This is a genomic window from Streptomyces sp. NPDC020489, from assembly GCF_044386545.1.
In the GTDB taxonomy this organism is placed as follows: domain Bacteria; phylum Actinomycetota; class Actinomycetes; order Streptomycetales; family Streptomycetaceae; genus Streptomyces.
Window position 1 is genome coordinate 57,229 of sequence record NZ_JBIRUZ010000021.1, and the last position, 55,754, is coordinate 112,982.

Below are 55,754 nucleotides of genomic sequence, written 5' to 3' on the forward strand. Positions count from 1 at the left end.
ACCTGCGAGGCCGGCAAGAAGCCGACCGCCGGCTCCCAGCTGGTGGGCCCGGTGACCGTGCTCGGCAAGAAGGTCACGCTCACCGCCGGCGGTACGACCGAGGTCGCGGTCCCCGGCGTCGGAGAGGTCCGCCTCGATCTGTCCAGGACCGAGACGGGCACCCGGACGGCGGCCGCGACGGCTCTCGAACTCCGCGTCTCCATCAACCCGTTGAAGCTGAACGTCGCCGAGGTCGAGGGCACCCTCACCCTCGCCAGGGCCACCTGCGAGGCCCCGGTCCCGGCCCGCGAGCCGGCCGAACCCACCCCCGCCGGTGACGTCAAGCCCCAGGGCGGCCCCGCCGAAGCCGGGCTGGCGGAGACCGGCGGCAACTCCCTGACGCCGTACATCGCGGGCGGCGCGCTGGCGCTCGTCGTGGCGGGAGGGGGAGCGGTCGCCTACACGCGGCGCGGCAGGAGCTGACCCAGCGGGCGCGGCCCGGCAGTCAACCGCCCCTTTGTCCCAGGGGCGTCGGCTGCCGGGTCCGTACGCGTCGCGGGCGGGTCAGCAGTCCGCCAGCGTCATCGCCTGGTCCAGCGCCTGGAGGAACGCGTTGACCGTCGCCCGGTCCCGCACCGCGAGGCGCAGCCACTCCTCGTCGAGCCCGGGAAAGGTGTCCCCGCGCCGCACCGCGAAACCGAGGTCACGCAGATGCCGCCGCACGGCAGCGGCCCGCGGGTGTCGTACGAGGACGAAGGGGCCCTCGGCCGGTTCTGCCACCTGGAGCCCGTCCGGGCCGAACTCCCGCAGCCCGGCGACGAGATGGGCCCGGTCCGCGGCGACGCGGTGGGCCGCGTGGGCCGCCTCCGCCAGCGCCTGCGGCTCCACGCAGGCCTGGGCCGCCGCGAGGGCCGGCGTCGACACCGGCCACAGGGGCTGGGCCCGCTCCAGGTCCGCGATCGTCTCCGGGGCGGCCAGGACATAGCCGATGCGCAGGCCCGCCAGACCCCAGGTCTTGGTCAGGCTGCGCAGGACGACCAGACCGGGCACGTCCGTGCGCCCGGCCAGGGCCTCCCGCTCGCCCGGCACCGCGTCCATGAACGCCTCGTCCACCACCAGCGTCCGCCCGGGGCGCGCCAGTCGGGCGATGTCCTCGGCCGGGTGCAGGACCGACGTGGGGTTGGTCGGGTTGCCGATCACCACCAGATCCGCGTCCCGCGGGACCGCCGCCGGGTCAAGGCGGAAACCGTCCTCCTCCCGCAGGAGCAACCGGTCGACCGGGTGGCCCGCGTCCCGCAGCGCCGCTTCCGGCTCGGTGAACTGCGGGTGCACGACCAGCGCCTGACGCACCCTCAGGGCGCGGGCGAGCAGCACGAAGGCCTCCGCCGCACCCGCCGTGAGCAGGACGCGCTCCGCCGGGAGACCGTGCCGTGCCGCCACCGCCGCCCGCGCCGGGCGGCCGTCCGGATAGGCCGCCAACCCGGTCAGCGACGCGGCGATCCGTTCCTGCAGCCACACCGGGGGCGTGTCCGCGCGGACGTTCACGGCGAGGTCGGTGAGCGCGGCACCGTCGTCCCGGACCTCGGCGTCACCGTGGTGGCGCAGGTCGTGGGCGCCGGTACCGGCTCTGTCAGTGCGCATGGGAGGGGGAGCCGTGGTGGTGGTGCCCGTGGTGGTGATGGTGGCCGTCGTCGTCGGGGTGGAAGTGCGGCTGCTGGGGCAGGCCGACCTTGTCCTCGAAGCCGGGCAGCGCGATGCGGTACACGCACGAGTCGCAGTTCATCCGCAGATCACCCTCCAGCGCCTCCCGGTACCGCTCCATCACCAGGTCGAGCAGCTCCGGCTCCGGACCGATGACGTCCGCCGAGCGGACCTCCACCTCCGGGTGCGCGGCCGCCCAGTCCTCGGTCTGCTGCCGGACGCGGTCCGGGAGGATGCCGGTGAACAGGAAGTAGGGCAGCACCACGATCCGCCGGGCGCCCAGCCGCACACACCGGTCGAGCCCGCTCGGCACGTCCGGCGCGGCCAGCGACACGAACGCCGTCTCCACCCCCGCGTACCCGCGTCCCTCCCACAGCAGCCGCGCCGCCTTGTACACCTCGGCGTTGGCGTCCGGGTCGGTCGAACCGCGCCCGACCAGCAGCACGGTGACGTCGGACCGGTCACCGGGCGAGCGCGAGGCGCCCCCGAGCGCCTCGTCCAGGCGGCGCTCCAGCACCGACAGCAGCGCCGGGTGCGGGCCCAGCGGACGGCCGTAGGTGTACGAGATCCCGGGGTGCCGCTCCTTCTCGCGGGCCAGCGCCGCCGGGATGTCGCCCTTGGCGTGACCGGCGGAGACCAGCATCAGCGGAACGGCCGCGAACCGCCGGACGCCCCGCTCCACCAGTTCGGTGACGGCCTCGCCCAGCGGCGGCGGGGACAGCTCGATGAAGCCGCCCGCGACGGGCAGTTCGGGGTTGCGGCGCCCCAGCTCCCGGACGAAGTCGCGGAACGCCTCGGCTCCGGCGTCGTCCCGGGTGCCGTGGCCGGCGATGAGCAGGGCGGGCGGCGGGGTCGTCACGATGTCTCCTCGGTGGATACGGGGTGGTACAGCAGGGCGTTGAGCGCGGCCGAGGCGACGGCCGACCCGCCCTTCTCGGACACGTTGCTCACGGCGGGCAGCCCGCTCTCGCGCAACGCGGCCTTGGACTCGACGGCGCCGACGAACCCGACGGGCAGGCCGATGACGAGCGCCGGGGCGGCGTCCAGGGTCAGCAACTCCTCCAGCGCGGTCGGGGCGTTGCCGATCACCCAGAGGGCGCCGGGGCCGACCTGCTCGTAGGCGAGCCGGATGGCGTGCGCCGAACGGGTCAGCCCGGGACCGGCCTTGGCGTCGCGCAGACGGCAGACGGTCTCGCGCCGGGTGATGCCGGCCGCGACCATCTCCACGTCCACGACGACGGGCGCGCCGCCGTGCAGAGCGGCGTGCGCCGCCGCCAACTCGCTCTCGTCCATGACGAGATCGTCGGCGTACTCCAGGTCGGCGGCGGAGTGGACGACCCGCTCCACCACCGCCCGGGTCAGCGGCGGGAAGTGCGAGGTGTCCAGGCGGGCACGCATCCGCCGGTAGGACTCCACCTCGATCGGATGGACCTCTCGGATCACCGGACACCCTCCTCTGCGGCCTGCCAGCGGTAGCCACGCGGCGTCACCATGCGCCCCGCGATGTCACGCGTCGCCGTGTTGCCCACGGTCACCACCGTCATCATGTCGACCGTCGCCGGATCCAGGGAGCCCAGGGACGTGACCCGGCTGGACTCGTCCGGCCGGGAGGCGTTCCGTACGACGCCGACCGGTGTGGTCGGCTCCCGGTGTTCGGCGAGGATCGCGAGCGCCTTCGGCAGCTGCCAGTCCCGGCCGCGCGAGCGGGGGTTGTAGAAGGTGACCACGATGTCGGCCTCGGCCGCCGCGCGCACCCGCCGCTCGATGACCTCCCACGGGGTGTGCAGGTCGGAGAGGCTGATGGACACGTGGTCGTGGCCCAGGGGCGCACCGAGGATCGCCGCCGCGGCGAGGGCGGCGGTCACCCCCGGTACGCCGATCACGTCGATGTCGTCGGAGGCCTCGGCGAGCGCGGGGGAGGCCATGGCGTACACGCCCGCGTCCCCGCTGCCGATCAGCGCGACGGCCTGACCCTTGCGGGCCTCCGCCACGGCGGTCCGGGCCCGCTCCTCCTCGGCCCCGAGCCCCGACTCCAGGATCCGGGTGCCCGGCCGCAGCAGGTCACGGATCTGGTCCACGTACTGGTCGAGCCCGACCAGGACGGCGGCGCGCCGCAACTCGGCCTTCGCGCGGGGCGTGAGCAGGTCCCGGGCGCCGGGTCCCAGCCCGACGACCGCGAGCCGGCCACGCGCGGGACGCCGTACGACGGCACAGGTCGCCATGGCGGGCCGACCGTCCGCGCGCTCCGACTTCCGCTTGGGGACGAGGAGTTCGCCGCCCGTGACGAGCGCGGCGGCCTCGGCGACCGAGGGCGTGCCCACGGCGGCGAGGGGCGCGTCGGAGGGGTTCGGCACCTCGACGGCCGCCAACTCCTCGGCGGAGTACGTCACCAGGGGCACGCCGAGCCGCTGAGCCGCCCCGACGATGCCGGGCTCCTCGGACTTGGCGTCCACGGTGGCCAGTTCGGCGACCGACGCGGCCGACAGCCCGGCGTCCCGCAGCACCCCCTCGACCAGGCTCAGCACCTCGTCCACCGGCGCCCCCTTCGAGGCACCGACCCCGACGACGAGGGACGGCGGCCGCAGCACGACCTCGCGCTCGGCGGCCGCGACGAGACCGTCGGTGAGCCGGACGGTGTACTCGCCCTCCTCCGCGACCTTCAGCGCGGGCAGCGGCCACGCCGACTCCGCCTCGAGAGCCACCGGTTCACCGTCGAGGAGCGCCCGCGACACGGCTGCCACATCGCCCTCCACCGGGAACCCGAGCGTGTCCAGCCCTGGCAGTCCGACGGCGTCCGTGGCCGTCGTCACCACCGGCTCCGCGCCCAGCACCTCCCCGACCTCGCGGGCGAGTTCGTTGGCGCCGCCGCCGTGCCCGCCGACCAGCGAGACGGCGAACCGCCCGCCCTCGTCGACGCACACCACGCCCGGGTCGGAGGTCTTGTCGCCGAGCAGCGGCGCGACCAGCCGCACCACGGCACCGGTCGCGAGGAAGCACACGAGCTGCTCGCACTGCGCGAACGCGGCCCGTACGGCGTCCCCGACGGGACCCTCGTACACACGCGTCCGCTCCGGCCACGCAGCGGCCAGCCGGTCCCGCGCAGCCGCCCCCGCCGAGGTGGCGGAAATGAGGCCGATCACTGAGCAACTCCTTCTTCAGGGACGGGGATTCGGACCCCCCACAACAGAAAAACCGGATTGGTGGCCGCCAGCCGCGTCACGTCCCCCGGCAGCGGCGCGAGCCGCGAGGACTGCAACAGCACCCCGTCGCAGCCGAACCCGGCGCCGGTGAGCGCCTCGCGCACCGCCGGGACCCGGTCGAGCGCGGCCATCGCGACGACGACCGTCCGCCGGGCCCGCCGCGCGCACGCGGTGACGATCGCGGGCAGCTCACGCCCCCCGCCCCCGACGAACACGGCGTCCGGATCGTCGAGATCGGACAGCACGGTCGGCGCGGCCCCGTGCACGGTCCGTACGTCGACACCGTGCGCGGCGGCGTTGGCGCGGATCCGCTCGACGCCGTCCCGGGTCTTCTCGACCGCGGTGACGGCGGCACCGAGCCGCGCGCACTCCACGGCCACCGAACCGGAGCCCGCGCCGACGTCCCAGACCAGGTCACCGAGCCGGGGACCGAGCCGGGCCAGGGCCAGCGCCCGCACCTCGAACTTGGTGATCATCGAGTCGCGGTAGGTGAACTCGCCCTCGTCCAGGGCCCATCGGGCCGGTCCGGGGGGTGCCCCGGCGACCGTCCGCACGCCGCCCGGCGCCCGCTTCTCGTCCAGGCACAGCACCACGCTCACCGACGTGCCCCAGTCCCGGGCGGCGGCCTCGGCGGGCGTGACCCGCTCGACGCGCTCCTGCGCCGACCCGAGCGCCGAGGCCACGACGAGGACCCGCCGGTCGGCCCGCAGCGCGGCACCGATCTCCGCGGGCCCGGCGCCGGGCCCGGTCAGCACGGCCACCTTCGGCCGCGCCCGGCACACGTTGACGGCCGTCCGCAGCTCCCGCCCGTGCGCGCTGACGACCACGGCGTCCTCCCACGGCAGCCCGGCCCGCGCGAAGGCGGCGGCCACGGAGGAGACCCCGGCGCGGACATCGAGCCGGTGGCCGCCGAACCGCTCGGCCAGCACCCGGACGATCCCGAAGAACCCGGGATCACCGGAGGCGAGCACGACGACCCGGCTCTCCTTGTCCAGATGCCGCTCGATGACGTCCAGGGCGGGCGCGAGCGGCCCGAGGACGACCTGCTCGGCGTCCCCGGGGACGGCCGCGGACGCCAGATGGCGCCGTCCGCCCACCACCAGTCGGGCCCCGGCCAGCACGTCGGCGGGGACCGGCGCCCCCGTCCCCGTGCCGAAGACCGTGATCATGTACTCGCACCCCGCTCGCGCAAGGCCTTGCGGGCCTCCGGGTCGGCCCTGCGGTACCCGTGGAAGTGTCCGGGGTGGTACAGGTGCGACCGGGTGCCCTCGGCGCCGAGCGCCGGGCCGACCAGGAAGAGCGTGTGCTTCCAGAGCTTGTGCTCCTTGACGGTCTCCTCCAGCGTCGCGATCGTGCACCGCACGACCAGCTCCTCGGGCCAGGTGGCCTGGTAGGCGACGACGACCGGGGTGGAGGTCGGATAGCCGCCCTCCAGCAGCTCCCGCACGAGCTGCCCGCTGCGGGCGGCCGACAGGAAGATCGCCATGGTGGTGCCGTGCTTGGCGAACTCCCGTACCTCCTCACCGGGCGGCATCGGCGTCTTGCCGCCGCCGAGCCGGGTGAGGACGACCGACTGGGCGACCTCGGGAATGGTCAGCTCGCGCTGTGCGAGCGCGGCGACGGCGGAGAACGCGGAGACACCGGGGACGACCTCGGTGGCGATCCCCCTGCGCGCACACCGGTCGAGCTGCTCCTGGGTGCCGCCCCACAGGGCGGGGTCACCGGAGTGGATACGGGCGACCCGCAGCCCCTCGGCGGCGGCCCGCTCGTAGACGGCGACGACGTCCTCCAGGGACATGGTCGCCGAGTCGAGGATCTCGGCGTCCTCACGCGCGTGCTGGAGGACCTCCTCCTGCACCAGGCTGGCCGCCCAGATCACGACGTCCGCCTCGGCGATCGCGCGCGCGGCACGGAACGTCAGCAGGTCGGCGGCGCCGGGGCCGGCACCGACGAAGGTCACCTTGCCGGTGGGGGCGTCGGCCATGGTTCGGGGTCCTCTCGAACGAAGTTTCACGGGGATTCACCAAGGATCTGGATGTGCGCGCACCGGGGCTCATCGGATACGAAGGGCACATGGCGGTCTTCGTCGCGCTCGGCGCGTTCCTGATGACGTTGGCGGGCGGCTGGACGGCGCAACGCGTGACGGACCGCCGCCACCTGGTGCTCGGCCTGGCGGGCGGCCTGATGCTGGGCGTGGTCGGCCTGGACCTGCTGCCGGAGGCACTGGAGGCCGCGGGCAGGGAAATCTTCGGCGTCCCGGCGGCGCTGCTGCTCTTCGTGGCCGGCTTCCTGTTGGCCCATCTGGTGGAACGGCTGCTGGCCGCCCGCCAGGCGGCGCACGGGGCCGAGGAGCACGAGGGCCGGGTCCCCGAGGTCGGCCTGACGGCCGCGGCGGCGATGGTCGGCCACAGCGCGATGGACGGCGTGGCGATCGGCGCGGCGTTCCAGGTCGGCGGCGGCATGGGCACGGCCGTGGCCCTGGCGGTCGTCGCCCACGACTTCGCGGACGGCTTCAACACGTACACGATCACGACCCTGTACGGCAACGCCCGCCGCAGAGCCCTCGCCATGCTGTTCGCGGACGCGGCGGCCCCGGTGCTGGGAGCGGCGTCCACCCTGCTCTTCACGATCCCGGAGCAGCTGCTCGGCGCGTATCTGGGCTTCTTCGGCGGCGCGCTCCTGTATCTGGCGGCCGCCGAGATCCTCCCCGAGGCGCACCACGAACACCCCGCCCGCTCGACCCTGTTGTGCACGGTCGCGGGCGCGGCGTTCATCTGGCTCGTGGTCGGCATCGCCGACTGAGCCGGCTCTCGCGGAGATCACAGCTTGCCGCCCCGGCCGCCGTCGCGCGGGGCGGGCGCGATGAGCGTGGAGAGATAGGGCAGCGGCTCCCCGTCCAGCTCGCGGGCGGCCCGCACGGACTCCTCGGGCAGCCCGAGCGCGGACCCCCACACCGCGTCGTCGATCCGCCCGGTCTCCCGGAGCGCCTCGACGACCTCCCGCGCCTGCCGCCCGAACTTGTACGCCACCACGGTCCCCGGCCCGGCCAGGGCCTCCTTGAGCGCGGCGGCCCCCGCGGTCACCGGCACCAGCGTCAGCGGCTCGGTCCCCTCGGTGAGCACGGCACCGGAACGGGCGGCGAGATCCTGCATGGCGGTGATGCCGGGCACGGTCTCCACGACGGTCCCCGGCACGAGCGCGCCGATGGTGTGGGCGAGATAGGTGAAGGTGGAGTACACGTTCGGATCGCCGATGGTGGCGAAGGCGACGGCGGAATGCTCGCCGAGCAGCTGGGCCACCCGCTCCCCGGCGGCGTCCCAGGCGGCCTCCCGACGCCCCCGGTCGGTCCGCTCGTTGAGCGCGAACACCACCCGCAGGACCTTCTCGGCGGGCACGTAGTGCAGCACGGTCGCCTCGGCCCGCCCCCGCTCCCCGGTGTCCATCACGGGGACCACGACGACATCGGCGGCCCGCAGAGCGTTGACGCCCTTGACGGTCACCAGCTCGGGATCGCCGGGACCGACCCCGACTCCGATCAGCTTGCTGCTCATGACGTCCGGCACCTCTCGACGAACCTACGGGCGACACCGGGCTGCGACGCCCAGTGCGTGTGCAGATAACTCGCGTGCACACCTCGCTGTACAAAACCCTCGACCCGCCGGGGAGGGGTGCGCACACCCCAGGCGGGGGCCGCCCCCGAGCCCGGCTCGACGACGGTCCGGTGGAACTCGTGCCCCCGCATCCGCGTCCCGGCGACGGCGAGCACGCTGTCACCGACGGCCACGGCGTCCCGGTACCCGAGCGTGAGCCGCTCGCTCATCCGCGCGGACGCGTCGAGCACTCCGCACATGGGCCGCCCGTCCAGCTCACGACAGAGGTAGAGCAGCCCGGCGCACTCGGCGGCGACGGGAGCCCCGCTCTCCGCGAGGGCGGTGACGGCCTTCCGCAGCGGCTCGTTGGCGGACAGCTCGGCCGCGTACACCTCGGGGAAACCACCGCCGATCACCAACCCGCGGGTACCGTCGGGCAGTTGCTCGTCCCGCAGCGGATCGAAGGTGACGACCTCGGCTCCGGCGGCGGTGAGCAGCTCGGCGTGCTCGGCATAGGAGAAGGTGAAGGCGGGCCCACCGGCGACGGCGACCACCTCACGCCTGTCGGTGCGGTGCTCGGGGGCCTCCCAGGCCGCGCCCGACCACGCCCCCGCACTCCGGGCCAGCGACAGCAGCCCGTCCAGGTCGCACCCGCGCTCGACCTGGGCCGCCATCGCCGCCACCGCCTCCACGGCGGCGGCACGTCGCTCGGCGACCGGCACCAACCCCAGATGCCGCGACGGCGTGTCCACCTGGACCGCCCGCCGCAGCACACCCCACACCGGCACCCCGGCCGAGTCCAACGCCTCCCGCAGCAACTCCTCGTGCCGGTCCGACGCGACCTTGTTCAGGATCACGCCCCCGACCCGCACCTCGGGGTCCCAGGACGCGAAGCCGTGCACCAGCGCCGCCACCGACCGGGACTGCGACGAGGCGTCCACGACCAGCACCACCGGCGCCCCGAGCAGCTTCGCCACATGAGCGGTGGAGGCCAGTTCACCCTCCCCGGCGGCCCCGTCGAACATCCCCATCACCCCCTCGACGACGGCGATGTCACACCCGCGCGCCCCATGCGCGAACAACGGCCCGATCAACTCCGGCCCGCACAGATACGCGTCGAGGTTCCGCCCCACCCGCCCGCTCGCGAGCGCGTGGTACCCGGGGTCGATGTAGTCCGGCCCGACCTTGTGCGGGGACACGGCGAGCCCCCGCGCGGCGAACGCGGCCATCAACCCCGTGGCGACGGTGGTCTTGCCGCTGCCGGAGGACGGCGCGGCGATGACCAGCCGAGGGACGGAAGCACTCACCACTCGATGCCCCTCTGGCCCTTCTGCCCGGCGTCCATCGGATGCTTGACCTTGGACATGTCGGTCACGAGATCGGCGAAGTCCACCAGCTTCTCGGGTGCGTTGCGCCCGGTGATCACCACGTGCTGGGTGCCCGGCCGATTCCTGAGCACGTCGATGACCTCGTCCGTGTCCACCCACCCCCAGTGCAGGGGGTACGCGAACTCGTCGAGCACGTACAGCCGGTACGTCTCGGCGGCCAGGTCCCGCTTGACCTGCTCCCAGCCCTCCCGGGCCTTCTCCTCGTTGTCCATCTGCGCGTCCCGCTGCACCCAGGACCAGCCCTCGCCCATCTTGTGCCAGTCGACGGACCCGCCCTCCCCGGACGCCCCCAGCACCCGCAGCGCGTTCTCCTCGCCGACCTTCCACTTCGCCGACTTGACGAACTGGAACACCCCGATGGGCCACCCCTGGTTCCAGGCCCGCAGCGCCAGCCCGAAGGCGGCCGTCGACTTCCCCTTGCCGATGCCCGTGTGCACGACCACCAGCGGCCGGTTACGACGCTGACGGGTCGTCAGACCGTCGTCCGGCACCACACTCGGCTGTCCCTGCGGCATTACGCGGCCCTCCTCTGTACGTCCTTCACGAGCCCGGCGATGGAGTCCGCCCGCAGCTCGTCCAATGTCACGGCGGTGCCGCCCAGTTCACCGGCGAGCTGTCCGGCGAGCCCGAGCCGCACGGGCCCCGACTCGCAGTCGACGACGACGCAGGCGACGCCGTCGGCCGCGAACAGCCGCGCCGCCCGCCCCGCGAGCGCGACCGGCTCGGGCCCACCCGTGGCCCGCCCGTCCGTCACCACGACCACCAGCGCCCGCCGGGCCGGATCCCGCAACCGCTCGACCCGCAGCACCTCGTGCGCCCTCAACAGCCCCGCGGCGAGCGGCGTACGCCCACCGGTGGGCAGCGTCTCCAGCCGGGCCGCCGCGGCGTCCACGGACGACGTCGGAGGCAGGGCCACCTCGGCGGCCGCCCCCCGGAACGTCACCAGCCCCACCTTGTCCCGCCGCTGGTAGGCGTCCAGCAGCAACGACAGCACAGCCCCCTTGACCGCGCTCATCCGCTGCCGCGCCGCCATCGACCCGGAGGCGTCCACGACGAACAGCACGAGGTTCCCCTCGCGCCCCTCCCGCGTCGCCTGCCGCAGATCGTCCCGGCGCACCACGAGGCCGGGCCCGGACCGCCCGCGTGCCCGCTGATGCGGGGCGGCGGCCTGCACGGTGGCCGCCAGATGCAGCTTGGTCAACGCCCCTTGCGGGCGTCGCGCACCCGTGGTCCGCCCCTGCTCGGTCCGCGCCCGCGAACGTCGCCCGGCAGCCCCGTCCCCGAGCCCGGGCACGCTGAGCACCTTGGTACGGAACGGCTCGGCAGCCCGCACCGCGGACTGCTCACCCGCACCGGCACCGGCGGGCTGCGGCTCACCGCCCTCGCCCTCCTCGGGGCGCGCACCCTCGTCGCCGCCCTGCGGACCGGACTCCGGCGACGGCTGCCCGCCGCCGCCCCCACCGGGCCCGTCGGGATCGGGATCCTCGTCGCCCTCGCCGTCGCCGGAGAACTCCTCCAGCGTCTCGTCGAGCTTGTCCTCGTCGAGTCCCGGCGCGTCGAAGGGGTTGCGCCGACGCCGATGCGGCAGCGCGAGCAGCGCGGCCTGCCGTACGTCCTCCGCCAGCACCTCGGTCCGCCCCGCCCAGGCCGCCAGCGCGGTGGCCGTCCGGGCCATCACGATGTCGGCCCGCATCCCGTCCACCTCGAACGCGGCACAGGTCGCCGCGATCTGCCGCAGCGCCCCGTCACCGAGCCGCACCGACGGCAGCAACTCCCGCGCGGCGACGATCCGTTGCCGTACCGCCGCCTCCTCGTCCGCCCAGCGCGCCGCGAAGCCCGCCGGGTCGTCGTCGTACGCCAGCCGGCGCCGCACGACCTCCACCCGCTGGTCCGGCTCCCGCGAGGCCGCGACCTCGACGGTCAGCCCGAACCGGTCGAGCAACTGCGGCCGCAGCTCGCCCTCTTCGGGGTTCATGGTGCCGACGAGCAGGAACTTCGAGGCGTGCCGCACGGAGACGCCCTCCCGCTCCACGTAGGAGGCGCCCATGGCGGCCGCGTCGAGCAGCAGGTCGACCAGGTGGTCATGGAGCAGGTTGACCTCGTCGACGTAAAGGATCCCGCGGTGCGCGTCGGCGAGCAGCCCCGGCTCGAAGGCCTTCACGCCCTCCGCGAGCGCCCGCTCGATGTCGAGGGCGCCGACGAGCCGGTCCTCCGAGGCACCTACGGGGAGTTCGACCATGCGGGCGGGGCGCGCGACGCCGTTGCCGGTCTCGTGCGGCCCGTCCGGGCACGCGGGGTCCGGCGCGGCCGGATCACAGGAGAAACGGCACCCGGCGACGACCGGCACCTCCGGCAGCAGTGCCGACAGCGCCCGCACGGCCGTCGACTTGGCGGTGCCCTTCTCCCCGCGCACCAGCACACCGCCGACCGCCGGTGACACGGCGTTCAGCAGCAGCGCGAGCCGCAGGTCGTCCTGGCCGACCACGGCCGTGAACGGAAACGGGGTACTCACTTCTCGTCACCCTCCAGATCGCCTTCGAGCTCCAGGTAGGTGGCGCGCAGCCGCTCCAGCGTGTCCGCGTCCGGCTCCGCCCACAGCCCCCGGTCCGCCGCCTCCAGCAGGCGCTCGGTGATGCCGCGCAGCGCCCACGGGTTGGACTTCTTCATGAAGTCCCGGTTCTCCGGGTCGAAGACGTACTCGGCGCTGAGCTTCTCGTACATCCAGTCGTCGACCACGCCCGCCGTGGCGTCGTAGCCGAAGAGATAGTCGACGGTCGCCGCCATCTCGAACGCGCCCTTGTAGCCGTGCCGGCGCATGGCCGCCATCCAGCGGGGGTTGACCACCCGGGCCCGGAAGACCCGGTGGGTCTCCTCGCCGAGCGTCCGCGTCTTCACCTGGTCGGGCGTGGCCGAATCGCCCACGTACGCCTCGGGGTTGGCGCCCGTGAGGTGGCGGACCATGGCGACCATGCCGCCGTGGTACTGGAAGTAGTCGTCGGCGTCGACGAGATCGTGCTCGCGGGTGTCGACGTTCTTCGCGGCCACGTTGATCCGCTTGAACGCCGTCTCCATGTCCCCGCGCGCCGCCCGCCCGTCGAGCCCGCGCCCGTAGGCGTAGCCGCCCCACACCGCGTACACCTCGGCGAGGTCCGCGTCCGACCGCCAGTTCCGGGCGTCGATCAGCGGCAGCAGACCGGCGCCGTACGCGCCGGGCTTGGAGCCGAAGATCCGGGCCGTCGCGCGCCGCCGGTCACCGTGCTCGGCGGTGTCCTCGTCGGCGTGGGCCTTGACGAAGTTCCGGTCGGCGGGCTCGTCCAGCTCGGCCACCTGGCGCACGGCGTCGTCGATCAGCCCGACCACGTGCGGGAACGCGTCCCGGAAGAACCCGGAGATACGGACGGTGACGTCGACACGGGGACGGCCGAGCTCCTCCAGGCCGATGATCTCGAAGCCGGTCACCCGCCTCGACGCCTCGTCCCACACCGGGCGGCAGCCCAGCAGCGCGAGGATCTCCGCGATGTCGTCGCCCTGGGTGCGCATCGCGGAGGTGCCCCAGACCGTCAGCCCGACGGACTTCGGGTACTCGCCGGTGTCCTGGAGGTAGCGCTGGACCAGCGAGTCGGCGAGCGACTGGCCGACCTCCCAACTCAGCCGGGACGGAATGGCCTTGGGGTCGACGGAGTAGAAGTTGCGGCCGGTCGGGAGCACGTTGACCAGACCGCGGGTGGGGGAGCCGGACGGACCGGCGGGGACGTAACCGCCGTCGAGCGCCTTGAGGATGTGGTCGATCTCGTCGGTGGTCCGCGCCAGACGCGGTACGACCTCGGTGCAGGCGAACTCCAACACAGCCACCGCTTCCGGGAGTTCGGTGCCGAGCACACCTCGGACGAGAGCCGGGACGAGCGTGACGTCCCAGCCGCGTGCCTCCATGCCCTCCGCCACCCGCCGGCACAGCTGCTCCAGCAGGTCGATCGCGTCGGCGGCCGAACGGGACGGCCCCTCGACGAGCTCCGTCAGCTCCACCGGCACCTTCACCGGGGCGCCCGGCTCGGCCAGCAACTTCTTCTCCACCAGCCCGAAGTGGGCCGCGAAGGACGCCCTGAGCCCCGGCAGCGCGTTCGCCTGCCCGCCCCACACCTGCGAGGCCCGCAGCACGGCGAGCACCAGGTTGACCCGCGCCTCGTCGACCGGGCCGCCGCCCAGGACGTGCAGCCCGTCCCGGATCTGCACGTCCTTGATCTCGCACAGGTAGCCGTCGATGTGCATGACGAACTCGTCGAAGGCGTCGTCGTCCGGCTGGTCCTCGACATGCAGGTCGTGGTGGAGCTCGGCCGCCTTCACCAGCGTCCAGATCTGCGCCCGCACGGCCGGCGCCTTCACCGGGTCCAGGTCGGAGACGAGCGCGTACTCGTCGAGCAGCTGCTCCAGCTTGGCCAGGTCGCCGTAGGTGTCGGCGCGGGCCATCGGCGGCACGAGGTGGTCGACGACCGTGGCGTGCCCGCGCCGCTTGGCCTGGGTGCCCTCGCCGGGGTCATTGACGATGAACGGGTAGATCAGCGGGAGTTCACCGAGCACGGCGTCCGGCGCGCACCCGCCGCTGAGCCCGAGCCCCTTGCCGGGCAGCCACTCCATCGTGCCGTGCTTGCCCATGTGCACGACGGCGTCGGCGCCGAAAGAGTTCTCCAGCCACCGGTACGCGGCCATGTAGTGGTGCGACGGCGGCATGTCCGGGTCGTGGTAGATCGCGATCGGGTTCTCGCCGAAGCCGCGCGGCGGCTGGATCATCACGACGACGTTGCCGAACTGGAGGGAGGCGAGCACGATGTCGTCCCCGTCGACGTACAGCGAGCCGGGCGGCTCGCCCCACGCCTCCAGCATGGCGTCCCGCAGCCGCGGGTCGAGCTGGTCGAACCACGCCCGGTAGTCCGCGAGCGGCACCCGCGCGGGCGCGGCGGCCAGTTGCTCCTCGGTGAGCCACTCGACGTCGTGGCCACCGGCGTTGATGAGCCGGTGGATCAGCTCGTCCCCGTTGTCCGGGTGCCCCTCGACGACGTAACCGGCGTCCCGCAGCGCGTCCAGCACCCGCACCGCCGAGGCCGGGGTGTCCAGGCCCACCGCGTTGCCGACCCGGGAGTGCTTGGTCGGGTAGGCGGTGAAGACGAGCGCGAGCTTCTTGTCGTGGTTCGCCTTGTGCCGCAACCGGGCGTGCCGCACGGCGATCCCGGCGACGCGCGCGGCCCGCTCGGGGTCGGCCACGTACACCGGGACGTCGTCCGGGCCCTGCTCCTTGAAGGAGAACGGCACGGTGATCAGGCGCCCGTCGAACTCCGGGATCGCGACCTGCATCGCCGCGTCCATGGGGGAGAGGGCCGCGTCGGACCCGTCCCAGGCTTCCCGGGACGAGGTGAGGCAAAGGCCTTGCAGCACCGGCACGTTCAGGTCCGCCAGCGCCCCGATGTCCCAGGCCTCCTCGTCACCGCCGGCGGAGGCCTGCGAGGCGTGGGCGCCGCCGGCGGCGAGGACGGTGGCGACGAGGGTGTCGGCCTTGCCGAGGATCTCGTACAGGGCGGCGTCGGCTCCGCGCAGCGAACCGCAGTACACGGGAAGGGCGTTGGCGCCGCGTGCCTCGACGGCCTCGCAGAGGGTGTCCACGAAGGCGGTGTTGCCGCTGAGTTCATGGGCCCGGTAGAAGAGCACGCCGACGGTCGGGCGGCCCTCCTGAAGGGCGTACGAGCCGTGGACGCCGAACTCCGGCATCTTCTGCGGCTCGACGAACCCCTCACCGGTCAGCAGCACCGTGTCGGAGAGGAACCGGGCGAGTTCGGTGAGGTTGGCGGGGCCGCCCTCGACGAGGTACTTCAGCGCCTCCGCCACCACACCGGCCGGCACGGACGACTCGGCCATCAACTCCGCGTCCGGGACGGACTCCCCGCCCAGCAGCACGGTCGGGATCCCGGCGGCCTTCAGCGCGGCCAGCCCGTCCTCCCAGGCCCGCTTGCCGCCGAGCAGCCGTACGACGGCGATGTCCGCGCCCTCGACGAGCGCGGGCAGCTCCTGCGCCACGTCCACGCGGGTCGGGTTGCCGATCCGGTAGTCGGCACCGGAGGCGGCGCGGGCCGCCAGCAGGTCCGTGTCGGCGGTCGACAACAACAACACTGTGCTCATGCGGGCGCTCCCGGTGGAATGAAAGGCAGTCCTTGCGGCGCGCCGGACTCGATGAGCCGCCACAGCGCGTCCGTGTCCGCGTGCTGTTCGATCAGGTCGCCGAGCCGGTCGAGCTGCTCCTCGCGCAGCGCGGCGAACGAGGTGTCGGGCGCCGGTACGAAGCGGCGGCCCGCGGCGGCCGCCACCTCGCGCAGGAACGCCCGCCGGAACCCGTCCGACTCCAGCGACCCGTGCCAGTGCGTGCCCCAGGTCTGTCCGACCCGGCAGCCGTCCAGGAACGGTTCCCCGCCGTGGACGTCGGCGACCCCGTGATGGATCTCGTACCCGGCGACGTGCTCGCCGAGGGCCTCGCCCTCCGGCCGGGTGAGGGTCTTCTCGCGGGCGAACCGCACCCGCACGGGAAGCACTCCGAGGCCGTCGACCGCGCCGGCGCGCGACTCGACCTCGTCCTCGATGTGCTCGCCGAGGATCTGGAACCCGCCGCAGACGCCGAGGATCGGACGCCCCTGTGCGGCCCGTGCGGTGAGGGCGTCGGCCAGACCGCGCTCCCGCAGCCACTGGAGGGCCCGGACGGTCCCCCGGGTGCCGGGGACGACGACGAGGTCGGCGTCGGCCAGCTCCTCCGCCCGGTCCACGAACCGCACCACGACACCCGGTTCGGCGGCCAGGGCGTCGACGTCGGTGAAGTTGGACATGAGCGGGATCGCGCAGACGGCGACGCGCAGGACGTCCTCGCCCACGGGCGGGGCGGTGTTGGACTCCCGGACGGTCCCGCGCAGGGACACCCGCAGCCCGTCCTCCTCGTCGATGCCGAGCCCGTGCCGGAAGGGCAGCACGCCGTAGGTGCGCCGCCCGGTGAGGCCGTGCAGCATGTCGAGCCCGGGTTCGAGGAGGGACACGTCCCCCCGGAACTTGTTCACGAGGAACCCGGCGACGAGCTTCTGGTCCGCCTCGGACAGCAGGGCGACGGTCCCGAAGAAGGACGCGAAGACCCCACCGCGGTCGATGTCACCGACGACGAGCACGGGCAGCCCGGCATTGCGGGCGATGCCCATGTTCACGATGTCGGTGCGCCGCAGGTTGATCTCGGCCGGACTGCCCGCGCCCTCACAGATCACCGCGTCATACGTGCCCCGCAGTTCGGCGAGACAGTCCAGCACGGTGCCGAGCAGCCGCTGCTGGCGTCCGCCGTGGTACCCGCGTGCGCTCAGCTCGCCCACCGGCTTGCCGAGCAGGACGACCTGACTGCTCTGCTCGCCACCGGGCTTGAGCAGCACGGGGTTCATCAGCGCGGTCGGCTCGACGCGGCAGGCCTGGGCCTGCATGGCCTGCGCCCGCCCGATCTCGGCGCCCTCCCGCGTCACGAACGAGTTGAGGGACATGTTCTGCGCCTTGAACGGCGCGACCTTGACCCCCTGGCGCACCAGCCACCGGCAGATCCCGGCGGTCACGACGCTCTTGCCGGCGTCGGAGGTGGTCCCGGCGACGAGAAGCCCCCCGCCGCTCATGACCTGCGCCCCTGCACGACGGCCCGCGCGGCGACACCCACGCCGAGCGCCAGCAGCCCGACCCGGCGCGACAGCCGTACGGCCCGCTCGATGTCCGTGACCTCCACGGATCGCCCCTCCCCATTCAGCACGGGCCGGTGCTCCACCCGCCCCGCGTACGACAACGTCCCGCCCAGCCGCACCCCGAGCGCCCCCGCGAACGAGGCCTCCACAGGACCGGCGTTGGGACTCGGATGGCGGCGCGCGTCGGCACGCCAGGCCCGCACGGCACCGCGCGGATCGCCGCCGGCCACCGTCGCGAGGACGGCGGTCAGCCGCGCCCCGGGCCACCCCGCGACGTCGTCCAGCCGCGCCGAGGCCCACCCGTAGCGCCGGTAGCGGGGGGACTTGTGCCCGACCATCGCGTCCAGCGTGTTGACGGCCCGGAAGCCCAGCAGTCCCGGCACCCCGGCGACGGCCCCCCACACCAGCGCCCCGACGACGGCGTCGGAGGTGTTCTCGGCGACGGACTCCACGACGGCCCGGGCGATCCCGTCGGCGTCGAGGGCCTGCGGGTCCCGCCCGCACAGATGCGGCAGCCGCTCCCGGGCCGCCTCGACGTCCCCGGCGGCCAGGGCCCGCCCGATGACCCGGGCCTCACGAGCGAGCGAGGTACCCCCGACGACGGCCCAGGTGGCGACGCCGGTCAGCGCCAAGGAGGCGGTACGGGAGGGACGTACGACGTGCTGCGCCACGGCACCGAGCGCCACGACGCCCCCGGCGCACACCGCGGTGTGCAGCGCCCCCCACCCCCGGTGGTCCCGCCACAGCACCCGCTCCACGGCGCCCGCGGCCCGCCCGAACGCGGCGACCGGATGCCCCCGGCGTGGATCACCGAGCAGCAGGTCCCCGAGAAGTCCGGCGGCGGCGCCGTACGCGAAGACGCGATCGGCACGCATCGGCTCAACCGGCCGTGGGGTCGGGCAGCGACCTGGAGCGGTACCTCAGACGGCAGGCGAGCATGGTGATATGTCCTCACTCAGGGTGTCCACGCCCTGGTTCGACGAGACCGACGACGAGAGTTCCTGGCTCCCGGGGCTACCTACCCCGGTGACAGTGGCGGGACCGCGCCGGACTCGCACCGGCTTCCTCTCCATGCCGTCGTACATGGCCCCGGCAGTCCACCACGGGCCCGGAAGGGCCGTCAACTTGCCGTTGACCTGGGGCGGGGGAGTGTGCCGAGGCCCACATACGGGCCGTCGCGGCTGTCACGAAAACGTGGGGTGGGGGGCGGGGCACCCGCCCCCCCCCCCCCCCCGGCGGGGGGGGGCCCCCCCCCCCCCCGCCCAAAAACCACCCAAACCCCCCCCCCCCCCCCCGCGGGCGACCCCGCGGGTGGGGCCGGGGTGGGGGGGGGGGGGGGGGGGGGGGGGGGGGCGCCCCCCCCCCCCGGGGGGGGGGGGGGGGGGCCCCGGGGGGGGGGGGGGGGGCCGGCCCCCCCCCCCCCCACCCCACGAGGGCCGTGCGCGTCGCCTCAGGCGACGATCAGATAGATCCCGTACGCCACCGCCGCCGCGCAGGCGGCGAAGCAGGCGTATGCGCCGGTGACCGCGAGAGCGGCGGAGCCGCCCTGGGCCGAGGCCTGTTCCTGGCGGGTCAGGCCCTTGATGCCGAGGGTGAAGAGGGCCACGAGAGCCACGGTGACCACGAGGCTGACGCCGAAGACGGAGCCCAGCGCTTCCCAGTCGATCTTCATGCCGGTGATTCCTTCGTTGACGTGGGGTGCGTGGGGCTCAGACGGCGGCCGGCGGGGCCGGCTCCGCCGTCGCGGCGATCGGGGCGGGGATGGTGGCCGTGAGGTCCTCGGTCACCGTGCCGGCGGGGGGCGGGGTGACCGCGGCGATCGCCGTGGTGACGACGCCGGCCGGCTCCTCGCTCTCGTTGACGTTGGTGTGGTCGACGACCTCGCGGCGCGAGATCTTCCAGATCGCCGCGCTGGAGCCGACGAGGAAGACCGCCACCAGGGCCGTGCCCCAGCTGCCGAGGTCGCAGACGGACTCGGCGATGGCGCCCACGAGTGCCGCGGCCGGGAGCGTCAGGCCCCACGCCACGAACATCCGGGTCGCGGTCGACCAGCGCACCACGCCGCCCTTGCGGCCGAGACCGGCGCCCATCACCGAACCCGAGACCGAGTGGGTGGTGGAGAGGGAGAAGCCGAGGTGCGAGGAGGCGAGGATGACCGTGGCCGCGGAGGTCTGGGCGGCGAAGCCCTGCTGCGGCTGGAGGTCGGTCAGGCCCTTGCCCATGGTGCGGATGATGCGCCACCCGCCGAGGTAGGTGCCGAGCGCGATGGCGAGACCCGCGGAGAGGATGACCCACATCGGCGGGTCGGAGTCGGGGGCGACGGCACCGCCGGCGACCAGGGCGAGCGTGATGATGCCCATGGTCTTCTGCGCGTCGTTCGTGCCGTGGGCGAGGGAGACCAGGCCGGCCGAGGCGATCTGGCCCGCGCGGTAGCCCTTCTCGGAGGACTTGCTGCCCTCGGACTTCTTCCCGAGCGAGTACATCAGCCGGGTGGCGAGCAGCGCGGCGACGCCCGCGACCAGGGGGGCCGCGATCGCCGGGATCAGAACCTTGGTGACGAGCACGTCGCCGTGGACGGCACCCGTGCCGGCCGAGGCGATGGTGGCGCCGATCAGTCCGCCCATGAGGGCGTGGGAGGAGCTGGAGGGAAGCCCGACCAGCCAGGTCAGCAAGTTCCAGAGGATCGCGCCGACCAGGGCGGCGAAGATGACCTCGGGACGTATGCCGCTCTCGTCGACGAGACCCTTGGAGATCGTGTTGGCGACCTCCACGGAGAGGAAGGCGCCCACAAGGTTCAGCACGGCGGACATGGCCACCGCGACCTTGGGCTTGAGCGCACCGGTCGAGATGGTGGTGGCCATCGCGTTCGCGGTGTCGTGAAAACCGTTCGTGAAATCGAACGCGAGTGCGGTTACGACCACAATCGCGAGGATCAGCGAGAAGTTTTCCATTTACCCAGGCAATCGTTCGAGCGTCATTGGCTCGTTGAACGTAAGCAACCAGGATGAACGGAAGGTGAACTGAGGCGGGCCGCACGGTGACTGGAATCGAGGGTTTCCCCTCCGATCCTCCCGCGCGGCCCGAGCACCGCCCGAATCACGCCCCCAGCCGCCCGCCCGGCCGCCGCCCGCAGTGTCCCGGCCCGGTCCCGTCGTACGCCCCCACCTGACAGGATCGGCGCATGGCTGAGCAGCGACGCGAGCAGCGGGACGGGCACGGTGCCGGGCAGGGCGCACAGGAGGCGCCGGGGCCGTGGCGGCGGAGCGTGCGCGCCGAGGAGGCACACGCCTGGGAGGAGCTCGTGGCGACCGCCCGGCGCACCGTCTCCGACGGGCTCGTCGTCGGCACCTCCGGCAACGTCTCGGTCCGCGTCGAGGACACCGTGCTCGTCACCCCCTCGGGGGTGCCCTATGACCGGCTGACGCCCGACGACGTCACCGGCGTCGACCTCGACGGCCGCCAGGTCCTCGGCCGGCTCGTCCCCACGAGCGAACTCCCCATGCACCTCGCGATCTACCGCACCGGCGACGCCGGCGCCGTCGTCCACACCCACGCCGTCCACGCGACGGCCGTCTCGACGCTCGTCCCGGAGCTCCCGGCGATCCACTACATGTCCGGCGCGCTCGGCGGCGCCGTCCGGGTCGCCCCGTACGCGACGTACGGCACCGAGGAGTTGGCCGCGCACATGCTCCACGCCCTCGCCGACCGCACCGGCTGCCTGCTGCGCAACCACGGCACCATCACCTACGGCGCCACCCTCGACCAGGCCTTCGACCGCACCGCCCAGCTGGAGTGGATGTGCCGTCTGTGGCTGACGGCGTCCTCGGTGCCGGGCCTCAGCCCGACGCTCCTGTCGAAGGACCAGGTGGCGGAGGCCGGCCGGAAGCTGCGGGGGTACGGGCAGCGCGGGTGACGAGGGTCCCCGGCCCCCCCCACGCGTCGCGCTGCGATCCGCGGCACCCCGGCTCACCGCGCGACACGGCGATTCACCCCGAACCGCCCTCCCACTGGCCCGGCACCGGGTCCACCAGGACACTGGACGGGTGCGCACTGTCAAAGCAACGGCCGCCGCCGTCACCGTGGCCCTGGCCGCCGGCGCCGCGAGCGTCGCCGTCGGCCGACTCGCCAGCGACGCCGCCCTCAAGGCGCCCCCGGGCGGGCCCTTGCCCACCGAGCCCCGGCTCACCGTGCACGCCACGGCCGCGGGCCAGGTCGCCCTCACCCGGGACCTGGCCGCGCTGCGCCCCGGCACCTACGGCCTCGCCGGGGAGGCCGCCCACGCCGTCGTCGGCCCCGTCCTCGACACCGCCGCCCACACCGCCGACACCGTCGTGCGCCGCCTTGAGCGGGTCACGCGCGGCACCCTGCGCCCCGGCGACACCGTGTGGTTCACCCCCAACGTCCACGTCGGCGACCCCGTCTCCGCCCTCGGCATCGCGTACCAGGAGGTCGGCGTCCCGGGCGAACTCGGCACCCTGCCCGCCTGGTTCGTCCCCGGCATCCGGGCCACCTGGGTCATCTCCGTGCACGGTCTCGGCACCACCCGCGAACTCTCCCTGAACGTCCTGGAGTTCCTCGCCGCCAGCCGCTTCCCCGTGCTCGCCCTCGGCTACCGCGGCGACCCCGACGCCCCCCGCCCGCCGGACGGCCTGAACCACCTCGGCGAGACCGAGTGGCGCGACCTGGACGCGGCGATCCGCTTCGCCGTTCGCAACGGCGCCCGGAAGGTCGTCCTGCACGGCTGGTCCACCGGCGCCACCATGGCCCTGCGCGCCGCCGCCCACTCCGGGGTCCGCGACCGCATCTCCGGCCTGGTCCTCGACTCCCCGGTGCTCAGCTGGGAGACCACCCTGCGCGCCCTCGCCACCGCCCGCCGCACCCCGGGCGCCCTGCTCCCGCTCGCCGTGCGCGCCGCACAGGGCCGCACCGGGCTGCACGCCGACGCCGCCGCCGAGGCGGCCGACCCGGACCTGCTCAGGGTGCCGACGCTGATCGTGCACGGCCCCGACGACACCATCGCCCCCTGGACCCACTCGCGCCGCCTCGCCGCCGCCCGCCCGCAGCGGATCGCCCTCCACACCGTCCCGCACGCCCCGCACGGCGCCATGTGGAACGCCGACCCCGCCGGTTACGAAGAGGTCCTCCGGCGCTTCCTCACCCCGCTGATGTAACGCCGCCCCGGCCGGTCCTGGAGCCCGGCCCACGGATTCCGTTTAAGGCCGTACCACTGGCCGGTTCGGGTCCCCCGAGCGCCCGCCGGACGCCGTGCCTTGGCCCTCTCCATCGCCCGCCGTTACATTCCGTTTGGGTTTTCGGACCGTCAACCGGAAGACTGCACCCGTGACGTCCCGTATCCCGCGCGACTCCAGGCTTCGACTCGTCCGACCGCGACCCCTGGCCGCCGCCCCCCGAGCGATGACCCAGCGGCCCTCCCGCCGCCCCGCACCCCGCCCCCCGGAGGGCACCCCGGCCCAGGCCGAGCTGGCCAGAATGGCGCGCTCGCAGCTGGCCGGCGCGGCCCGCGTCGCGCACTGGGCCGACGCCGCGCTGGGCCCGGGCCGGGACGCCGGACAGGCCGACGGCACGGCCACCCTCTCCGACAGCAGCGCCGAACGGGCCGCCGCGGACCTGGGGCTGACCGCGGCTCAGATCCGCGCCGACTGGGACACCGCACGGCTCGCCGGCCTCGTCGAGGTGCACGGCGGCAGCGCCCGCCCCGGCTGGCGGCTGCGTGCCTGGCACCGCGACGACAGCGCCGTGCTGCGCGGCTGGGTCGCCCTCTTCGACGCCTGGTCGCTCGCTCACCCGGAACCCGCCGAGCACGAGGCCGCCACCGTCGCCGAGGTCGTCTCGGCCATGCCGCAGGTGCTCTCCTTCCTCCAGCTCTCCGCCGGCCCCGTGCCCGTGGCACAGCTGCTGGACCTGCTGGAGCAGCGGGTCACCGAACTGCGCACCGAGCGCTGCGAGATCCCCTACGGCCCGCAGCCCGACCCCGACCGGGAGCGGGCCGAGGACGCCCCCCTCGAACCCCTCCTCGACTGGGCCCTGCGCGCCCTCGCGTCCGTCGGCGCCCTCACCTACGGCGACGGACAGGCCACGCTGACCCCGCTCGGCAACTGGGCGGTCTGGGTCAAGCTGGAGCAGATCTGCGTGGCCGCGCAGAGCCCCGCCGGGAACATCGAGGCCGTCGCCGAGGAGATGCTGCGCGGCTGCGCCCAGCTCCGTCCCAAGGCGGCCCGCGACGAGTACCGCGCCTGGCTCGCCGCCCGCCCGGTCGGCAGCGCCGTCACCGAGCTGCTCGCCGCCGCCCGCGGCGAGGACGCCCTGCTGCGCGGCCTCGCCTTCGAGGCGCTGCGCGTCGTCGGCGCCCCTGCCGAGCCCGATGTGCGCGCGGTGACCGAGGAGCCCGTGCTGCGGCCCTACGCCCTGCTCTGGCTGGCCGAGCACGACGGCGTGGACCCCGAGGACGCCCACGAGGTGCTCACCCGCGAGGAGGCCACCTGGCTGTGGGTCGACACGGCGGCCGCCGTCGCCGACCACGGCGAGGCGCCGCTGCTGGTGCGCCACCTGGAGGCCGCGGTGCAGCCGACGGTCCCCATGCTGCTCGACGAGGTGCGCGCCGTCGGCCACCCCCGCACGGTGCAGGTGCTGGTCGCGCTCGCCGCGGCCCACCCCGACCCCGCGCTCGCCAAGGCGGTGCGCAGGGCGGCCTTCCAGGTGCACACGGGGAGCAGCTGAGGGCCGCTCAGCCCTTGATGTCGGGCGCGTACGTGCCGAAGCTCCAGACGTTGCCCTCGACGTCCCGGGCGATGTAGTCCCGCGAGCCGTAGTCCTGGTCCGTCGGGGGCATCAGGATCTCCGCGCCCTTCTCCACCGCGCGCCGGTGGTGTGCGTCGACGTCGTCCACGACGACGTACACCCCGGTGGTGCCGGCGTCCTTCATCGCCGCGTCGAAGAGGCCGCCGCGCCCCTTGGAGCCGAGCATGATCGCGCCGTTGCCCTGGACCAGCTCGGCGTGCTGCACCAGGCCGTCCTCCCCCTCGTACACCGCCAGCTCGGTGAAGCCGAAGGCCTCCGTGAGCTGCCTGATGGCCGCCTTGGCGTCCGTGTACAACAGGGTCGGGTAGATGCTGGGGCGTGTGCCGCTCGTGCCTGCCATGCCGATCACTCCCTCGTGATCAAATGCCGCGTGTCCGATGTGTCGTCCAGTCTGGCGGCGCCCACTGACAACGGCCCCGACCAGCGAGAACACGGCAGGGGCGTCAGCGGAAGGTGTCGCACCGGGCCATGTCGCCGGTCTCGAATCCCTGGTGGAACCACTGCTGCCGCTGCGCCGCCGACCCGTGCGTCCACGACTCCGGCGTCACCCGCCCCTGGAACCGCTCCTGGATCCGGTCGTCGCCCACGGCCGCGGCGGCGTCCAGACCGTCGGCGATGTCGGCCTCGGTGAGGCTGGTGATCAGCGGCCGCCCGGTCGACTCGTCCTTGGTCGTGGTCGCGTGGTGCGCCCACACGCCCGCGTAGCAGTCCGCCTGGAGCTCCACCTTCACCGCGTTGCTGTTCTCGCCCGTGCGCCCGTCCTGGGACCGGCCCAGGGTGCCCATGAGGTCCTGCACGTGGTGTCCGTACTCGTGCGCGACCACATAGGCCTGGGCGAAGGCGCCACCGCTCGCACCGAACGTCGAGCGCAGTTCGTCGAAGAAGCCCAGGTCCAGATAGACCTTGCGGTCCCCGGGGCAGTAGAACGGCCCGACCGCCGAGGTCGCCGCCCCGCACGCGGTGCCGACCCGTTCGCTGAAGAAGACCGTGGGGGAGCGGGAGTACGTCCCGCTGCGCCGCTGGAACTCCTGGTCCCAGTAGTCCTGCACGCTGTTGACGACGGCCACCATGCGGCAGTCGTCCCTGGTGTTCGCGTCCTGCCCGGTGCGGCAGGACTGCTGGACCTCGGCCAGGCTCGACGCCGTGGCGGCCGGCTGACCGCCGCCCTCGTCGGTGAGCCCGAGCTGGTCCGGTCCCACGCCCAGGAACAGCCCCAGCAGCAGCGCGATCAGCCCGGCGATGCCCCCGCCGACGGTCGCCCTGCCCCCGGGGATGCGGCTGCCGCGCACGTCCTGGACCTCGGAGGTGTCCAGTCTGGCGTCGTCGTCGAACTGCATGCCGACATCGTGGTCCACGGCCGCGGCCCACGCACCCCGAACGGCCCGGAACACCCGCATCGAAAAAGTGCTTGCATGCCCCCGTTAGACTTGGCACATGGCCATTCTCCTCGCGCATTAGACGGCGGGAACGTCCTCAGCCGCCCACCTGCCAACCGAATCTGCCCTGGAGTCTGTCCGTGATCTCCGCCACCGGTATCGAGCTGCGCGCCGGCGCCCGAGTCCTCATCGAGTCCGCCACCTTCCGTGTCGCCAAGGGCGACCGCATCGGCCTGGTCGGCCGCAACGGCGCCGGGAAGACCACCCTGACCAAGGTCCTGGCCGGCGAGGGCATCCCCGCCGCGGGCCAGGTCACCCGCTCCGGCGAGGTCGGCTACCTCCCGCAGGACCCCCGCACCGGCGACCTCGACGTCCTCGCCCGCGACCGCATCCTCTCCGCGCGCGGTCTCGATGTCCTGATGCGCAAGATGCGCGAGAACGAGCAGCGGATCGCCAACGGCCAGGGCGGGACCCGGGAGAAGGCGCTGCGGCAGTACGAGCGCCAGGAGACGGAGTTCCTCACCAAGGGCGGGTACTCCGCCGAGGCCGAGGCCGCCACCATCGCCGCCGCGCTGAACCTGCCCGACCGGGTGCTGGGCCAGCCGCTGCACACGCTGTCCGGTGGTCAGCGCCGCCGTATCGAACTGGCCCGGATCCTGTTCTCGGACGCGGACACCCTGCTGCTCGACGAGCCCACCAACCACCTCGACGCCGACTCGATCGTCTGGCTGCGCGACTACCTCAAGACCTACCGCGGCGGCTTCATCGTGATCTCCCACGACGTCGACCTGGTCGAGACGGTCGTGAACAAGGTCTTCTACCTGGACGCCAACCGCGCCCAGATCGACGTCTACAACATGGGCTGGAAGCTGTACCAGCAGCAGCGCGAGGCGGACGAGAAACGCCGCAAGCGTGAGCGGCAGAACGCCGAGAAGAAGGCCGCGGCCCTGCACTCGCAGGCTGACAAGATGCGCGCCAAGGCCACCAAGACGGTCGCCGCGCAGAACATGGCCAAGCGTGCCGACCGGCTGCTCGCCGGCCTGGAGGCGGTCCGGGTCTCCGACAAGGTGGCCAAGCTCCGCTTCCCGGACCCCGCGCCCTGCGGCAAGACCCCGCTGACCGCCGAGGGCCTGTCGAAGTCCTACGGCTCGCTGGAGATCTTCACCGACGTCGACCTGGCCATCGACAAGGGCTCCCGGGTCGTCATCCTCGGCCTCAACGGCGCCGGCAAGACGACCCTGCTGCGGCTCCTCGCCGGTGCCGAGCAGCCGGACACCGGTGCCGTCGTGCCCGGTCACGGGCTCAAGATCGGCTACTACGCCCAGGAGCACGAGACCCTGGACCCGGACCGCACGGTCCTGGAGAACATGCGCTCCGCCGCCCCCGACATGGACCTGGTCGAGGTCCGCAAGGTGCTGGGCTCGTTCCTGTTCTCCGGCGACGACGTCGACAAGCCCGCGGGCGTGCTCTCCGGCGGTGAGAAGACCCGGCTCGCCCTCGCCACCCTGGTCGTCTCCTCGGCGAACGTGCTGCTTCTGGACGAGCCCACCAACAACCTCGACCCGGCCAGCCGTGAGGAGATCCTCGGCGCGCTGCGCACCTACAAGGGCGCGGTCGTGCTGGTCACCCATGACGAGGGCGCCGTCGAGGCGCTCCAGCCGGAGCGGATCATCCTGCTGCCCGACGGGGTCGAGGATCTGTGGGGTTCCGACTACGCGGACCTCGTCGCCCTCGCTTGATCGAACGGTTGATCAACTGCGTAGGGATCATTCGGCCTACCGGTGATCCATCATCTGTGTGAGATCTCCTCGTACCGAGGTGTGTCCTACATCTTTTTCGCGGCCGAGCCCTCCATCCGCGAGGGCTCGGCCGCTGCGCGTCTCTGACCAGCAACTTCACAAGAGAACTCGTTCGGCGGTACGAACGACCCGTCGCGGAATTACGGACTCCGTATGTGGGGACGCGCTCCTGTCGTCACAAGCTTGTCTTACGGACCTTGCCGAATGGGTGGCCATGAAGCCCCGGAGGGGTGATCATGAGGAGACCAGAGCGCACTTCCCATGAGGAGGCACGGGTGGCCGAGACTCTGAAGAAGGGCAGCCGGGTAACCGGCGCCGCGCGCGACAAGCTCGCGGCAGACCTGAAGAAGAAGTACGACTCCGGTGCGAGCATTCGGGCGCTGGCCGAAGAGACCGGCCGCTCGTATGGCTTCGTCCACCGGATGCTCAGCGAGTCCGGCGTCACGCTCCGTGGGCGTGGCGGCGCGACCCGCGGCAAGAAGGCCGCGTCGTCCTGAACCCGGGCGGCCCCTCGGCTTCGATGGTGGCCACCCGGTCGGTCTGCTGACCGGTCGGGTGGTTACTGTGCAGTCACTTAGCCGTGCCGTGTGGCACGGCGGATGACCGCACTCATCGGAGGCGCCCCATGGGCCAGGAACTCGTTCCCCTGCTCGACAAGGACGGCGTACGGCTCACCGTCGACGACGCGCTCGCCACGGTGACGCTGACCAACCCCGCCAAGCGCAACGCGCAGAGCCCCGCTCTGTGGCGCACGCTCGCCGAGGCCGGTCGGCTCGTGCCCGGCTCCGTCCGTGTCGTCGTGCTGCGCGGTGAGGGCAAGTCCTTCTCCGCCGGGCTCGACCGGCAGATGTTCACGCCGGAGGGGATCGAGGGCGAGCCGTCGTTCATCGACCTCGCCCGCAGCGGCGACGCCGAACTCGACGCCGCCATCGCGGAGTTCCAGGAGGGCTTCACCTGGTGGCGGCGCAGCGACGTCGTGTCCATCGCCGCCGTCCAGGGGCATGCCATCGGGGCGGGCTTCCAACTCGCGCTCGCCTGTGACCTGCGCGTGGTGGCCGACGACGTGCAGTTCGCCATGCGCGAGACCAGCCTCGGACTGGTCCCCGACCTCACCGGCACGCACCCCCTCGTCTCGCTGGTCGGCTACGCCCGGGCGCTGGAGATCTGCGCCACCGGGCGCTTCGTGACGGCCGAGGAAGCGGTGAACACCGGCCTCGCCAACCTCGCCGTGCCCCTGGACCAGCTCGACGGCGCGGTGCGCGACCTCGCCGCGGCGCTCCTCGCCGCCCCCAGGGACGCCGTCATCGAGACCAAGGCCCTGCTGCGCGGCGCCCAGGACCGCACCTACGACGAGCAGCGTGCCGCCGAGCGCGCGGCCCAGGCACGGCGGCTGCGGGACCTGGCCGGCGTCGGCGAGTGACCTCTCACCCGACGAGGGTGACCAGCACCGCCACCGTCGGGTGACCGGGGAGCGCCTTCCCCACCTCTTCACGGACCGCCCGGGCGACCTCCACCGCCCGGCGCTCCGCGGCCACCGCCACCTCCACCCGGACGTGGCCTCGCGGCAGGGCCGTCCCGTCCTGCCGCTCCTCGACCTGCACCCCCCGCCCGAGCGCCGCCGTCAGCCCGGTCACCCCGGGCACCGACAGCGCCGCGACGGCCGCGGGACCGTCGGCGGCCTGCTCCGGCGGCGGCTCGGGCCGCCGTACCTCAGCGGCCTGTGGCGCCTCGTCCAGCAGTGTCGTCACCCGCAGGTCCACCTCGGTCACCGTCAGACCGAGCCGCTCGGTCGCGGCGGTCACCAGCGTGGCGCGCAGCAGGGCCGCCGCCGCGGGCAGCGGCTCGTCCGCCGTGGCCGCGATGTCGGCCGTCACCCGCAGCGTGCCCGGCGGCAGCGCGCTGGGCGGCGGCGGTACGACCGGTTCGCGCACGTCCTCGGGATCGGCGAGGGCGATCCGTAGCCCGTCCAGCCGTACCCCGTGCACTTCCCGTGCCGCGTGCCGCAGTACCGCCTCGGCAGCCCGCTCCGAGATCCACGCGCCGTCCTGCGCGCCCCCCAACGGCAGCAGCCTGCCGAGACCCAGCTGATGCCGTACCGCCTGCGTCCACCGGTCCGCTGTCATGGCCCCAGCCTGCCGCATCGGCGGCGCGCGAGGGCGCAACCCCGCTTACGGTGGTCGAAGGACGACCACAAGGGAGGACGTACGGCGATGACCGATATGACGCAGACCCCTGAGGCGGAGACGGGCGTGCAGACACGCAAGCCCACCAAGCGCGGCGGCGGCGACCCGGCGACCCGGGGACGGACCACCATCGCGGACGGCGTCGTGGAGAAGATCGCCGGGCTGGCCGCCCGGGACGTCGTCGGCGTCCACGCCATGGGCAGCGGGCTCTCCCGCACCTTCGGAGCCGTACGGGACCGGGTGCCGGGCGGCTCGAAGTCCGTCACGCGGGGCGTGAAGGCCGAGGTCGGCGAGGTGCAGACCGCGCTCGACCTGGAGATCGTCGTCGACTACGGCGTGTCGATCTCCGATGTCGCCCACGCCGTCCGGGAGAACGTGATCGCGGCGGTGGAGCGGATGACCGGACTGGAGGTCGTCGAGGTGAACATCGCCGTGAGCGATGTGAAGCTGCCCGACGAAGAGGAAGAGGAGCCGGAGCCCCGGATCCAGTGAGGACGTGAGGACCGTGAGGGCTGAGGGGAGCGCACCATGAGCATGGCCGTGGTCGGCTTGATCGCCGGTATGGCGCTGGGCTTCGCCGGGTACTTCGGCGGATTCGGCGCCTTCCTGCTGGTGGCGGCCCTGGGCGCCATCGGCTTCGTCGTCGGCAGGTTCCTGGAGGGGGACCTGGAGGTCGGCGACTTCTTCCGCACCCGTGACGACCGCCGCGACCGGCGGTGACCTGGGTGACCACCGAGACCCTTGCACTCCGCGGACCACGGACCGCCGTACCGCCCGGCGAACGGGGCGCGACCCGCATCGCCGACCGGGTCGTGGCGAAGATCGCCTCCCAGGCGGCGCGCGAGGTGGTCGGGGACCTGCCCGGTGAGGCCGCGCCCGCGCACGCCACGGTGGTCGTCCATCACGACGTGGCCCGAGTCCGGGTCCATCTCGAACTCGACTACCCCACCGACATCGGAGCCCGCTGCGCGCGGGTGCGTCGTCATGTGGCGGAGCGGGTACGCGCGTTGGTGGGAATGCAGGTGCCGGAAGTCGCCGTCCAGGTGGAGCGGCTGCATCCGGCGCACGGCGCGGCACAGGGGAGGACGCGATGAGCGAGCCCCAGGGCTCCGAGGGCACGACACGGCGGATGCCGGTCCTGGAGAAGGAGAGCGAACCGGACCCCGCACCACCGCCACCCCCGGTCCCGCAGGAGGCCGAGGGCGGACACGAGAGCCGCTTCTGGTCGGCGCGGCGCGTCCCCGCGGCCGTCACCGCGCTGCTGCTCCTGGCGGCCGCGGGACTCTTCCTCTACGACGTCACGGCGGTCCGCGCCGAACAGCCCGCCATGCGCTGGCGCCGCGAACTGGCCGACCAGCTCGCCGCCCGTCCCCTCGACGACACCTGGGTCCTCGTCGGCGCCGGCGTCACCGCGGCCCTCGGTCTCTGGCTGCTCGTCCTCGCCGCCACCCCCGGCCTGCGCGACGTCCTGCCGATGCGGCGCGTCCAGACCGACGTACGCGCCGGCCTCCACCGCGACGCCGCCGCACTGGTCCTGCGCGACCGGGCCGTGGAGGTCCCCGGCGTCCAGGCCGTCCGCGTCCGGCTGTCCCGCACCAAGGCCGACGTCGGCGCGGTCGCGCACTTCCGCGAACTGGACGACGTGCACGCCGAACTGGACGCCGCCCTCGGCGAGGCGATCAGGGGGCTGGGTCTGTCCCGGCCGCCCGCGCTGTCGGTGCGGGTACGGCGTCCCGGGAAGAAGGGGTGAGGGCGATGCTCCGGATCGTCAACCGTGTGCTGCTCGGCGTCGTCGGGCTCGTCCTGCTCGTGGCCGGCGGCTCGGTGCTGGCCGTGGGCCTGGGCCTGAACCCGCCCTCCTGGTGGGTCCATGACGGCCGTCACGACGTACTCCTCGACGACTCCGCGCGCACCCGTTGGGAGGACCGCGGCTGGTGGTGGCCGACGGTCCTGGCCGTGCTCGCGCTCCTCGTCCTGGCCGCCCTGTGGTGGCTGATCGCCAACCTCCGCCGGCACCGGCTGACCGAGGTCCTGGTCGACACCGGCGACGGCGAGGGCGCGCTGCTGCGGGGCCGGGCCCTGGAGGGCGTCCTGGCGGGCGAGGCCGCGGAACTGGAGGGCGTGGCCCACGCCCAGGCCCGTCTGACCGGCCGGCGCGACGCCCCGAGGACCCGCGTACGGCTGCTGCTGGAACCCCACGCGGACCCCGGGACGGCGCTGACCAGTCTGTCGGCGTACGCGCTGACGCACGCGAGGAACTCGGCGGGGCTGGCGTCGCTGCCGGCGGAGGTCCGGATGAAGGCGGTCAAGCACCGTGCGGAACGGGTGAGCTGACGCCCCCTCAGGGGCGTCGGTACCCACCGCGCGCGGTGCTCAGAACCCGCGCCGCATGCCCCCGTCGACGGGCACCATGATCCCGGTCAGATAGGAGGCGGCGGGCGACAGCAGGAACGCCGCCGTACGCCCGAACTCCTCCGGCGTCCCGTACCTCCGCAGCGGGATCCGCGACTCGTTGGCCGTGCGCGTGGCCGCCGGGTCCGCGGAGAGACCGTCCAGCTCGCGCACCCGGTCCGTGTCGATGCGGGCCGGCAGCAGGCCCACCACCCGGATCCCGCGCGGCCCCAGCTCGTCGGCGATCGACTTCGCGAACCCGGCGAGCCCGGGCCGCAGCCCGTTGGAGATGCTCAGCCCCGGGATCGGCTCGTGCACCGAGCCGGACAGCACGAAGCCGATGACCCCGCCCGCCTCCAGCTCGGCCGCCGCCGCGCGGGCCAGGCGCACCGCGCCCAGGAACACCGACTCGAAGGCCGCCGCCCACTGCTCGTCCGTGTTGTCCGCGAGGAACCCCGGGGCCGGGCCGCCGACGCTGACGAGGATGCCGTCGAAGCGGCCGAAGTTCTCCCGGGCGGCCGCGATCAGCCGCTCCGGCGCCTGGGGATCGGCGTTGTCGACGGCGACCCCGACCGCGTTCGGCCCCAGCTCGGCCGCCGCGTCGGCGACCCGCTTCTCGTCCCGTCCGGTGAGCACGACCTTCGCCCCATCGGCGACCAGCTCGCGCGCGGAGGCGTTGCCGAGACCGCGCGTGGCCCCGGTGACGACGTACACGCGGTCCTTCAGTCCAAGATCCATGGCCCTATCCTGCCTCCTCGTCCCCGAACAGGGCGAGGGCGGTGTTCACCAGACCGATGTGGCTGAACGCCTGCGGGAAGTTGCCCAGGTGCAGGCCGTTCACCGGGTCGTACTCCTCCGACAGCAGCCCCACGTCGTTCGTCAGCGCCACGAGCCGCTCGAACAGCTGCCTGGCCTCCTTCTTCCGGCCGATCATGTGCAGCGCGTCGGCCAGCCAGAACGAGCAGACCAGGAAGGTGCCCTCGCCGCCGGGCAGCCCGTCCACCGTCGTACCGGCGGTGCTGTAGCGGTGCACGAGGCCGTGGTGGCCCAGCTCGGCGTGGATCGCCTCGACCGTGCCGACCACCCGGGGGTCGTCGGGAGGCAGGAAACCGACGCGCGGGATGAGCAGCAGCGCGGCGTCCAGCTCGCGGGAGCCGTAGGACTGGGTGAAGGTGTTCCGCTCGGTGTCGAAGCCCTTCTCGCACACCTCCTGGTGGACCTCGTCGCGCATCGCGCGCCAGCCCTCCAGGTCGCCGGGCAGCTCGGGGTGGGCCTCCAGGGTGCGCACCGCGCGGTCGGCCGCCACCCACACCATCACCTTGGAGTGGACGAACTGCCGCCGCCCCCCGCGCACCTCCCACAACCCCTCGTCGGGCTGCTGCCACGCCGAGCGCAGGAAGTCCATCAGCGAGCACTGCAGGGACCATATGTGCGGCTCGACGGACAGCCCCGCAGTGCGGGCCAGCGAGAGGGAGTCCATGACCTCGCCGTACACGTCGAGCTGGAGCTGCTTGACGGCCTCGTTGCCGATCCGGACCGGCTTGGAGCCGGCGAATCCGGACAGCCACGGCAGCTCGTACTCGGGCAGCCGGCGCTCACCCGCCAGGCCGTACATGATCTGCAGGTCCGCGGGGTCGCCGGCGACGGCGCGCACCAGCCAGTCGCGCCACGCCTCGGCCTCCTCGTGGTAGCCGGCCGAGAGGAGCGCGCCGAGCGTGAGGGTGGAGTCGCGCAGCCAGCAGTAGCGGTAGTCCCAGTTGCGGACGCCGCCCAGTTCCTCGGGCAGCGAGGTGGTGGGGGCGGCCACGATGCCGCCGGTGGGGACGTAGGTGAGGGCCTTGAGGGTGATCAGGGAGCGCAGCACGGCGTCCTTGTGCGGGCCGTCGTAGCGGCACCGGGCGGACCACGCCTGCCAGTCCTCGACGCTCGCCCGCAGCGCGTCATAGGGGTCGATCTGCGGTGGGGGCGCTTCGTGCGAGGGGTGCCAGGTGAGCACGAACGCGACCTTCTCGCCCTCCTTGACGGTGAACTCGGAGTGCGTCCCGAAGTTCTCGCCCCAGGTGTGCACCTCGGGTTCGCTGCGCAGCCACGCCGAGTCCGGGCCCGCGACGGCGATCCGGTGGCCGTCGGTCCGGCGCATCCACGGCATGACCGAGCCGTAGTCGAAGCGGAGCCGGAGCGTGCTGCGGACGGTCACCTCGCCGCGCAGACCCTCGACGATCCGGACCAGATCGGGGGCGCGGTCGCGCTGCGGCATCAGGTCGGTGACGCGCACCGCCCCCTCGTCGGTCTCCCAATCGGTGTCCAGCACCAGGGTGCCGGGGCGGTAGGCGCGCCGACTGCACGGGCCGTCTACACCTGCGGGCGCGATCCGCCAGTGGCCGTTCTCCTCGTCGCCCAGGAGTCTGGCGAAGCAGGACGCGGAGTCGAAGCGGGGCAGGCACAACCAGTCGACACTCCCGTCCTTGCCGACCAGGGCCGCTGTCTGTTCATCGCCGATCAGGGCGTAATCCTCGATACGGGGCACGCAAGAGCGGGTTCCCGGCTGACCAGGGGCGCAATCAGGGGGAGGCCGGCGGAGTGAGATCTTGGCGGCGGGAGGACGACGCCTGCTGCTCGGTGGGCTCCGTGGCCATGGGCGGCGGGTGGGTGTTGTGGCTACGCCCGGCGGTGGGTGCTGTGGCTACGGGCGGCGGGTGGGTGCTGCGGCTACGCCCGGCGCTGGGCGTTGTGGCTACGGGCGGCCTCAGACCGCCGCCGGTTCCGCCTCCGTCGTGGAGTCCCGCTCCGCCGCCTCCCGGCGGTCCCGCAGCTCGCGTCGGACGAGGACCACCCAGCCGATCGGCACCCCCGCGGCGAACAGCCACCACTGGTACGCGTACGCGTAGTTCAGCGGGGCGTTCTCCTTGCCCGGCCTGCCCAGCAGCTCCGGGGTGTCGCCCTTGGGCTCGGGCGCGGTCAGGACGATGTAACCGCCGAGGACCTGCTTGCCGAGGCGCCGGCCCTCCTGCTCGCTGTTGATCAGCATGATCTGGCGGTCGGGCAGCCCCTTGAGGTTCTTGATGCCGCTCGCCTCGGTCGTCTCGTCGGGCATCAGCCGCCCGGTGACGGTGACCTCGCCCGCCGGGGGCGCCGGCACCTTCGGGAAGGCGCTCTGGGTCGCCCCGGACGGCACCCAGCCGCGGTTGACCAGCAGCACCTTGCCGTCGTTCAGGACGAACGGGGTCAGCACGTGGTAGCCGACCTCGTCGTCGGAGTTGGTGCGGCGGCGCACGACGAGTTCGTCCTCGGCGTCGAAGCGCCCCTTGGCGGTCACCGACCGGTACCGCTCCTTGCTGGTGACCGTGTGCCCGGCGGACGTCATCTTCTCCACCGGCACCGGGTCCGCGGAGAGCGCGTCGGAGACCAGCTGGTTGCGGGCGCTGCGCTCGTCGTAGCGGTGCATCTGCCAGATGCCCAGCCGGATCATCGTGGGGATGAGGACGAGGGCGACCAGCGTGAGGATCACCCACTGCCGGGACAACAGGAAGCGGTACACCCCACGACCGTACAACTCGGACCGCGGGGTGTTCGCACAGGGGTGTGGTCGGACGGACCGGCCACCATGGTCAGACGCGGTCGACGATGCCCACCTTTCCCTCCGCACGCGCGCAGTGGGCGCCGCAGTACCAGTGGCCCTCGACCTCGACGCCCTGGCCGATGATCTGTACCCGACAGTGCTCGCAGATGGGTGCCATACGGTGGATCGCGCAGGAAAAGCAGTCAAATACGTGCACTGCGCCCTGGGCGTGGATCTCGAACGTCATGCCGTAGTTGTTGCCGCATACTTCGCAAGTCGCCATGCGCCACAGGGTGGGCCGTCACCCCGGCACGAACCAGTCGGCGGCGGGCGAGTCGCGGCGCAATCACCCGTCCGTACGGTCGCCTGCGGTACGGCTCGTGCGTCGGCGTACGGCTGCTGCGCGGGGTCGGTGCCGGTCGCCGTGCGGCCGCTTTGGACGGGGGCCGGTGGCGGCCGCCGTACGGTCACGCCGCGGGGTCGGTGCCGATCCCCGTCCGCGGTGTCTGTGCCGGCCGCCGTACGGGGTCCACCGCGGTCCCCTTCCGTCACCCCTCCGAGGCCGGTGCCACGTTGCCGAGGAGTTGTCCGAAGGCCGCCTCGTCGACGACCGGGGTGCCGTACTGCCGGGCCTTGACCACCTTGGACGTCCCCGAGTCCGGGTCGTTGGTGACGAGCAGGCTGGTCAGCCGGGAGATGCTGGTGGCGACATGCAGCCCGGCCTCGATCGCGCGGTCCTCCAGGAGGTCGCGCTCGGTCGAGGTGTCCCCCGAGAAGGCCACGCGCATGCCCTGCTTGAGCGGCTTGCCCTCTTCGTAGCGCCCTGGGTTGGGATGGGGGCATGCGGGCCTTTTGCGGGTCGGACGCCAACTGGTCGGCCGATAGCTGCCGTAGGACGACTGCTGCTGCCGGGGCACGGCCCGGTCGGTCCACTCGGTCAGCGGCCGGCACTCGTGCAGCGGCAACCGGACGCTCCGGGAGGCCGCGGTCAGCAGGCTCGGCCGGAACGCCTCCGCCAGCACGCGCGCGTCGTCGAGCGCGTGGTGCGCGCGCCGCTGCACGACGCCGAAGTGGGCGGCCAGCGACTCCAGCTTGTGGTTGGGCAGCGGCAGGGCCAGTTCCTTGGACAGCGCGATGGTGCACAGCCGCTGACGGACCGGTGCCTCGCGCTTCGCGCGCGCGTACTCCCGCGCGATCATCTGCCAGTCGAAGACCGCGTTGTGCGCGACGAGCACCCGGCCGTCCAGCCGGGCGGAGAACTCCTCGACGACGTCCTGGAAGAGGGGCGCGCCCCGCAGCACGTCACTCGTCAGACCGTGGATCCACACCGGGCCCGGGTCCCGCTCCGGGTTGACCAGCGTGTACCAGTGGTCCTCGACCTCGCCGCGCTCGTCCAGCCGGTAGACGGCCGCGGAGATTATCCGGTCGTCCCGGGCAAGGCCGGTGGTCTCCACGTCAACGACCGCGTACCCCTTCGGATACGCGGCCGGCCACGCTGTGGGGGCGGACGCTGCGGTCGTGCGGTCTTCGAGCATGGTCCCTGAGGATACGGGCCCCCACTGACAGCGCCGCGCACACCCGGCCACCTCTAGGGCCGCTCCAGCAGAGACTCCGTCAGCGCCCGCACGGAGGTGACGAACAGCCGTTCCTCGTTCACCGGGCGCGCGAACGCCCGGGCGAGCGCCGGGTCGCCGTACCCGGTCGACTCCTCGGCGGGCCGCTGTGCCGGCGCCCGTTCCCGGTTGCGCTCCACCAGGACGAAACCGACAACCTGGAACTGCACCGCCCGCACCGCCTCCGCCGCGCGGGCGCCCCGCAGCCCGGCCGCGTGCACCTCGCGCACCAGCGCCTGCCGCGCGGGCAGGAACATCCGCTCGGTGAGGCCGCGTTCGTGGACCATCCCGATCAGATGCGGGTGGTCGCGCAGCCGCCGGCGCAGGATGCGGGCCACGGAGACGATCCGCTCCGCGGGGGTGCGCCCGGTCGGCCGGAACGCGCCCAGATCGGCCACGGTCCGCTGCACGAGCGCGTCCAGCAGGGACTCCCGGTTGCCGACGTGCCAGTAGATCGAGGTCACCGCGGTGCCCAGCTCGGCGGCGAGCTTGCGCATCGTCAGCGCCTCGGGGCCGTGCTGCCTCACCAGGTTCGCGGCGGTGTCCAGGACCTCGTCGCGGGTGAGCGGCGGTCTCGCCATGCTGCCCCCAAGTCCGGCTGGTGCACGCGTATTTACCCGGCAAGGGGAGTGCTGTAACTGTGTTACAGGTGACGGCCCATCAGAAAGGGCGGTACGACATGGCACGCGTACGGTACGGCGCACGGACCGAGGCGGAGATCGCCGCCGCGCGCACCGCGAGCTCCAGGCTCCCCGACATCTGGTCCACCGGTGTGGCGGCGGTGTGGGAGACCGACCCGGACGCCCTCGCGGCGGTTCTGCCCCCACCCCTGAAACCGACGGGCCGGCCGCTGGCCCGGGTCACCATCAGCAAGGTCGACCTGCCCGGACAGCCGCTGGGAGCGGGCTCGTTCGCGGTCTCGGCCTCCCATGACGGCGTCGAGGGCTGGTACCCCCTCGTCATGCCGATGACCCACGAGCGCGCCCTCGTCGGCGGCCGCGAGGTCTTCGGGGAGCCCAAGAAGCTCGGCGAGGTGGTCGTCGAGCGCGACGGCCTGGTCGTCCGCGCCCGCCTCGCCCGGCACGGCATCGCCTTCGTGGAGGTGCGGGGCGCGGTCGCCGGGGAGCTGCCCCTTCCGGAACCCACCCGGAAGACCGACTTCTACTTCAAGTTCCTGCCCGCGGTGGACGGTTCGGGCTTCGACGCCGACCCGGTGCTGGTGCACTGCCTGCGCAACGAGAAGGTCCGCCGACTGGAGCGGGTCACCGGCGACGTCGTCCTGCGCGAGTCGATGTACGACCCGGTCGCCGACCTCCCCGTGCGCCGGCTCCTCGAGATCACCCTCGGCGAGAAGACCAGCGACCAGCGGGGCACAGTCGTCGAACGGGTCGACGCGCGAGCGCTGTTGCCGTACATCCACCAGCGCTACGACGATCCCGCCCAGATCCTCGACGCGCCGTTGCGGGGGAGTGCCTGATGGACCTCGCGGAAGGACAGGTCGCCGTCGTCACCGGCGCCGCGAGCGGCATCGGCCTCGCGATGGCCCGTCGGTTCGCCGCCGAGGGCCTGAAGGTCGTCCTCGCCGACGTCGAGAAGGACGCGCTGGAGGCGGCGTTGGAAGGGCTCCGCGCGGAGGGCGCGGACGCGCACGCACGCGTGGTGGACGTCGGCGAACGCGAACAGGTCTTGGAACTGGCGGACTTCGCCTACGGGACGTACGGCGCCGTCCATGTGCTGTGCAACAACGCCGGGGTCGGCTCGGGCGCCGAGGGCCGGATGTGGGAGCACGAGCCGAACGACTGGAAATGGGCCTTCTCCGTCAATGTGTGGGGCGTCTTCCACGGCATCCAGGCATTCGTGCCCCACATGATCAAGTCGGGTCAACCCGGTCATGTGGTCAACACGTCCTCCGGTGACGGCGGCATCGCCCCGCTGCCCACCGCCTCCGTGTACGCCGTCACCAAGGCGGCCGTCGTGACGATGACCGAGTCCCTGTACGCCCATCTCAGGGCGGAGCACGCACGCGTGGGCGCCTCCGTCCTCTTCCCCGGCCCGCACATGCTCCGCACCGGCCTGTGGGAGTCCCACCGCAACCGCCCCGAGCGGTACGCCAAGGAGAGGCCGCGCAGGACGCCGTATCGCAGCCTCGACCAGTGGGAGGCGGCGATGAGGGAAGCGGGCCGGGAGGTGGAGTTCACCCCCGTCGAGCAGGTCGCGGAGACCGTGGTGGACGGCATCCGCGCGGACCGCTTCTGGATGCTGCCGGCAAGCGAGCACAGCGACGCCCAGATCAGGGCGCGGGCGCGGTCGATGCTGGAGCGGGCCAACCCGTCGTACCTGGAGAACTTCATTCTCGACGAGGGGTCTCGATGACCGACAAGGACGAGCCGTACCTGATCATCTCCTCCGACTGCCACGCCGGCCTCCCCACCGAGGAGTACCGGCCCTACCTGGACCCCCGTTTCCACCGGGACTTCGACGACTTCCTCGCCGGGCGCGACCGGCGCCGCGAGGAGATGACCCGGCTCGGCATCCGCAACGAGGCGTTCGCGAACAAGTGGTTCCAGGACAACGAGGAGGGCCTGCGCGGGGGCTGGGACACCGCCCAGCGGCTGAAGGAGCTCGACGGCGACGGGGTGGCCGCCGAGGTGGTCTTCCCGGACGCCGACGCGGTCGACAGCCAGACGGCGGCGCCCTTCGGGGTGGGGCTCGGACTCTCCGGCGACCAGGACCCGGAGCTCGGCATGGCGGGCGCACGGGCGCACAACCGCTGGCTGGCCGACTTCGTCTCCGAGCACCCCGAACGGCACTGCGGAGTGGCCCTGTTGCCGGTCACCGCGGACACCGACCAGGTCGTCGCGGAGATCCACCGGGCCAGGGAGTCCGGGCTCGGCGCCCTGATGATCCCGTCCATGTGGGTCGACAAGGAGCCCTACCACGACCGCCGTTACGACCCGGTGTGGGCGGCGGCCGCCGAGTGCGGCATGCCGGTCCTCACCCACTCCGGGGCGGCCCCGCGCCACGAGTACGGCGACCACCTCGGCATCTACGTCTCCGAGGTCACCTGGTGGCCGGCCCGTCCGCTGTGGTTCCTCCTCTGGTCCGGCGTCTTCGAGCGCCACCCGGGGCTGCGGTTCGGGGTCGCCGAGTCGGGCTGCTGGTGGCTGCCGAACCTGCTGTGGTTCATGGACCGCCTCTACCTCGGCGCCCACGGCGGCAAGAAGCTCTCGCCGTTCCAGGAGCTCAGGCGCCCGCCGCACGAGTACCTCGACCGGCAGGTGTTCATCTGCGCCACCAACACCAAGCGCCGCGAACTGGCCCAGCGCTACGAGATCGGGGTCGACAACATCCTCTGGGGCAGCGACTTCCCGCACCCCGAGGGCACCTGGCCCGACACGCGCGCGTGGCTGCGGCGCACCTTCCACGACATCCCCGTCGCGGAGACCCGCCGCATGCTGGGTCTGGCCGCGGCGGAGGTCTTCGGCTTCGACACCGACAAGCTGGCCCCGCTCGCCCGCCGCATCGGACCCACCCCCGACGAACTCGGCCAGTCCGCCGACCAGACGGCCGTGGAGGCCTCCTGGTCGCGCTCGCGCGAGGTGGGCCGGCACTGGCTGACCGACCACGACTTCCCTGTCCTGGGGGCATCCTCATGACCGACCGCTACACGGTCATCTCGGCCGACTGCCACGCGGGCGCCGACCTGCTGGACTACAAGCCCTATCTGGAGAGCCGCCACCACGACGAGTTCGATGTGTGGGCGGCGACCTACGTCAACCCCTACGAGGACCTGCTCGCCGACACCGCCGACAAGAACTGGAACTCCGAACGGCGGCTCGCGGAGCTGGAGGAGGACGGGATCGTCGCGGAGGTGGTGTTCCCCAACACCATCCCGCCCTTCTTCCCGTCCGGCTCGCTCATGGCACCCGCTCCGGAACCGGCGGAGTTCGAGCGCCGCTGGGCCGGCCTGCGCGCCCACAACCGCTGGCTGGCGGACTTCTGCGCGGCCGCCCCCGGGCGGCGGGCCGGCGTCTTCCAGATCCTCCTCAACGACGTCGAGGAGGCGGTGAAGGAGATCCGCCGGTGCGTGGCGGCGGGCCTCAAGGGCGGGCTGCTGCTCCCCGGCACACCGCCGGGCTCGGGCCTGCCCGAGCTCTACTCGTCCACGTACGACCCCATCTGGGCCGTCTGCGCGGAACTCGGCGTCCCGGTCAACCACCACGCGGGCTCGGCCTCCCCACCGCTCGGCGACGAACCGGCGGCCCGCGCGGTCTTCATGGTCGAGACGACCTGGTTCTCCCACCGGGCGCTGTGGCACCTGGTGTTCGGCGGTGCCTTCCGCCGCCACCCGGACCTGAGGCTGGTCCTGACCGAGCAAGGCTCGGGCTGGATCCCCGGGGTGCTGGAGATGCTGGACTACTACCACGGGCGCCTGGTCGCGGCGGCGACCAGGGCGTCCACGGCGGAGTCCAAGTTCGGCGCGGGGCTGGCGGCCCGGATGGGCGACGCGCCCTCCGAGGTCTGGCGCGACAACTGCTTCGTCGGCGCCAGCTTCATGCGGCCGCACGAGGTGCCGCTGCGCGACCGGATCGGCGTCGACAAGATCATGTGGGGCAGCGACTACCCGCACGACGAGGGGACGTACCCGTACTCGCGGGAGGGCCTGCGGTACGCCTACGCGCGCGTGCCGCGTGCGGAGGTCGCCGCGATGGTCGGCGGCAACGCCGCGCGCGTGTACGGCTTCGACCTCGACCTCCTCGACCCCATCGCGGCGAAGGTGGGCCCGACCGTGGAGGAGATCGCCGAGCCGCTGACCGAGCCACCGGCGGACGCGACGAGCCCGGTGTTTGCGAAGGGGGCGTCGGTGCGGGTCTGGTGAGCGCGGTATGGGTCCGAGTCCGGGTACGGACTCGGCGAGGGTCTGCGTAGGTGCGGTGGGCGCGGGTTCGGGTGCGGTGAGCCTCGGTCCGGATGCGGGGGTGTCGGCCCGGATACGGGGGTGTCGACCCGGAGAGAGGGGTGCCCGGGGTGCGATCCTCCCGTCGTGACCGAACCCACGCATGACGAGGCCCACGGCGGCGCGCTCGGCGCGCGGCTGAACTGGCTGCGGGCGGCCGTCCTCGGCGCCAACGACGGCATCGTGTCCACGGCCGGCCTCGTGGTCGGCGTCGCCGGCGCCACGGACGACCGCTCGGCCCTGCTCACCGCGGGCCTGGCGGGGCTGCTCGCGGGGTCCATGTCGATGGCGGCCGGCGAATACGTCTCCGTCTCCACCCAACGGGACTCCGAGAAGGCCGCCCTCGCCGTCGAGAAGCGGGAGCTGCGCGAGCGGCCCGAGGCCGAGCTTGAGGAACTGACCGGACTGCTGCAAGAACGGGGCCTGTCGCGGGACGTCGCCCGAGAGGCCGCCGAGCAGTTGACCGCGCGGGACGCCCTGCGCGCCCACGCACGCGTGGAGCTCGGTATCGACCCCGACCAGCTGACCAACCCCTGGCACGCCGCGTGGGCGAGCTTCCTGTCCTTCACGGTCGGCGCCCTGCTCCCGCTGCTCGCCATCGTCCTGCCGCCCGCCGACCGGCGTCTCGCGGTCACCGTCGTATCCTCCCTCGCCGCTCTCGTCCTGACCGGCTGGAGCAGTGCCCGCCTCGGCGCCGCCGACCCCGTCCGCGCGGCGCTGCGCAATGTACTGGGTGGCGCACTGGCCATGGGGGTGACGTATGCGGCGGGGGTCCTGCTGGGCGCGGCCGGAGTCTGAAACCGTCCGTGGTGGCTTTGGGGGAGATCACCAACAAGTAAGCGCGTACTCGCTGTAATACTTGTCAGTAACAACGTCTAGTCGCGGCCGACCAGCGGTTCTACGGTCCCCTTATGCCGAACCTGCCCGATGTCGTGCTCTGGTCCATACCCGCCTTCGTCCTGCTCACCGTGGTCGAGATGATCAGCGTCCGCCTCCACCCCGACGAGGACGCCGCCGGATACGAGACGAAGGACGCCGCGACCAGCGTCGGCATGGGACTGGGCAGCCTCGCCTTCGACTTCCTCTGGAAGGTCCCGATCGTCGCGATCTACACGGCGATCCACGAACTCACCCCGCTGCGCGTCCCCGTGCTGTGGTGGACCGTCCCGCTGATGCTGCTCGCCCAGGACTTCTTCTACTACTGGTCGCACCGCGGCCACCACGTCATCCGCATCCTGTGGGCCTGTCACGTCGTCCACCACTCCAGCGAGAAGTTCAACCTCACCACCGCGCTGCGCCAGCCATGGACCACCCTGACCGTGTGGCCGTTCTACGTGCCGCTGATCGCCGCCGGCGTGCACCCCGCGGCGCTGGCCTTCTGCTCCTCGGCGAACCTCGTCTACCAGTTCTGGATCCACACCGAGCGCATCGACAAGCTGCCCCGGTGGTTCGAGTTCGTGTTCAACACGCCCTCGCACCACCGGGTCCACCACGCCTCCCAGGGCGGCTATCTGGACCGCAACTTCGGCGGCATCCTCATCGTCTGGGACCGGCTGTTCGGGTCGTTCGTCGCCGAGACCGAACGGCCTGTCTATGGGTTGACGAAGAACATCAACACGTTCAACCCCATCAAGGTCGCCACCCATGAGTACGTGTCGATCGTCAAGGACATCAAGGCGGCGTCCAGTTGGCGCGAGCGCGCCGGCCGGGTGTTCCGCGGCCCGGGCTGGAAGCCGGTGCCGACGGCGGAGCCGGCCGAGAAGACCGTGGCCGCGTGAGACGCCCCCTCGCCGCCGCCTTCGCCCTCGCGGCCGTCGTCGACCTGACCTCCCTGGCCGTCGGCTGGGACGCCGGGCACACCGTCGCCAAGCCCCTCCTGATGCCCCTTCTCGCCGCCTGGGCGGCCGTCCGCGGCGCGCCCCCGCTCCTGATCGCCGCCCTGCTGTGCGGCTGGGGCGGCGACACCCTGCTGCTCCTCGACGTCGAGCCCGCCTTCCTCGCCGGGATGGGCTGCTTCGCCGCCGGGCACCTCTGCTACCTCGCCCTCTTCCGGTCGTACGAGCGAGCACACGCGCGTAGTGCCCTCTTCGCGCCCGCCTACGGCATGGTCCTGGTCGGTACCGTCGCCTCCCTGTGGCCGGACCTGCCCGCCGACCTGCGGGTCCCCGTGGCCGGCTACAGCCTCCTGCTCACCGTCATGGCCTGGGCGGCCGTCACCCGGCTCGGTCTCCTCGCCGGTCTCGGCGGCGCGCTGTTCGTGCTCTCCGACAGCCTGATCGCGACCGGCGTCGCGGAGTGGCCCCAGCCACCCCGACCGGATCTGTGGATCATGCTCACCTATGTCGCCGCGCAGTCACTGCTGGTCATCGGCGTCCTCGGCGAGCGACAGCCGGAGCGGTCGGCGTACGGTGAAGTGCGCTCGGCCACCCCCTGAGCGCACGTACGAGCCAGCGAAGAGAAGGATCCTCCTCATGCGCGCCACCACCATCCACGCCCCCTTCGACATGCGCGTGGAGGACGTGCCCGACCCCGTGGTGCAGCTGCCCACCGACGCTGTGGTCAGGGTGCTGCGGTCCTGCATCTGCGGCAGCGACCTGTGGGCGTACCGGGGCACGGCGAGCCGGGAGCGGGGCCAGCGCATCGGGCACGAGTTCCTCGGTGTCGTCGAGGAGACCGGCTCCGAGGTCGGCACCGTCCGCCGCGGTGACCTCGTGGTGGCGCCCTTCATGTGGTCCGACGGCGTCTGCGACTACTGCCGCGAGGGCCTCACCACCTCCTGCGAGCACGGCGGTTTCTGGGGCTCGGTCGGCTACGACGGCGGGCAGGGCGAGGCCGTGCGCGTGCCCTTCGCCGACGGCACCCTGGTCCAGCTGCCCAAGGACGCGGCCTCCGACGACCGTCTGCTGGCCGCGCTGCTGAGCCTGTCCGACGTCATGGGCACCGGCCACCACGCCGCCCTCGGAGCCGGGGCCCGCGCGGGCGCCACGGTCGCCGTCGTGGGTGACGGGGCCGTCGGCCTGTGCGCGGTCCTCGCCGCCAAGCGGCTGGGCGCCGAGCGGATCATCGCCCTCGGCCGGCACCAGGCCCGTACCGACATCGCGCGCCGCTTCGGCGCCACCGACGTCGTCGCCGAGCGCGGGGAAGCGGCCGTCGAGGCGGTCCGTGAACTCACCCGCGGTCAGGGCGCGCACGCCGTCGTCGAGGCCGTCGGCACCGAGCAGTCCATGCGCACCGCGGTCGGCATCGCCCGGGACGGCGGCACCGTCGGCTGGGTCGGCGTCCCGCACGGCAGCGGCACCGGGCTCGACCTCAGTGTCATGTTCGACCGGAACATCGCGCTGCGCGGCGGCGTCGCACCGGTCCGCGCCTACCTCCCCGAGCTGCTGCCCGACGTCCTGGACGGCACCATCGACCCCTCACCCGTCTTCGACCTGACCATCGGCCTGGAGGACGTCCCGGCCGGCTACAAGGCGATGGACGAACGGACGGCCCTCAAGGTACTGGTGGCGGGCTGAGCGGGGAGCGGGGCGAGTCCCCGGGCGAGCCCAGGGACCGCCCCGGCGTCGCCGGGGCCGCGCTGATGCACCGGGCGTGCCCGGGAGCCGGCTGGGCCCCTCGCCCCGGCCGCGCTGATTCCCTGGGCGTGCCCGGGCGTCGGTTCGGCCTTTGACCTTGCGGAACCCCCGGGTTCACCAGCGGGTCGGTAGGGGTGCCCGGGGCGAGCCCAGGACTCGTCCCGGCCTCTCGCCCCGGTCGCACTGACGTACCGGGCGGGCCCGGGGGCCGGCTCGGCCCCTGACCTTGCCGCACCTCCGGCTCACCAGGTGCTGGTGGCGGGCTAAGCGCCGGAGCGGGGCGATTACCCGGGCTAGCCCGGGGGCCTCAGTTACCGAGGCCGCGCTGATGTCCCGGGCGAGCCCAAGGAGTCGGCTCGGCCTGAGCTTGCGGAACCCCCGGGTTCACGAGCGGATGGGTACGGGTGCCCCGGGCGTGCCCAGGAGTCGCCCCGCCCCCTCGTCCCAGCCGCACCGACGCCCCACGCGAGCCCCCGGCCCCGGCTCGGCCCCCCCCACCCTGCCGACGCCCCCCGCCTCACCAGCGGATCGGTACCGGTAGTGCCGTCAGCAGACCCGATACCGCCACCGCCAGGCCCAGGGCGATGACCTCCGCCCGCGCGGGAGCGTACGCGGTGAGCGGGTCGGGCGCTCGGCTCAGTCGTCGTCGCGCCCACAGGGCGAGCGCGGCGACCGCGGCCACCAGCAGCACCTTGGCGAGCAGCGCGCGCCCGTACGCGGTCGTCGTCAGCTGGTCGAGGACCGTCCCCGGCGGCATGCGGCGCAGCGAACTCCACACCCCGGTCGCGGTGATCGCGGCGAGCAGTCCGAGGGCCACGCGCGCGTAGCGGCCCAGCAGGGCGGCACCCGCGGCCGGGCCGCCTCCGTCCCGAGCGCCAGAGCTGTCCCCGACCCCTGACGCAGCGCCACCCGGGTCCGCCGCGCGCCGCCACTGCCGCAGGGTCCGCAGCGCGTACAGCAGCCCGCCCACCCACAGCGCCGCACAGGTCAGGTGAACCAGCGTCAGCCCCGACCCGATCAACGGGCTGTGCTCGGTCGGGGGATGCGCGCGCAGGGCCTCCGCCACGACGACCGCGGCGAGCGGCCAGACCTGTGTGGCCGGCCGGGCCGACACCGCGCACAGGCCGGCCACGAGGAAGGCGTTGACCTCGACGAGGGCGAGCTTGCCGTCCCGCGAGGCGTACAGGCCGCCGACGTCGACCTGCGCGAGGCTGTCCGGCACGAGGTTGCCGGTGGCCACGACCGAGGCCAGCCCCAACGCGGCCACGAGACCGGCACCGGCCGCGTAGGGGGCCCACGCGCGCGGCACGGCCGGGGGAGCGCCGGGCACCGACCGGGCCAGCCGGCGCACGAACAGCTCGCCCACCGGGACACTCAGCGCCGTGAACAGCACCGCCCGCAGCAGGGCGATGCCGCCGACCCCGGGCGCCGCGGCCTCCCCGGTGCCGTGCAACGCGGCGGACGGGCCGAGCAGCGGGATCAGCGCGCCGAGGGTCACCAGGACGACGGCGGCGACGGCACGGCCGGTACCGGGACGCGGCGCCGGCCCGGTCGCGCCGGACGCCCCGGTCGCGGGTCTTGTCAAGGTCACCTCATGATCTTCGCCAGCTGCCACAGAACCGGGCAACTCCAGGAAAACACCTGGCGGTACGGCATTCCGGCCAGAGGTACGTATTCCGGTCGACGACCGCTCAGCCCCACCGCGCGATCCGCCGGTCCAGAGGGTACGGGTCCCGGCCAAAGACGCCGCTCACCCCCACCGCGCGGGGTCCGTCCCCCAGCCCCCCGGTGGCCGCGCCCAGTCCACCGGACCGCCCGTGAAGGACACCGGCGACAGGGCGTACCGCAGCCGCCCGACCCCGCTGTCCGTCTCGGCGAGCCAGGGGCGGGGGTCGACGTACGCCTCGCCCGCGTCCCCGGGGGCGTCCGCCGGGACCTCGTTCATCAGCCACTGTGCCGTCCGTGCCAGCGCCAGCCGTACGACCCGGCTGCCGCCCTCCCGCGACTGCTCGGTCAAGGCCCGCAGCACGGCCGCCGCCAGCAGATAGCCCGTGCCGTGGTCGAGGGCCTGCGCGGGCAGCGCGCCCGGCCGCTCCGGCGACCCCTCCACGACCGCGATCCCCGTGGCCACCTGCACGAGGCTGTCGAACCCCCGCCGCTCCCGCCAGGGCCCGTACGCGCCCCAGGCCGACAGCTGGGCCACGACCACCCCGGGCCGTCGCTCCGCCAGCGCCCGAGGTGACAGCCCGAACCGGTCCAACGCGCCCGGCCGGTACCCGGTGACGACCACGTCCGCCGCCGCGAGCAGCTCCTCGAAGGTCCGCCGGTCGGCCACCAGGTCCAGCGTCGCCGACCGCTTCCCGAAGCCCGTGTCGGCGTGCTGGTCGGGCAGTTCGGGCAGCCGGGGCGGGTCCAGGCGCAGCACGTCCGCGCCCAGCAGGGCGAGCGTGCGGGTGGCGACCGGGCCGGCGACGACCCGGGTCAGGTCCAGGACGCGCAGCCCGGCGGCGGGCAGCAGGGGAGCGGTGCCGAGGGGGGTGAGCACGCGCGCGGGGGCGGAGTCGAGCCGTTCGTGCTCGACGAGCGGCCGCTTCGCCAGCTCCGCCGCCTGCTCATGGGCCGCCCACTCCTCGGGCGTGCGCAGGGCGACGGCGAGGCCGCCGGCCGCGTACACCGCCTCCTCGACCTCCAGGGAGGACCGCTCGGCGAAGGCCGCTTCGAGGGACTCCGGCGGACCCATCACCGTCAGCAACCGCTGCCGGTGGTGCGCGTAGTTCGTGTGCGTGCGCACCCACCCGTCGGCGGTCCGCCAGAACCTCGACAGAGGTGCGAAGTTGACCGGGGCCCGGCCATTGATCAACAGATGCCGCTCACTCACGAACGCCGTGGCGATCGCGCCATCGTCCACCCGCACGGCGGGTACCTCGGCGAGCCGGGCCCGCCGCGCCCCCAGCTCGGCGGCGGCCTGCGCGCAGGCGCGGACGCAGGCGCGCGCCGACTGCCGTACCGGAAGCCGTGCCTGAAGAGAGCCCTCGTACGTCACCTCAGTCATGACTTCACTATGCATTATTGATCAATCAACGTTGATTCAATCAATGTGGGGCGCGGTCCGCCAGCGCAGACGCACCTCCTTGCGCACGTCCGTGGGCCGCAGCTCCCAGCCCTGCGCGTGGGCGACCTGGGCGACATACCAGCCGCCGACGCCCCGATAGTCGCGCAGCGGTATCGCGCACTCGTCCGAGGGCCGTGCCTGCTGGGCCTTGCGGGGCGCGGATGCCCTCTTCGTCCAGCGGCCGACCTTCTTCTCCACCCGCGCCCTGTAGTACGCGGTGTCGCCCTCGTGCCGCAGCTCCGGCCAGCTGACGCACCAGGAGGGCCACCTCGACAGCGGGTCCAGCAGCCGGTCCCCGGCCTTGAACAGGCCCTGCTCGTAGGAGGTGCTGAACACCGTGATGATCTCGGTGGCCAGGCTGATGGCCAGGAAGGCGACGAACGCCACGAGCCACATCACGAACTGCACGGGCGTGTACAGGACCGTGAGGACGAATCGGAACACCAACTGCCCCTTGGGCCGGGTCGGTTCGGCGGTCCAGGTGGCGGTTTCTTCATACACATGCATGCCGGAGATCCTGCCGCATCACGCGACAGGCCGGGACGGCACCCGGCCGCCCCCGCACGGCACGCGCGCGTGACGCCCGGGCGGCGCGGCCCGTCGAGGCCGCGCCGCCCGGTCCGTGTTGCTTCCTACTTCACCGCGCGCAGCGCGTTGACGATGCCGTAGCCGTAGAACCCGTTGTACTTCTTGCCGCCGACGCAGGTCGCGTCCTGCGTGCCGTCGCCGTCCTGGTCGTACGACGCCGGGCAGCCCGGGTTGTCCGCCTGCGCCTTCAGCAGCCACTGCAACTGGGCCGGGGAGGCCTTCGGGTGCGTCGACTTCAGCAGCGCGGCGACACCCGCGGCGTGCGGGGAGGCCATCGAGGTGCCCTGGAGGAAGCCGTACGCGTTGTTCGGCATGGTCGACAGGATGCGGCCGTTCTTCGACGGGGTGTCCGGGATCTGGTAGAGCCGGTCGCCGCCCGGGGCCGCGATGTCGACGACACCGTAACCGTACGAGGAGTAGTACGACTTGAGGTTGTTCACGCCCGTCGCACTGACCGTGACCACACCCGGCAGCTGGGTCGGCACGTCGAAGCACTCGTGCGGGTCGATGGTGCGCGGCACCGGCGTGGAGTCGTCGGGGCTGCTGTCGTCGACCAGGGCGTCCGAGTCGAGGTCGTCGTTGGAGTTGCCCGCGGACGCCAGGTTGAGCGTGCCCTTCTTCTGGGCGTACTTCGAGGCCCGGTTGACCGCGTCGACGATGGCCCGCTGGTCGGGGTCGTCGAGGCAGTTGTACAGCCACGGGTCCACGTAGTAGCTGTTGTTCGTGATCTCCACGCCGTGGTCGGCGGCGAACACGAAGGCGCAGACGACGCTCTCCGGGTAGAACAGGCCGTTGCTCGGGTCGGTGACGTTGATGGCCGAGACCTTCACACCCGGCGCGACACCGGCCACACCGATGCCGTTGCGGGCGGCGGCGATCTCACCGGCCACGTGCGTGCCGTGGTAGTCGTCCGCGGTGTACGGCCGCCAGGCGCCCTCGGTGGTGTTCGGGACACCGCCGTCGCAGTTGGCGGACTGGGAGGCGGAGAAGTTCGGCGCGATGTCCGGGTGGGTGTCGTCGACGCCGGTGTCGATCACGGCGACGGTGACCTTCTTGCTGCCCGGGTTGATCTGAGCGGCCTTGTCGGCGCCGATCGCCCTCAGGTCCCACTGGTCGGCCTCGAGGGGCTCGCTCCCGGGCTCGGCCGCGGAGGCGCTCTCGATCTTCTCGGCCTGCGCCTTCGTCAGGAACTGGGCCGCACCCTCGTCCGTGGTGCTCGCGGGCGCCAGCGGGGAGGTGCGCGTCGCACCCGCCGACTGCACGCCGCGCACCGCGCGTATCTGGGCGCCGAAGTCCGGGTTGGCCGAGTGGACGACGATCACACCTATCTTGTCGTACGTGATGACGACCGTGCCGCCCTTGGCGATCACGGCCTTCTTCACCGACTCGATCGTGCGACGGTCCACCTTGGTGTTGACGACGTACGACAGGGTGGGCGAGTCCGCGGCCTGTGCGGTCGGCTCCGCGTAGGGGGCGGCCGACGCCGCCGCCGGCAGGAAGCCGAGCGAGGCGGTCAGCGAGAGAACGACAGGTACAGCGAGAGCGAGCCGACGTCTGGAGCGCAGACGGGACATGGGGTCTCCACATCATCCGGAAACGAAACCGCCCGAGACACAGGTGGTGCTCGGGCAGGTACATGACGGGTGTTGCAGGGCGAAGTTATCCCGCGCGGCCGCTGGCCAGCAATGACCTACCGGGGGTGACTTCACAAAGACGCCTCGCCAGTTGAACCGGTCCTCGCGTGCCGCCGTGACCTTGGGCAGGGAGCACGAGCACGATCGAGCCCCCTGGCAACCCCGAGGAACAGAGCCGCCACATGTCCGCCGTACCCAGTCCGCCCCCGGACCCCGATCCGTCCCCGTCCACCGTGGCACCAGCGCCCGCAACGCGAGGAGACTCCGTGGCTACCGACGCACCGCCCCCCTCGAAAGAGCACCACCGACTCCCCAGCCCCGAGGAGTTCACGGCGGTGCATGAGAGCGCTGAGTTCGCTGAACTGCGCCGCTCCTACCGCTCCTTCGCCTTCCCCCTGACCGTGGGCTTCATCGCCTGGTACCTGCTGTACGTCCTGCTCTCGAACTTCGCGGGCGACTTCATGGGCACCAAGCTGTTCGGCAACATCAACGTCGCCTTCGTCCTCGGCATCGCCCAGTTCCTCACCACGTTCCTCATCGCCTGGTGGTACTCGCGGCACGCCGCCGCGAAGCTCGACCCCAAGGCCGAGGCCATCAAGTCCCGGATGGAGGGCGGCGCATGAGCCCCGCGATCACACTGGCAGCCGGCGAGGCCGGCGAGCACCGGCCGCTGATCATCAGCCTCTTCGCGGTGTTCGTCGTCGCGACCCTCGTCATCACCGTCTGGGCGGGCCGCCAGACCAAGGACGCCGCCGACTTCTACGCCGGCGGACGCCAGTTCAGCGCCTTCCAGAACGGCCTCGCGGTCTCCGGCGACTACATGTCGGCCGCGTCGTTCCTCGGTATCGCCGGCGCCATCGCCCTCTTCGGCTACGACGGCTTCCTGTACTCCATCGGCTTCCTGGTCGCCTGGCTGGTGGCGCTGCTCCTGGTCGCCGAGCCGCTGCGGAACTCCGGCCGCTACACCATGGGCGACGTGCTGGCGTACCGCATGCGGCAACGCCCGGTCCGCACCGCGGCCGGCACCTCCACCATCGTCGTCTCGATCTTCTACCTGCTGGCCCAGATGGCCGGCGCCGGCGTCCTCGTCTCGCTGCTGCTCGGCATCACCTCCGACGGGGGCAAGATCGCCATCGTCGCCCTGGTCGGCCTGCTGATGATCGTGTACGTCTCCATCGGCGGCATGAAGGGCACCACCTGGGTCCAGATGGTCAAGGCCGTCCTGCTCATCAGCGGCACGATCCTGATCACCTTCCTGGTGCTGCTGAAGTTCAACTTCAACATCTCCGATCTGCTCGGCACGGCCGCCGAGAAGAGCGGCAAGGGCTCCGCGTTCCTGGAGCCCGGCCTCCAGTACGGCGCCACCGGCACCTCCAAGCTGGACTTCATCTCGCTCGGCATCGCCCTGGTGCTCGGCACCGCCGGTCTGCCGCACATCCTGATCCGCTTCTACACGGTGCCCAACGCCAAGGCCGCCCGTAAGTCCGTGAACTGGGCCATCGGCATCATCGGCGGCTTCTACCTGATGACGATCGCGCTCGGCTTCGGCGCCGCCGCACTGATCGACCAGAAGGAGATCACCGACTCCAACCCGTCCGGCAACACCGCGGCCCCGCTGCTCGCCCTGCACCTGGGCGGCGTCGACTCGGCATGGGGCGCGATCCTGCTGGCCACGATCTCCGCGGTGGCCTTCGCGACGATCCTCGCCGTGGTCGCCGGTCTGACCCTGGCGTCCTCGTCGTCCTTCGCGCACGACATCTACGCCAACGTCATCCGCAAGGGCCAGGCCTCCGGCAAGGAGGAGGTGCGCGCGGCCCGCTGGGCGACCGTCTTCATCGGCATCGTCTCCATCGGCCTCGGCGCCCTCGCCCGCGACCTCAACGTGGCCGGCCTGGTCGCGCTGGCCTTCGCGGTCGCCGCCTCCGCCAACCTGCCGACCATCCTCTACAGCCTGTTCTGGAAGAGGTTCACCACCCAGGGCGCCCTGTGGTCGATCTACGGCGGTCTGATCGTCGCCGTCGGCCTGGTGCTGTTCTCGCCCGTCGTCTCCGGCGACCCGAAGGCGATGTTCCCGGACGTCGACTTCGCGTACTTCCCGCTGAAGAACCCGGGCATCATCTCCATCCCGTTCGGCTTCGCGATGGGCTGGCTCGGCACCGTCCTGTCCAAGGAGGAGCCCGACGTCGCCAAGTACGCCGAGCTGGAGGTCCGGTCCCTGACCGGCACCGGCGCCCACTAGGACGATCCACCGAGCGGCCGCGTCGTAGGTCCCTACGACGCGGCCGTGTCCTACCTCGTGGGATCGGGACCTGTCGATGTCAGTGCGGTCACGTAGGCTCGCAAGTGACGGAAACCGAATGCCGCGACGAGGGAGGGGGCCCACGTGCTCATCGACACCTACGGCCGAGTGGCCACCGACCTGCGAGTGTCCCTGACCGACCGGTGCAACCTGCGCTGTACGTACTGCATGCCCGAGGAGGGCCTGCAGTGGCTCGCCAAGCCCGATCTGCTCACGGACGACGAGATCGTCCGCCTGATCGACATCGCGGTCACCTCCCTCGGCATCGAGGAGGTCCGCTTCACCGGGGGCGAGCCCCTGCTGCGCCCGGGCCTGGTGGGCATCGTGGAGCGGGTCGCCGCCCTGGAGCCGCGCCCCCAGATGTCCCTGACGACCAACGGCATCGGCCTCAAGCGCACCGCGACCGCCCTGAAGGCGGCCGGCCTGGACCGGGTCAACGTCTCCCTGGACACCCTGCGCCCCGACGTCTTCAAGACCCTCACCCGCCGGGACCGCCACAAGGACGTCATCGAGGGCCTGTACGCGGCCCGTGAGGCGGGCCTGACCCCGGTGAAGGTCAACTCGGTCCTGATGCCGGGCCTGAACGAGGACGAGGCCCCCGACCTACTGGCCTGGGCGGTGGAGCACGACTACGAACTGCGGTTCATCGAGCAGATGCCCCTGGACGCCCAGCACGGCTGGAAGCGCGACGGCATGATCACCGCGGGCGACATCCTCACCTCCCTGCGCACCCGCTTCGAGCTGACGGAAGAGGGCTCCGACAAGCGCGGCTCGGCCCCGGCGGAACGCTGGATCGTGGACGGCGGCCCGCATGTCGTGGGCGTCATCGCCTCGGTCACCCGCCCGTTCTGCGCGGCCTGCGACCGCACCCGCCTCACGGCCGACGGCCAGGTGCGCACCTGCCTGTTCGCGACGGAGGAGACGGACCTGCGCGCGGCCCTGCGCTCGGGAGCCCCGGACGAGGAGATCGCCCGCCTCTGGAAGACGGCGATGTGGGGCAAGAAGGCGGGCGCGGGCCTGGACGACCCGTCGTTCGTGCAGCCGGACCGCCCGATGTCGGCGATCGGCGGCTGATGCCGTGGCACTGGGACCGGCCTAGGCGCCGTCCGGGGCCTGCCAGTCCTTGAGCTCCACCACGTCCTTCAGGAACCCCCGCACCCCGAGGAACTGGGAGAGATGCTCCCGGTGTTCGTCGCACGCCAGCCAGGTCTTCCGGCGCTCCGGCGTGTGGATCTTCGGGTTGTTCCAGGCGAGGACCCACACCGCGTCGGCACGGCAGCCCTTGGCTGAGCAGATCGGGGTGGTCTCGTCACTCACTGGTTCGTCTCACAAAAGCGCGCTGAACAAGGCGACGCCGAGCAGCCACGGGGGGAGCTGCCCGGCGTCGGTCTGTCGCTCCGACGGGGGATGCGGAGCGCGTAGGAAGTATGTCACGGGTAACCCGTTGCCCGGCACTGGAACAACATGATTGATCTGAGCTTTTCTTGAGCTTGGCGCGGAGATGACGACCGGATCCGGACCCTCCGCCGAGGTCACGTCCGCTCGCGCGGTTCACCCCGGACACCCGCCGCCGCATCGGCCGGACCGTCTTCCGGGAACGATTCCGCGGACGGCTGCCGAACCCCCGGCGGAGCGAGCATCGGCCGCATCGGCGCGGTCACGAACGTCGACGGCAGCGACGGCGCGTTCTCCCGCCCGGCGTTGGCGATCACCACCGAGATGTAGGGGAGGATCGCGCCGAGCACCAACGCCACGATCGCGACGTGCCGTTCGACGTTCCAGAGCGAGGCGGCGAGGACGACCGACAGCGTCCGCACCGACATCGAGATCACGTACCGCCGCTGCCGGGCGCGTACGTCGTCGTGCAGCCCCGCGCGGGCACCGGTGATCCGGAAAACCTGGGCGTTGCCTGCCGCATGCTGCTTCCGCATCACATTCCACCATCCGCCCGCATCGGACTCTCCCCGGCCCGTACCCATGCCGCCCCGGCACAGGAACCGGGCCCGGACACGTCCTACGGTACGCCGCGCCTGCGCCGCCCACGAGACCGGGGCGCCCGACTCCCGGGCGAACGGTCTGCGCCGCGGCGCGTACGGCTTCCTCGACATGCGTCGTAGCGCACATGGGCCGACACTGGGCGTAATGCTCACACGTCGAGCCGACTAGGAGGCAGCCATGGGCTGGTTGTGGGCGATCATCGTGGGATTCGTGCTGGGCCTGATCGCGAAGGCGATCCTCCCCGGAAAGCAGCACAG

General features: G+C 72.8%; 55 protein-coding genes and 1 riboswitch (2 of these 56 only partly in view). Of the genes, 25 read left to right on the top strand and 30 right to left on the bottom strand.

The features are described 5' to 3' along the window. A protein-coding gene (locus tag ACH41F_RS38530) for an SCO1860 family LAETG-anchored protein (protein WP_391230413.1) crosses the window boundary here: on the top strand, window positions 1-462 show its 3' portion. Its footprint begins 441 nt before the window's first position; 462 of the gene's 903 nt are visible here — the last part of the coding sequence; its start codon lies off the left edge, out of view; it ends in the stop codon at window positions 460-462. A gap of 81 nt (window positions 463-543) precedes the next feature. Here the strand turns inward: ACH41F_RS38530 and cobC are convergent, their stop codons facing one another. Genes cobC through cobM form a run of 6 tightly spaced genes read right to left on the bottom strand, consistent with a single transcriptional unit; the run spans window position 544 to window position 6,864 of the window. Next, on the bottom strand, window positions 544-1,620 hold the full coding sequence (gene cobC / locus ACH41F_RS38535; RefSeq protein ID WP_391230414.1) for an Rv2231c family pyridoxal phosphate-dependent protein CobC: 1,077 nt from the start codon (window positions 1,618-1,620) through the stop codon (window positions 544-546). Continuing rightward, window positions 1,610-2,539: a CbiX/SirB N-terminal domain-containing protein gene (locus ACH41F_RS38540; protein WP_391230416.1), complete on the bottom strand. Its 930-nt coding sequence runs from the start codon at window positions 2,537-2,539 to the stop codon at window positions 1,610-1,612. Before ACH41F_RS38540 ends, cobC begins: the two co-directional genes overlap by 11 nt. Then, window positions 2,536-3,123: a precorrin-8X methylmutase gene (locus ACH41F_RS38545; protein ID WP_398839610.1), complete on the bottom strand. Its 588-nt coding sequence runs from the start codon at window positions 3,121-3,123 to the stop codon at window positions 2,536-2,538. The genes ACH41F_RS38540 and ACH41F_RS38545 overlap by 4 nt, the downstream gene beginning before the upstream one ends. Then, on the bottom strand, window positions 3,120-4,820 hold the full coding sequence (gene cobJ / locus ACH41F_RS38550) for a precorrin-3B C(17)-methyltransferase (RefSeq protein ID WP_398839611.1): 1,701 nt from the start codon (window positions 4,818-4,820) through the stop codon (window positions 3,120-3,122). Before cobJ ends, ACH41F_RS38545 begins: the two co-directional genes overlap by 4 nt. Further along, on the bottom strand, window positions 4,817-6,049 hold the full coding sequence (cbiE, locus tag ACH41F_RS38555) for a precorrin-6y C5,15-methyltransferase (decarboxylating) subunit CbiE (RefSeq protein WP_398839612.1): 1,233 nt from the start codon (window positions 6,047-6,049) through the stop codon (window positions 4,817-4,819). The genes cobJ and cbiE overlap by 4 nt, the downstream gene beginning before the upstream one ends. Further along, window positions 6,046-6,864, bottom strand: a complete 819-nt coding sequence (gene cobM, locus ACH41F_RS38560; protein WP_391230422.1) for a precorrin-4 C(11)-methyltransferase — start codon at window positions 6,862-6,864, stop codon at window positions 6,046-6,048. The genes cbiE and cobM overlap by 4 nt, the downstream gene beginning before the upstream one ends. Before the next feature lie 89 nt (window positions 6,865-6,953). Between cobM and ACH41F_RS38565 the strand changes: the two genes are divergently transcribed. Continuing rightward, window positions 6,954-7,682, top strand: coding sequence for a ZIP family metal transporter (locus ACH41F_RS38565; RefSeq protein ID WP_391230423.1), 729 nt, complete (start codon window positions 6,954-6,956; stop codon window positions 7,680-7,682). Window positions 7,683-7,699: 17 nt separating this feature from the next. Here ACH41F_RS38565 and cobI read toward each other — a convergent pair whose 3' ends face one another. The 9 genes from cobI to ACH41F_RS38610 all read right to left on the bottom strand — a co-directional run bounded on the left by cobI (window position 7,700) and on the right by ACH41F_RS38610 (window position 20,545). Beyond that, window positions 7,700-8,431: a precorrin-2 C(20)-methyltransferase gene (gene cobI / locus ACH41F_RS38570; protein WP_391230424.1), complete on the bottom strand. Its 732-nt coding sequence runs from the start codon at window positions 8,429-8,431 to the stop codon at window positions 7,700-7,702. Beyond that, on the bottom strand, window positions 8,428-9,777 hold the full coding sequence (locus ACH41F_RS38575; RefSeq protein ID WP_391230425.1) for a cobyrinate a,c-diamide synthase: 1,350 nt from the start codon (window positions 9,775-9,777) through the stop codon (window positions 8,428-8,430). The genes cobI and ACH41F_RS38575 overlap by 4 nt, the downstream gene beginning before the upstream one ends. Continuing rightward, on the bottom strand, window positions 9,774-10,373 hold the full coding sequence (gene cobO, locus ACH41F_RS38580) for a cob(I)yrinic acid a,c-diamide adenosyltransferase (RefSeq protein ID WP_391230426.1): 600 nt from the start codon (window positions 10,371-10,373) through the stop codon (window positions 9,774-9,776). The genes ACH41F_RS38575 and cobO overlap by 4 nt, the downstream gene beginning before the upstream one ends. Further along, complete coding sequence (locus ACH41F_RS38585) at window positions 10,373-12,370, bottom strand: putative cobaltochelatase (RefSeq protein ID WP_391230427.1); 1,998 nt, start codon at window positions 12,368-12,370, stop codon at window positions 10,373-10,375. The genes cobO and ACH41F_RS38585 overlap by 1 nt, the downstream gene beginning before the upstream one ends. After that, window positions 12,367-16,023, bottom strand: a complete 3,657-nt coding sequence (cobN, locus tag ACH41F_RS38590; protein ID WP_391230429.1) for a cobaltochelatase subunit CobN — start codon at window positions 16,021-16,023, stop codon at window positions 12,367-12,369. The genes ACH41F_RS38585 and cobN overlap by 4 nt, the downstream gene beginning before the upstream one ends. Continuing rightward, entirely contained in the window at window positions 16,020-17,531 is a 1,512-nt protein-coding gene (locus ACH41F_RS38595) for a cobyric acid synthase (protein ID WP_391230431.1), read from the bottom strand. Before ACH41F_RS38595 ends, cobN begins: the two co-directional genes overlap by 4 nt. Next, the gene (locus ACH41F_RS38600; RefSeq protein ID WP_391230433.1) at window positions 17,528-18,469 is read right to left on the bottom strand and encodes a cobalamin biosynthesis protein; all 942 of its coding nucleotides are present in this window, start codon (window positions 18,467-18,469) and stop codon (window positions 17,528-17,530) included. Before ACH41F_RS38600 ends, ACH41F_RS38595 begins: the two co-directional genes overlap by 4 nt. Before the next feature lie 100 nt (window positions 18,470-18,569). Further along, window positions 18,570-18,703: riboswitch (cobalamin riboswitch) on the bottom strand. Between the two features lie 341 nt (window positions 18,704-19,044). Further along, window positions 19,045-19,266, bottom strand: coding sequence for a hypothetical protein (locus ACH41F_RS38605; protein WP_391230435.1), 222 nt, complete (start codon window positions 19,264-19,266; stop codon window positions 19,045-19,047). Window positions 19,267-19,303: 37 nt separating this feature from the next. Continuing rightward, a complete protein-coding gene (locus ACH41F_RS38610; RefSeq protein WP_391230437.1) occupies window positions 19,304-20,545 on the bottom strand; it encodes an inorganic phosphate transporter in 1,242 nt (413 codons plus the stop codon). 230 nt (window positions 20,546-20,775) lie between these two features. On the opposite strand from ACH41F_RS38610, the gene ACH41F_RS38615 reads away from it, so the two are divergent. From ACH41F_RS38615 to ACH41F_RS38625, 3 genes are all read left to right on the top strand, one after another. Continuing rightward, a complete protein-coding gene (locus ACH41F_RS38615) occupies window positions 20,776-21,507 on the top strand; it encodes a class II aldolase/adducin family protein (protein WP_391230439.1) in 732 nt (243 codons plus the stop codon). 130 nt (window positions 21,508-21,637) lie between these two features. Further along, window positions 21,638-22,765, top strand: a complete 1,128-nt coding sequence (locus ACH41F_RS38620; RefSeq protein WP_391230441.1) for an alpha/beta fold hydrolase — start codon at window positions 21,638-21,640, stop codon at window positions 22,763-22,765. A 169-nt stretch (window positions 22,766-22,934) separates the two neighbouring features. Next, the gene (locus ACH41F_RS38625) at window positions 22,935-24,332 is read left to right on the top strand and encodes a hypothetical protein (RefSeq protein ID WP_391230444.1); all 1,398 of its coding nucleotides are present in this window, start codon (window positions 22,935-22,937) and stop codon (window positions 24,330-24,332) included. Window positions 24,333-24,339: 7 nt separating this feature from the next. Here ACH41F_RS38625 and ACH41F_RS38630 read toward each other — a convergent pair whose 3' ends face one another. Continuing rightward, window positions 24,340-24,753 (bottom strand): VOC family protein, encoded by a 414-nt coding sequence (locus tag ACH41F_RS38630; protein WP_391230445.1) that lies wholly within the window; start codon window positions 24,751-24,753, stop codon window positions 24,340-24,342. 103 nt (window positions 24,754-24,856) lie between these two features. Next, complete coding sequence (locus tag ACH41F_RS38635; protein WP_391230447.1) at window positions 24,857-25,750, bottom strand: neutral zinc metallopeptidase; 894 nt, start codon at window positions 25,748-25,750, stop codon at window positions 24,857-24,859. Between the two features lie 179 nt (window positions 25,751-25,929). On the opposite strand from ACH41F_RS38635, the gene ACH41F_RS38640 reads away from it, so the two are divergent. The 3 genes from ACH41F_RS38640 (at window position 25,930) to ACH41F_RS38650 (ending at window position 29,008) form a co-directional block, all read left to right on the top strand. After that, window positions 25,930-27,528: an ATP-binding cassette domain-containing protein gene (locus ACH41F_RS38640; RefSeq protein ID WP_391230449.1), complete on the top strand. Its 1,599-nt coding sequence runs from the start codon at window positions 25,930-25,932 to the stop codon at window positions 27,526-27,528. A 335-nt stretch (window positions 27,529-27,863) separates the two neighbouring features. Next, window positions 27,864-28,085: a helix-turn-helix domain-containing protein gene (locus ACH41F_RS38645; RefSeq protein ID WP_004002281.1), complete on the top strand. Its 222-nt coding sequence runs from the start codon at window positions 27,864-27,866 to the stop codon at window positions 28,083-28,085. Between the two features lie 128 nt (window positions 28,086-28,213). Next, the gene (locus ACH41F_RS38650) at window positions 28,214-29,008 is read left to right on the top strand and encodes an enoyl-CoA hydratase-related protein (RefSeq protein ID WP_391230452.1); all 795 of its coding nucleotides are present in this window, start codon (window positions 28,214-28,216) and stop codon (window positions 29,006-29,008) included. A 4-nt stretch (window positions 29,009-29,012) separates the two neighbouring features. Here ACH41F_RS38650 and ACH41F_RS38655 read toward each other — a convergent pair whose 3' ends face one another. After that, window positions 29,013-29,711 (bottom strand): nucleopolyhedrovirus P10 family protein, encoded by a 699-nt coding sequence (locus ACH41F_RS38655; RefSeq protein WP_398839613.1) that lies wholly within the window; start codon window positions 29,709-29,711, stop codon window positions 29,013-29,015. Window positions 29,712-29,798: 87 nt separating this feature from the next. Between ACH41F_RS38655 and ACH41F_RS38660 the strand changes: the two genes are divergently transcribed. The 5 genes from ACH41F_RS38660 to amaP are packed head-to-tail and all read left to right on the top strand — an operon-like array spanning window position 29,799 to window position 32,105. Continuing rightward, window positions 29,799-30,263: an Asp23/Gls24 family envelope stress response protein gene (locus ACH41F_RS38660; protein ID WP_391230455.1), complete on the top strand. Its 465-nt coding sequence runs from the start codon at window positions 29,799-29,801 to the stop codon at window positions 30,261-30,263. Between the two features lie 36 nt (window positions 30,264-30,299). Continuing rightward, complete coding sequence (locus ACH41F_RS38665) at window positions 30,300-30,491, top strand: hypothetical protein (RefSeq protein WP_391230457.1); 192 nt, start codon at window positions 30,300-30,302, stop codon at window positions 30,489-30,491. A gap of 5 nt (window positions 30,492-30,496) precedes the next feature. After that, the gene (locus ACH41F_RS38670) at window positions 30,497-30,865 is read left to right on the top strand and encodes an Asp23/Gls24 family envelope stress response protein (protein ID WP_391230459.1); all 369 of its coding nucleotides are present in this window, start codon (window positions 30,497-30,499) and stop codon (window positions 30,863-30,865) included. After that, window positions 30,862-31,521, top strand: a complete 660-nt coding sequence (locus ACH41F_RS38675; RefSeq protein WP_391230461.1) for a DUF6286 domain-containing protein — start codon at window positions 30,862-30,864, stop codon at window positions 31,519-31,521. The genes ACH41F_RS38670 and ACH41F_RS38675 overlap by 4 nt, the downstream gene beginning before the upstream one ends. A gap of 5 nt (window positions 31,522-31,526) precedes the next feature. Then, the gene (amaP, locus tag ACH41F_RS38680) at window positions 31,527-32,105 is read left to right on the top strand and encodes an alkaline shock response membrane anchor protein AmaP (RefSeq protein WP_391230463.1); all 579 of its coding nucleotides are present in this window, start codon (window positions 31,527-31,529) and stop codon (window positions 32,103-32,105) included. A 39-nt stretch (window positions 32,106-32,144) separates the two neighbouring features. Here the strand turns inward: amaP and ACH41F_RS38685 are convergent, their stop codons facing one another. From ACH41F_RS38685 to ACH41F_RS38710, 6 genes are all read right to left on the bottom strand, one after another. Continuing rightward, entirely contained in the window at window positions 32,145-32,900 is a 756-nt protein-coding gene (locus ACH41F_RS38685) for an SDR family oxidoreductase (RefSeq protein ID WP_391230465.1), read from the bottom strand. A 4-nt stretch (window positions 32,901-32,904) separates the two neighbouring features. Beyond that, entirely contained in the window at window positions 32,905-34,689 is a 1,785-nt protein-coding gene (locus ACH41F_RS38690) for a glycoside hydrolase family 15 protein (RefSeq protein WP_391230467.1), read from the bottom strand. A 219-nt stretch (window positions 34,690-34,908) separates the two neighbouring features. Continuing rightward, the gene (locus tag ACH41F_RS38695; RefSeq protein ID WP_391230469.1) at window positions 34,909-35,700 is read right to left on the bottom strand and encodes an SURF1 family cytochrome oxidase biogenesis protein; all 792 of its coding nucleotides are present in this window, start codon (window positions 35,698-35,700) and stop codon (window positions 34,909-34,911) included. Between the two features lie 70 nt (window positions 35,701-35,770). Next, the gene (locus tag ACH41F_RS38700; RefSeq protein ID WP_289916469.1) at window positions 35,771-36,004 is read right to left on the bottom strand and encodes a hypothetical protein; all 234 of its coding nucleotides are present in this window, start codon (window positions 36,002-36,004) and stop codon (window positions 35,771-35,773) included. A gap of 265 nt (window positions 36,005-36,269) precedes the next feature. Further along, window positions 36,270-37,256, bottom strand: coding sequence for a DEDDh family exonuclease (locus ACH41F_RS38705; RefSeq protein ID WP_391230472.1), 987 nt, complete (start codon window positions 37,254-37,256; stop codon window positions 36,270-36,272). 53 nt (window positions 37,257-37,309) lie between these two features. Then, window positions 37,310-37,915, bottom strand: coding sequence for a TetR family transcriptional regulator (locus ACH41F_RS38710; protein ID WP_391230474.1), 606 nt, complete (start codon window positions 37,913-37,915; stop codon window positions 37,310-37,312). A gap of 98 nt (window positions 37,916-38,013) precedes the next feature. Here ACH41F_RS38710 and ACH41F_RS38715 point away from each other — a divergent pair, with 98 nt between their 5' ends. The 8 genes from ACH41F_RS38715 to ACH41F_RS38750 all read left to right on the top strand — a co-directional run bounded on the left by ACH41F_RS38715 (window position 38,014) and on the right by ACH41F_RS38750 (window position 45,806). Then, window positions 38,014-38,811 carry an acetoacetate decarboxylase family protein gene (locus ACH41F_RS38715; protein WP_398839614.1) on the top strand — a complete coding sequence of 266 codons (798 nt, stop codon included), beginning with the start codon at window positions 38,014-38,016 and terminating at the stop codon, window positions 38,809-38,811. After that, the gene (locus ACH41F_RS38720; protein ID WP_391230477.1) at window positions 38,811-39,707 is read left to right on the top strand and encodes an SDR family NAD(P)-dependent oxidoreductase; all 897 of its coding nucleotides are present in this window, start codon (window positions 38,811-38,813) and stop codon (window positions 39,705-39,707) included. Before ACH41F_RS38715 ends, ACH41F_RS38720 begins: the two co-directional genes overlap by 1 nt. Next, complete coding sequence (locus tag ACH41F_RS38725; protein WP_391230479.1) at window positions 39,704-40,990, top strand: amidohydrolase family protein; 1,287 nt, start codon at window positions 39,704-39,706, stop codon at window positions 40,988-40,990. Before ACH41F_RS38720 ends, ACH41F_RS38725 begins: the two co-directional genes overlap by 4 nt. Further along, on the top strand, window positions 40,987-42,213 hold the full coding sequence (locus tag ACH41F_RS38730; protein WP_398839615.1) for an amidohydrolase family protein: 1,227 nt from the start codon (window positions 40,987-40,989) through the stop codon (window positions 42,211-42,213). Before ACH41F_RS38725 ends, ACH41F_RS38730 begins: the two co-directional genes overlap by 4 nt. 165 nt (window positions 42,214-42,378) lie before the next feature. Then, window positions 42,379-43,089, top strand: coding sequence for a VIT family protein (locus ACH41F_RS38735; protein WP_398839616.1), 711 nt, complete (start codon window positions 42,379-42,381; stop codon window positions 43,087-43,089). Between the two features lie 113 nt (window positions 43,090-43,202). Further along, on the top strand, window positions 43,203-44,069 hold the full coding sequence (locus ACH41F_RS38740) for a sterol desaturase family protein (RefSeq protein ID WP_391230483.1): 867 nt from the start codon (window positions 43,203-43,205) through the stop codon (window positions 44,067-44,069). Beyond that, window positions 44,066-44,725, top strand: a complete 660-nt coding sequence (locus tag ACH41F_RS38745; RefSeq protein WP_391230485.1) for a lysoplasmalogenase family protein — start codon at window positions 44,066-44,068, stop codon at window positions 44,723-44,725. Before ACH41F_RS38740 ends, ACH41F_RS38745 begins: the two co-directional genes overlap by 4 nt. A 37-nt stretch (window positions 44,726-44,762) precedes the next feature. After that, window positions 44,763-45,806 carry a zinc-binding dehydrogenase gene (locus ACH41F_RS38750; RefSeq protein ID WP_391230486.1) on the top strand — a complete coding sequence of 348 codons (1,044 nt, stop codon included), beginning with the start codon at window positions 44,763-44,765 and terminating at the stop codon, window positions 45,804-45,806. A gap of 577 nt (window positions 45,807-46,383) precedes the next feature. Here the strand turns inward: ACH41F_RS38750 and ACH41F_RS38755 are convergent. The 4 genes from ACH41F_RS38755 to ACH41F_RS38770 form a co-directional block, all read right to left on the bottom strand. Further along, window positions 46,384-47,457, bottom strand: coding sequence for a CopD family protein (locus tag ACH41F_RS38755; RefSeq protein ID WP_391230488.1), 1,074 nt, complete (start codon window positions 47,455-47,457; stop codon window positions 46,384-46,386). A gap of 159 nt (window positions 47,458-47,616) precedes the next feature. Further along, the gene (locus tag ACH41F_RS38760) at window positions 47,617-48,918 is read right to left on the bottom strand and encodes a CoA transferase (protein ID WP_398839617.1); all 1,302 of its coding nucleotides are present in this window, start codon (window positions 48,916-48,918) and stop codon (window positions 47,617-47,619) included. Between the two features lie 36 nt (window positions 48,919-48,954). Continuing rightward, window positions 48,955-49,485: a hypothetical protein gene (locus tag ACH41F_RS38765; protein WP_391230490.1), complete on the bottom strand. Its 531-nt coding sequence runs from the start codon at window positions 49,483-49,485 to the stop codon at window positions 48,955-48,957. A 125-nt stretch (window positions 49,486-49,610) separates the two neighbouring features. Then, window positions 49,611-51,140: a S8 family peptidase gene (locus ACH41F_RS38770; protein WP_398839618.1), complete on the bottom strand. Its 1,530-nt coding sequence runs from the start codon at window positions 51,138-51,140 to the stop codon at window positions 49,611-49,613. 326 nt (window positions 51,141-51,466) lie between these two features. Here ACH41F_RS38770 and ACH41F_RS38775 point away from each other — a divergent pair, with 326 nt between their 5' ends. The 3 genes from ACH41F_RS38775 (at window position 51,467) to moaA (ending at window position 54,573) form a co-directional block, all read left to right on the top strand. Beyond that, the gene (locus tag ACH41F_RS38775) at window positions 51,467-51,823 is read left to right on the top strand and encodes a DUF485 domain-containing protein (RefSeq protein WP_391230494.1); all 357 of its coding nucleotides are present in this window, start codon (window positions 51,467-51,469) and stop codon (window positions 51,821-51,823) included. After that, window positions 51,820-53,439: a sodium/solute symporter gene (locus ACH41F_RS38780; protein ID WP_391230496.1), complete on the top strand. Its 1,620-nt coding sequence runs from the start codon at window positions 51,820-51,822 to the stop codon at window positions 53,437-53,439. Before ACH41F_RS38775 ends, ACH41F_RS38780 begins: the two co-directional genes overlap by 4 nt. Window positions 53,440-53,583: 144 nt before the next feature. After that, a complete protein-coding gene (gene moaA, locus ACH41F_RS38785) occupies window positions 53,584-54,573 on the top strand; it encodes a GTP 3',8-cyclase MoaA (protein ID WP_398839619.1) in 990 nt (329 codons plus the stop codon). A gap of 21 nt (window positions 54,574-54,594) precedes the next feature. Here the strand turns inward: moaA and ACH41F_RS38790 are convergent, their stop codons facing one another. Then, window positions 54,595-54,816 carry a hypothetical protein gene (locus ACH41F_RS38790; RefSeq protein WP_398839620.1) on the bottom strand — a complete coding sequence of 74 codons (222 nt, stop codon included), beginning with the start codon at window positions 54,814-54,816 and terminating at the stop codon, window positions 54,595-54,597. Between the two features lie 215 nt (window positions 54,817-55,031). Beyond that, the gene (locus tag ACH41F_RS38795; protein ID WP_391230502.1) at window positions 55,032-55,430 is read right to left on the bottom strand and encodes a DUF3099 domain-containing protein; all 399 of its coding nucleotides are present in this window, start codon (window positions 55,428-55,430) and stop codon (window positions 55,032-55,034) included. A 244-nt stretch (window positions 55,431-55,674) separates the two neighbouring features. Here ACH41F_RS38795 and ACH41F_RS38800 point away from each other — a divergent pair, with 244 nt between their 5' ends. Beyond that, on the top strand, window positions 55,675-55,754 hold the beginning of the coding sequence (locus ACH41F_RS38800) for a GlsB/YeaQ/YmgE family stress response membrane protein (RefSeq protein ID WP_391230504.1). 199 nt of this gene lie beyond the right edge of the window; only the first 80 of its 279 coding nucleotides appear in the window; its start codon is at window positions 55,675-55,677; its stop codon lies beyond the right edge, outside the window.

Excerpts from the sequence above, each read along its gene's own strand:
- ACH41F_RS38600 (WP_391230433.1), bottom strand. The coding sequence starts at position 18,469 with ATGCGTGCCGATCGCGTCTTCGCGTACGGCGCCGCCGCCGGACTTCTC.
- ACH41F_RS38660 (WP_391230455.1), top strand. The coding sequence starts at position 29,799 with ATGACCGATATGACGCAGACCCCTGAGGCGGAGACGGGCGTGCAGACA.
- ACH41F_RS38595 (WP_391230431.1), bottom strand. The coding sequence starts at position 17,531 with ATGAGCGGCGGGGGGCTTCTCGTCGCCGGGACCACCTCCGACGCCGGC.
- ACH41F_RS38675 (WP_391230461.1), top strand. The coding sequence starts at position 30,862 with ATGAGCGAGCCCCAGGGCTCCGAGGGCACGACACGGCGGATGCCGGTC.
- ACH41F_RS38655 (WP_398839613.1), bottom strand. The coding sequence starts at position 29,711 with ATGACAGCGGACCGGTGGACGCAGGCGGTACGGCATCAGCTGGGTCTC.
- ACH41F_RS38700 (WP_289916469.1), bottom strand. The coding sequence starts at position 36,004 with ATGGCGACTTGCGAAGTATGCGGCAACAACTACGGCATGACGTTCGAG.
- ACH41F_RS38770 (WP_398839618.1), bottom strand. The coding sequence starts at position 51,140 with ATGTCCCGTCTGCGCTCCAGACGTCGGCTCGCTCTCGCTGTACCTGTC.
- ACH41F_RS38665 (WP_391230457.1), top strand. The coding sequence starts at position 30,300 with ATGAGCATGGCCGTGGTCGGCTTGATCGCCGGTATGGCGCTGGGCTTC.
- ACH41F_RS38630 (WP_391230445.1), bottom strand. The coding sequence starts at position 24,753 with ATGGCAGGCACGAGCGGCACACGCCCCAGCATCTACCCGACCCTGTTG.
- cobI (WP_391230424.1), bottom strand. The coding sequence starts at position 8,431 with ATGAGCAGCAAGCTGATCGGAGTCGGGGTCGGTCCCGGCGATCCCGAG.
- ACH41F_RS38765 (WP_391230490.1), bottom strand. The coding sequence starts at position 49,485 with ATGCATGTGTATGAAGAAACCGCCACCTGGACCGCCGAACCGACCCGG.
- ACH41F_RS38795 (WP_391230502.1), bottom strand. The coding sequence starts at position 55,430 with ATGCGGAAGCAGCATGCGGCAGGCAACGCCCAGGTTTTCCGGATCACC.
- ACH41F_RS38635 (WP_391230447.1), bottom strand. The coding sequence starts at position 25,750 with ATGCAGTTCGACGACGACGCCAGACTGGACACCTCCGAGGTCCAGGAC.
- ACH41F_RS38685 (WP_391230465.1), bottom strand. The coding sequence starts at position 32,900 with ATGGATCTTGGACTGAAGGACCGCGTGTACGTCGTCACCGGGGCCACG.
- cobC (WP_391230414.1), bottom strand. The coding sequence starts at position 1,620 with ATGCGCACTGACAGAGCCGGTACCGGCGCCCACGACCTGCGCCACCAC.
- ACH41F_RS38715 (WP_398839614.1), top strand. The coding sequence starts at position 38,014 with ATGGCACGCGTACGGTACGGCGCACGGACCGAGGCGGAGATCGCCGCC.
- cobN (WP_391230429.1), bottom strand. The coding sequence starts at position 16,023 with ATGAGCACAGTGTTGTTGTTGTCGACCGCCGACACGGACCTGCTGGCG.
- ACH41F_RS38710 (WP_391230474.1), bottom strand. The coding sequence starts at position 37,915 with ATGGCGAGACCGCCGCTCACCCGCGACGAGGTCCTGGACACCGCCGCG.
- ACH41F_RS38750 (WP_391230486.1), top strand. The coding sequence starts at position 44,763 with ATGCGCGCCACCACCATCCACGCCCCCTTCGACATGCGCGTGGAGGAC.
- ACH41F_RS38780 (WP_391230496.1), top strand. The coding sequence starts at position 51,820 with ATGAGCCCCGCGATCACACTGGCAGCCGGCGAGGCCGGCGAGCACCGG.
- cbiE (WP_398839612.1), bottom strand. The coding sequence starts at position 6,049 with ATGATCACGGTCTTCGGCACGGGGACGGGGGCGCCGGTCCCCGCCGAC.
- ACH41F_RS38650 (WP_391230452.1), top strand. The coding sequence starts at position 28,214 with ATGGGCCAGGAACTCGTTCCCCTGCTCGACAAGGACGGCGTACGGCTC.
- ACH41F_RS38720 (WP_391230477.1), top strand. The coding sequence starts at position 38,811 with ATGGACCTCGCGGAAGGACAGGTCGCCGTCGTCACCGGCGCCGCGAGC.
- ACH41F_RS38725 (WP_391230479.1), top strand. The coding sequence starts at position 39,704 with ATGACCGACAAGGACGAGCCGTACCTGATCATCTCCTCCGACTGCCAC.
- ACH41F_RS38605 (WP_391230435.1), bottom strand. The coding sequence starts at position 19,266 with ATGAAGATCGACTGGGAAGCGCTGGGCTCCGTCTTCGGCGTCAGCCTC.
- ACH41F_RS38760 (WP_398839617.1), bottom strand. The coding sequence starts at position 48,918 with ATGACTGAGGTGACGTACGAGGGCTCTCTTCAGGCACGGCTTCCGGTA.
- cobO (WP_391230426.1), bottom strand. The coding sequence starts at position 10,373 with ATGCCGCAGGGACAGCCGAGTGTGGTGCCGGACGACGGTCTGACGACC.
- amaP (WP_391230463.1), top strand. The coding sequence starts at position 31,527 with ATGCTCCGGATCGTCAACCGTGTGCTGCTCGGCGTCGTCGGGCTCGTC.
- ACH41F_RS38615 (WP_391230439.1), top strand. The coding sequence starts at position 20,776 with ATGGCTGAGCAGCGACGCGAGCAGCGGGACGGGCACGGTGCCGGGCAG.
- ACH41F_RS38730 (WP_398839615.1), top strand. The coding sequence starts at position 40,987 with ATGACCGACCGCTACACGGTCATCTCGGCCGACTGCCACGCGGGCGCC.
- ACH41F_RS38740 (WP_391230483.1), top strand. The coding sequence starts at position 43,203 with ATGCCGAACCTGCCCGATGTCGTGCTCTGGTCCATACCCGCCTTCGTC.
- ACH41F_RS38610 (WP_391230437.1), bottom strand. The coding sequence starts at position 20,545 with ATGGAAAACTTCTCGCTGATCCTCGCGATTGTGGTCGTAACCGCACTC.
- ACH41F_RS38565 (WP_391230423.1), top strand. The coding sequence starts at position 6,954 with ATGGCGGTCTTCGTCGCGCTCGGCGCGTTCCTGATGACGTTGGCGGGC.
- cobM (WP_391230422.1), bottom strand. The coding sequence starts at position 6,864 with ATGGCCGACGCCCCCACCGGCAAGGTGACCTTCGTCGGTGCCGGCCCC.
- ACH41F_RS38705 (WP_391230472.1), bottom strand. The coding sequence starts at position 37,256 with ATGCTCGAAGACCGCACGACCGCAGCGTCCGCCCCCACAGCGTGGCCG.